31 protein-coding genes and 1 pseudogene are annotated in these 41,460 nt (G+C 63.6%); 7 read left to right on the top strand and 25 right to left on the bottom strand.

Features of this window, described 5'->3' with window-relative positions; all coding sequences use genetic code 11:
• Positions 1–203: 203 nt before the first annotated feature.
• The 7 genes from IAE40_RS23805 to IAE40_RS23775 all read right to left on the bottom strand — a co-directional run bounded on the left by IAE40_RS23805 (position 204) and on the right by IAE40_RS23775 (position 8,515).
• Positions 204–1,097: an ABC transporter permease subunit gene (locus IAE40_RS23805; protein ID WP_065862352.1), complete on the bottom strand. Its 894-nt coding sequence runs from the start codon at positions 1,095–1,097 to the stop codon at positions 204–206.
• Complete coding sequence (locus IAE40_RS23800) at positions 1,094–1,975, bottom strand: ABC transporter permease subunit (protein ID WP_172964842.1); 882 nt, start codon at positions 1,973–1,975, stop codon at positions 1,094–1,096. The genes IAE40_RS23805 and IAE40_RS23800 overlap by 4 nt, the downstream gene beginning before the upstream one ends.
• A gap of 35 nt (positions 1,976–2,010) precedes the next feature.
• Positions 2,011–3,153 carry an ABC transporter ATP-binding protein gene (locus IAE40_RS23795; protein WP_054894983.1) on the bottom strand — a complete coding sequence of 381 codons (1,143 nt, stop codon included), beginning with the start codon at positions 3,151–3,153 and terminating at the stop codon, positions 2,011–2,013.
• 69 nt (positions 3,154–3,222) lie between these two features.
• A complete protein-coding gene (locus IAE40_RS23790; RefSeq protein WP_054925889.1) occupies positions 3,223–4,317 on the bottom strand; it encodes a polyamine ABC transporter substrate-binding protein in 1,095 nt (364 codons plus the stop codon).
• A gap of 162 nt (positions 4,318–4,479) precedes the next feature.
• On the bottom strand, positions 4,480–5,577 hold the full coding sequence (locus IAE40_RS23785; protein ID WP_063541740.1) for a polyamine ABC transporter substrate-binding protein: 1,098 nt from the start codon (positions 5,575–5,577) through the stop codon (positions 4,480–4,482).
• Between the two features lie 169 nt (positions 5,578–5,746).
• Complete coding sequence (locus IAE40_RS23780; protein ID WP_197890527.1) at positions 5,747–7,108, bottom strand: aspartate aminotransferase family protein; 1,362 nt, start codon at positions 7,106–7,108, stop codon at positions 5,747–5,749.
• Positions 7,109–7,156: 48 nt separating this feature from the next.
• A complete protein-coding gene (locus IAE40_RS23775; protein WP_054894987.1) occupies positions 7,157–8,515 on the bottom strand; it encodes a glutamine synthetase family protein in 1,359 nt (452 codons plus the stop codon).
• A gap of 668 nt (positions 8,516–9,183) precedes the next feature.
• Here IAE40_RS23775 and IAE40_RS23770 point away from each other — a divergent pair.
• A complete protein-coding gene (locus IAE40_RS23770) occupies positions 9,184–10,560 on the top strand; it encodes a glutamine synthetase family protein (RefSeq protein WP_054894988.1) in 1,377 nt (458 codons plus the stop codon).
• Positions 10,561–10,711: 151 nt separating this feature from the next.
• Here IAE40_RS23770 and argA read toward each other — a convergent pair whose 3' ends face one another.
• Together argA and argE are read right to left on the bottom strand one after the other, a co-directional pair.
• Positions 10,712–12,010, bottom strand: a complete 1,299-nt coding sequence (gene argA, locus IAE40_RS23765; protein WP_063541744.1) for an amino-acid N-acetyltransferase — start codon at positions 12,008–12,010, stop codon at positions 10,712–10,714.
• A gap of 125 nt (positions 12,011–12,135) precedes the next feature.
• Entirely contained in the window at positions 12,136–13,278 is a 1,143-nt protein-coding gene (argE, locus tag IAE40_RS23760) for an acetylornithine deacetylase (RefSeq protein ID WP_065862346.1), read from the bottom strand.
• 104 nt (positions 13,279–13,382) lie between these two features.
• On the opposite strand from argE, the gene IAE40_RS23755 reads away from it, so the two are divergent.
• Complete coding sequence (locus IAE40_RS23755; protein ID WP_063541748.1) at positions 13,383–14,762, top strand: CYTH domain-containing protein; 1,380 nt, start codon at positions 13,383–13,385, stop codon at positions 14,760–14,762.
• A 60-nt stretch (positions 14,763–14,822) separates the two neighbouring features.
• Here IAE40_RS23755 and IAE40_RS23750 read toward each other — a convergent pair whose 3' ends face one another.
• Positions 14,823–15,293, bottom strand: a complete 471-nt coding sequence (locus IAE40_RS23750; protein WP_153774819.1) for an Lrp/AsnC family transcriptional regulator — start codon at positions 15,291–15,293, stop codon at positions 14,823–14,825.
• Between the two features lie 126 nt (positions 15,294–15,419).
• Between IAE40_RS23750 and IAE40_RS23745 the strand changes: the two genes are divergently transcribed.
• The 3 genes and pseudogenes from IAE40_RS23745 (at position 15,420) to IAE40_RS23735 (ending at position 17,931) form a co-directional block, all read left to right on the top strand.
• On the top strand, positions 15,420–15,746 hold the full coding sequence (locus IAE40_RS23745; RefSeq protein WP_153774818.1) for a hypothetical protein: 327 nt from the start codon (positions 15,420–15,422) through the stop codon (positions 15,744–15,746).
• Positions 15,747–15,846: 100 nt separating this feature from the next.
• A pseudogene (locus tag IAE40_RS23740) lies at positions 15,847–17,525 on the top strand (GspE/PulE family protein).
• A gap of 91 nt (positions 17,526–17,616) precedes the next feature.
• Positions 17,617–17,931, top strand: a complete 315-nt coding sequence (locus IAE40_RS23735) for a DUF2388 domain-containing protein (protein WP_054894995.1) — start codon at positions 17,617–17,619, stop codon at positions 17,929–17,931.
• Between the two features lie 77 nt (positions 17,932–18,008).
• On the opposite strand, the gene gcvP is transcribed toward IAE40_RS23735, so the two are convergent.
• The 8 genes from gcvP to IAE40_RS23695 form a co-directional block, all read right to left on the bottom strand.
• Positions 18,009–20,882, bottom strand: coding sequence for an aminomethyl-transferring glycine dehydrogenase (gcvP, locus tag IAE40_RS23730; protein ID WP_197890536.1), 2,874 nt, complete (start codon positions 20,880–20,882; stop codon positions 18,009–18,011).
• Between the two features lie 116 nt (positions 20,883–20,998).
• Positions 20,999–22,975, bottom strand: a complete 1,977-nt coding sequence (locus IAE40_RS23725) for a methyl-accepting chemotaxis protein (protein WP_200603965.1) — start codon at positions 22,973–22,975, stop codon at positions 20,999–21,001.
• Between the two features lie 368 nt (positions 22,976–23,343).
• Entirely contained in the window at positions 23,344–24,762 is a 1,419-nt protein-coding gene (locus tag IAE40_RS23720) for an efflux transporter outer membrane subunit (protein WP_200603964.1), read from the bottom strand.
• A complete protein-coding gene (locus IAE40_RS23715; protein WP_063541762.1) occupies positions 24,759–25,634 on the bottom strand; it encodes an efflux RND transporter periplasmic adaptor subunit in 876 nt (291 codons plus the stop codon). The genes IAE40_RS23720 and IAE40_RS23715 overlap by 4 nt, the downstream gene beginning before the upstream one ends.
• Positions 25,631–25,843 (bottom strand): DUF1656 domain-containing protein, encoded by a 213-nt coding sequence (locus tag IAE40_RS23710; protein WP_054895000.1) that lies wholly within the window; start codon positions 25,841–25,843, stop codon positions 25,631–25,633. The genes IAE40_RS23715 and IAE40_RS23710 overlap by 4 nt, the downstream gene beginning before the upstream one ends.
• A complete protein-coding gene (locus tag IAE40_RS23705; RefSeq protein ID WP_200603963.1) occupies positions 25,840–27,927 on the bottom strand; it encodes an FUSC family protein in 2,088 nt (695 codons plus the stop codon). Before IAE40_RS23705 ends, IAE40_RS23710 begins: the two co-directional genes overlap by 4 nt.
• Positions 27,924–28,367, bottom strand: coding sequence for a MarR family winged helix-turn-helix transcriptional regulator (locus tag IAE40_RS23700; RefSeq protein ID WP_063541766.1), 444 nt, complete (start codon positions 28,365–28,367; stop codon positions 27,924–27,926). Before IAE40_RS23700 ends, IAE40_RS23705 begins: the two co-directional genes overlap by 4 nt.
• A 140-nt stretch (positions 28,368–28,507) precedes the next feature.
• Positions 28,508–29,320, bottom strand: coding sequence for a tetratricopeptide repeat protein (locus IAE40_RS23695; RefSeq protein WP_200603962.1), 813 nt, complete (start codon positions 29,318–29,320; stop codon positions 28,508–28,510).
• Between the two features lie 204 nt (positions 29,321–29,524).
• Between IAE40_RS23695 and IAE40_RS23690 the strand changes: the two genes are divergently transcribed.
• Complete coding sequence (locus IAE40_RS23690) at positions 29,525–30,082, top strand: WYL domain-containing protein (RefSeq protein ID WP_065862337.1); 558 nt, start codon at positions 29,525–29,527, stop codon at positions 30,080–30,082.
• A 38-nt stretch (positions 30,083–30,120) separates the two neighbouring features.
• On the opposite strand, the gene IAE40_RS23685 is transcribed toward IAE40_RS23690, so the two are convergent.
• The 7 genes from IAE40_RS23685 to IAE40_RS23655 form a co-directional block, all read right to left on the bottom strand.
• Positions 30,121–30,984 carry an ABC transporter permease gene (locus tag IAE40_RS23685; protein WP_054895005.1) on the bottom strand — a complete coding sequence of 288 codons (864 nt, stop codon included), beginning with the start codon at positions 30,982–30,984 and terminating at the stop codon, positions 30,121–30,123.
• 16 nt (positions 30,985–31,000) lie between these two features.
• A complete protein-coding gene (locus IAE40_RS23680) occupies positions 31,001–31,864 on the bottom strand; it encodes an ABC transporter ATP-binding protein (RefSeq protein ID WP_054895006.1) in 864 nt (287 codons plus the stop codon).
• A gap of 6 nt (positions 31,865–31,870) precedes the next feature.
• Positions 31,871–32,890: an ABC transporter substrate-binding protein gene (locus IAE40_RS23675; protein WP_200603961.1), complete on the bottom strand. Its 1,020-nt coding sequence runs from the start codon at positions 32,888–32,890 to the stop codon at positions 31,871–31,873.
• 18 nt (positions 32,891–32,908) lie between these two features.
• Positions 32,909–33,808, bottom strand: coding sequence for a TauD/TfdA dioxygenase family protein (locus IAE40_RS23670; RefSeq protein WP_063541772.1), 900 nt, complete (start codon positions 33,806–33,808; stop codon positions 32,909–32,911).
• Positions 33,809–34,023: 215 nt separating this feature from the next.
• The gene (locus tag IAE40_RS23665) at positions 34,024–35,400 is read right to left on the bottom strand and encodes an HlyD family type I secretion periplasmic adaptor subunit (RefSeq protein WP_065862335.1); all 1,377 of its coding nucleotides are present in this window, start codon (positions 35,398–35,400) and stop codon (positions 34,024–34,026) included.
• Complete coding sequence (locus tag IAE40_RS23660) at positions 35,390–37,546, bottom strand: type I secretion system permease/ATPase (RefSeq protein WP_065862334.1); 2,157 nt, start codon at positions 37,544–37,546, stop codon at positions 35,390–35,392. The genes IAE40_RS23665 and IAE40_RS23660 overlap by 11 nt, the downstream gene beginning before the upstream one ends.
• Positions 37,547–37,591: 45 nt before the next feature.
• The gene (locus tag IAE40_RS23655; protein WP_063541776.1) at positions 37,592–38,929 is read right to left on the bottom strand and encodes a TolC family outer membrane protein; all 1,338 of its coding nucleotides are present in this window, start codon (positions 38,927–38,929) and stop codon (positions 37,592–37,594) included.
• Between the two features lie 338 nt (positions 38,930–39,267).
• Here IAE40_RS23655 and IAE40_RS23650 point away from each other — a divergent pair.
• Positions 39,268–41,460, top strand: a 2,193-nt coding sequence (locus tag IAE40_RS23650) for a retention module-containing protein (RefSeq protein WP_200603960.1), incomplete at its 3' end; no start/stop codon positions are given.

Here is a 41,460-nt window from a genome sequence, read left to right as displayed (position 1 = left end):
GGTTTACCCGCGAAAAAGACACCGCGCTGCCTGGCACGGGCTACGCCCGTGCTCGCGGGACAAGCCCGCTCCCACAGGGATTGGCCAGGCCTAGATTCTTGAGCAAGACAGTTGCTCCAACAGGATCACCACAAGCGTCAAAAGCAGTGGTGATCCTGTGGGGGCGGCGGTTCGGCGCTCCGATTTACCCGCGAAAGGGCCGGTCAGGCCGACGCAGCAGCCTGTGCCGGACGCCGTACCTGAGGTTGGCCGACGTTCGCTGCAGCACCTTCCTCGATGGCTTGCTGGATCGCCCGGCGGCGGCGTTCTTCGGCGCGACGGCTGAAGTACCAGACCAGGAAGGTCACCAACGACACCGACAGCAGGATCAGGCTGGCCACGGCGTTGATCTCGGGCTTCACACCCAGACGCACGGCCGAGAACACTTCCATCGGCAAGGTGGTCGAGCCCGGGCCGGACACGAAGCTGGCCAGCACCAGGTCATCCAGCGAGAGGGCGAACGACATCATGCCGCCCGCTGCCAGAGAAGGCGCGATCATCGGGATGGTGATCAGGAAGAACACCTTCCACGGCTTGGCGCCCAGGTCCATCGCCGCTTCCTCGATCGACAGGTCCAGCTCACGCAGGCGAGCCGACACCACCACCGCCACATACGCGGCACAGAAGGTGGTGTGGGCGATCCAGATGGTGACGACGCCACGCTCCTGCGGCCAGCCGATCATCTGCGCCATGGCCACGAACAGCAGCAACAGGGACAGACCGGTGATCACCTCGGGCATGACCAGCGGCGCGGTGACCAGGCCACCGAACAGCGTGCGGCCCTTGAAGCGAGTGACCCGGGTCAGCACGAAGGCCGCCAGGGTGCCCAGCGCCACCGCAGCCACCGCCGTGTAGCAGGCGATCTCCAGCGAGCGCATCACCGAACCCATCAACTGGGTGTTGTCGAGCAGGCCGACGTACCACTTCACCGACCAGCCGCCCCACACCGTCACCAGCTTCGAGGCGTTGAACGAGTAGATCACCAGGATCAGCATCGGCAGGTAGATGAACAGCAAGCCGAGCACCAGCATCAGCTTGGAGAAACTGAAGCGCTTCATGCCCGACCCTCCATCTCTTTGGCCTGGCTGCGGTTGAACAGCAGGATCGGCACGATCAGGATCGCCAGCATCACCACTGCCAGCGCGGATGCCACCGGCCAGTCACGGTTGTTGAAGAATTCCTGCCACAGCACTTTACCGATCATCAGGGTTTCCGGACCGCCGAGCAGTTCAGGGATCACGAACTCGCCCACCACCGGGATGAACACCAGCATGCAACCGGCGATGATGCCGTTCTTCGACAGCGGCACGGTGATCTTCCAGAAGCTGTTGAAGGTGCTCGAGCCCAGGTCGCTCGCAGCTTCCAGCAGGCTCTGGTCATGCTTCACCAGGTTCGCGTACAGCGGCAGGATCATGAATGGCAGGTACGAATAGACCACACCGATATACACCGCCAGGTTGGTGTTGAGGATCTGCAGCGGCTGATCGATCAGCCCGGTCCACAGCAGGAAGCTGTTGAGCAACCCGTTGTTGCTGAGGATGCCCATCCAGGCATAGACGCGGATCAGGATCGCGGTCCAGGTCGGCATCATGATCAGCAGCAGCAGGACCGTCTGCATCTCCTTCTCGGCCTTGGAGATGGCATAGGCCATCGGGTAGCCGATCAGCAGGCACAGCAAAGTGCTGAAGAAGGCGACCTTGAGCGAGCCAAGGTAGGCCGAGATGTACAGGTCATCCTCGGTGAGCAGGCCATAGTTGGCCAGGTTCAGCACCAGTTGGATCTTGTCCTCGACGTAGGTGTAAATCTCCGTGTACGGCGGGATCGCCACGTCGGCTTCGGCGAAGCTGATCTTCAGTACGATGAAGAACGGCAGCATGAAGAACAGGAACAGCCAGATGAACGGCACGCCGATCACCAGATGGCGTCCCTCGGGGATGATGCGCTGGAGGGCTCGTTTGAGCTTTCGCGGTTTCATGAGCGCAGTACCACGCCGCTGTCGTCTTCCCACCACACGTAGACTTCATCGCCCCAGGTCGGGCGGGCGCCCTGGCGTTCGGCGTTGGCGACGAACGACTGGACGATCTTGCCGCTCGGCAGCTCGACGTAGAACACCGAGTGACCGCCCAGGTAGGCGATGTCGTGGACCTTGCCGCGGGACCAGTTGTGCTCGAAATCGGGCTGCGTCGTCGTCACCAGCAGCTTCTCTGGACGCAACGCATAAGTGATGTGCTTGTCTTCGACCGAGGTGGTGACACCGTGGCCGACGTAGATCTTGCGCTCGAGCTCCGGCGAGGCGATCAGCGCGTGGCCTTCGGCGTCGTCGATCACTTCACCTTCGAACAGGTTGACGTTGCCGATGAACTCGCACACCAGGCGACTGGTTGGCGTCTCGTAGATATCCACAGGCGAGCCGATCTGGGCGATCCAGCCCAGGTGCATGATGGCGATGCGCTGGGCCATGGTCATGGCCTCTTCCTGGTCGTGGGTCACCATCACGCATGTCACACCGACCCGCTCGATGATCTCGACCAGCTCCAGCTGCATCTGCGAACGCAGTTTCTTGTCCAGCGCGCCCATCGGCTCGTCGAGCAGCAGCAGTTTCGGACGCTTGGCCAGCGAGCGGGCCAGGGCCACGCGCTGACGCTGGCCGCCGGAGAGCTGGTGCGGCTTGCGCTTGGCGTACTGGGTCATGTGCACCAGCTTGAGCATCTCGGCCACGCGGGCTTCGATGTCGGCCTTGGGCATCTTGTCCTGCTGCAGGCCGAAGGCGATGTTCTGCGCCACGGTCATGTGCGGGAACAGCGCATAGGACTGGAACATCATGTTGATCGGCCGCTCGTAGGGCGGCATGTCGGTGATGTCGACACCGTCGAGGAAGATCCGACCTTCGGTCGGGCGCTCGAAGCCTGCAAGCATCCGCAGCAAGGTGGATTTGCCGGAACCGGAGCCGCCCAGCAGGGCGAAGATCTCGCCTTTGCGGATTTCCAGGGACACATCGTCCACGGCGATGGTTTCGTCGAACTTCTTCGTGACCCGGTCGATCTTGACCAGCACCTGCTTGGGCTGCTGGTCACCCTCGAGGGCTTTCTTATAGGCACCGGAGGCAACTGCCATGAGTGAAACTCCCAACAAGATTTTTGTGCCCGAACGGCCTGTGTGCAGGGCCGCGTCGGGTCTGGATTTTTACTTGCCCGACTTGACCTTGGTCCAGCTGCGGGTCATCAGACGTTGCACCTTGGGGGGCAACTCCGCGTTGACGAACATCTTGTCCAGCACTTCCTGCGATGGGTAAACCGCAGCGTCAGTTCTCACAGCCTGGTCCATCAGGTCGCCAGCCTTGGGGTTGGGGTTGGCATAACCGACGTAATCACTGACCTGGGCGATAACCTCAGGTTTCAGCAAATAGTTGATGAAGGCGTGGGCCTCTTTCACGTTCTTGGCGTCCTTGGGAATCGCCAGCACGTCGAACCAGAGGTTGCCGCCTTCCTTGGGAATGGCGTAGGCCAGGTTCACGCCCTTCTTGGCTTCTTCAGCACGGGCCTTGGCCTGGAATACATCGCCGGAGAAGCCTGCCGCGACGCAGATGTCGCCGTTGGCCAGGTCGGTGATGTACTTGGACGAGTGGAAGTAGGTCACGTACGGGCGTACCGCCAGCAGCTTCTTCTCGGCCTTGGCGTAATCCTTTGGATCGGTGCTGTTGGGGTTGAGCCCCATGTAGTTGAGCACCGCCGGGAGCATCTCGTCCGCCGAGTCGAGGAAGGCCACACCGCACTTGGAGAGCTTCTTCATGTTCTCGGGTTCGAACAGCACCGCCCAGGAGTCGATCTTGTCCACGCCCAGCGTGGCCTTGACCTTGTCGACGTTGTAGCCGATGCCGTTGGTGCCCCACAGGTAAGGCACGGCGTACTGGTTGCCCGGATCGTTCTTTTCCAGACGCTTCATCAGCGCCGGGTCCAGGTTGGAATAATTGGGCAGCAGATGCTTGTCGAGCTTCTGGAACGCGCCCGCCTTGATCTGCTTGCCGAGGAAATGGTTGGACGGCACCACTACGTCATAGCCGGTGTTACCGGCCAGCAGCTTGCCTTCCAGGGTTTCGTTGGAGTCGAAGACATCCTGCACGGGCTTGATGCCCGTCTCTTTCTCGAAGTCCGCGAGCGTGGTCGGGCCGACATAGTCGGACCAGTTGTAGAAGTGCACCGTGGGCGCCGCTTGAACGCTGCAGGCCAGCGTCAGACCTGCTCCAGCCATCATGGCCTTGCGCAATACAGAAATAGACAAGTGGTTGGTCCTCACAATCAGAGCCTTCGGTGGCGGCTGGGAGCAGCCGTACACGCAAAACCGGCGCGCAACTTACCTGCGTGGCTGGGATGTCGCAATCGACAATCGAGGTTTATGCCCCCTGGGCCGGAAAACCCCGACCCAGAGAGCCCCGCATCGGGCTTACTTGCCCGACTTGATCTTGGTCCAGCTACGGGTGATCAAACGCTGTGCGGCCGCTTCAGGAGCAGCGATCGCGTACAGCTGTTTCTTCACATCAGCCGGCGGATAGATGCTCGGGTCGCTGGTGATGTCCTTGTCGACGAACTGGGTCGCGGCCTTGTTGCCGTTCGGGAAGCGCACGGCGTTGGTGATCTCGGCCATGACTTCCGGTTGCAGCAGGAAGTTCATGAACTGGTAGGCGGCATCTTTATGCTCGGCATCTTTCGGGATGGCGACCATGTCGTAGAAGGTACCAGCGCCTTCTTTCGGAATGATGTAGTCCAGCTTGACCTTGTCGCCGGCTTCGTGGGCGCGGGCCTTGGACTGCTCCAGGTCGCCCGAGTAGCCGACGGCCACGCAGATGTTGCCGTTGGCCAGGTCGCCGATGTATTTGGAGGAGTGGAAGTAGGTGATCGAAGGACGGATCTTCAGGAACAGGTCCTCGGCCGCCTTCAGGTCTTCCTTGGTGGTGCTGTCGGTCGGCTTGCCCAGGTAATGCAGCGCGGCCGGAAGCATTTCGGTCGGCGCATCGAGGAAGCTCACGCCGCAGCTCTTGAGCTTGGCGATGTTCTCCGGCTTGAACACGGCGTCCCACGAATCGATCTTGTCGACGCCCAGCGCGGCCTTGACCTTGGCCGGGTTGTAGCCGATGCCGATGGAGCCCCACATGTACGGGAAGGCGTACTTGTTGCCTTTGTCGCTGGCGTCGCCAACGGCCTTGAGCAGGTCTTCGTCGAGGTTCTTCCAGTTCGGCAGCTTGGAGCGGTCGAGCTCCTCGTAAACGCCGGCCTTGATCTGCTTGGCCAGGAAGTTATTGGACGGCACGACGATGTCGTAGCCCGACTTGCCTGCCAGCAGCTTGGCTTCCAGGGTTTCGTTGCTGTCGAAGACGTCGTACTTGACCTTGATGCCGGTCTGCTTCTCGAACTTGGCGATGGTGTCCGGAGCGATGTAGTCCGACCAGTTGTAGACGTTCAGCACCTTGTCTTCAGCGTGAACAGCAGTGGCCATGGCACCCATCAGGGCGGCGGCCAGCAACGTCTTGCCCATTTTCTTCATGCGTTATGCTCCAGAATTTTTTTAGTAGCCATCTGTTCAGCTGCCAGGTCCCGTGGTGCAAGCGCTGGACGACTGAAACAACCGCTAGTCTGGCAAGTTACAAGGCGCTGTTTCAAGGAAAGCAGGGCCTTGTAACGACTTAATGTCACATCGCTAGCCTAGCAAACGCCTATCGAATCGCTTCAAGGGTCAGATCCAGGCACTTGCGCGCCTTTTCTACCAGTTCGTCCACTTCTTCGCGGCTTATTACCAGCGGCGGCGCGATGATCATGGTGTCGCCCACTGCGCGCATGATCAGGCCGTTGTCGAAACAGAAGTTGCGGCAAACCATGCCCACGCCCTTGCCTTCGTAACGGCTGCGGGTCGCCTTGTCCTTGACCAGCTCGATTGCGCCGAGCAGGCCCAGGCCGCGTACCTCGCCCACCAGCGGGTGGTCTTGCAGTTCGCGAAGACGTTTTTGCAAGTACGGTGCCACTTCTGTGCGTGCGCGCTCGACGATCTTCTCGTCACGCAGGATGCGCAAGTTTTCCAGCCCTACCGCCGCTGCCACCGGGTGCCCCGAGTAGGTGAAGCCGTGGTTGAAATCGCCACCTTCGCTGAGCACCTTGGCCACCTTGTCACGCACAATCACACCGCCCATGGGGATGTAACCGGAGGTCAGGCCCTTGGCGATGGTCATCAGGTCAGGCTTGAGGTCGTAATAATCGGAGCCGAACCACTCGCCGGTACGGCCAAAGCCGCAGATCACTTCGTCGGCGACGAACAGGATGTCGTAGCGGGCGAGGATCTCCTTGATCTTCGGCCAGTACGTCTCGGGTGGAATGATCACCCCACCGGCGCCCTGGATCGGCTCGGCGATGAAGGCGGCGACGTTGTCTTCACCGACCTCAAGAATCTTCTTCTCCAACTGCTCGGCAGCCCAGATTCCGAACGCCTCCGGGGTCATGTCGCCACCTTCGCCGAACCAGTACGGCTGCGGGATATGCACGATGCCCGGGATCGGCAAACCACCCTGCTCGTGCATGCCGCTCATGCCGCCAAGGCTAGCGCCAGCGACGGTGGAGCCGTGGTAGCCGTTGACCCGGCCGATGAGCGTCTGCTTGTTTGGTTTGCCCTTGAGCGCCCAGTAGTGGCGGACCATGCGCAGCACGGTGTCGTTGCCTTCAGAGCCGGAGCCAGTGAAGAAGACATGGCTCATGCCTTCGGGCGCCACGTCGGTAATGGCCTTGGCCAGCTCCAGTGCTGGCGGATGAGCGGTCTGGAAGAACAGGTTGTAGTACGGCAGCTCGCGCATCTGCTTCTCTGCCGCCTGGACCAGCTCTTCGCGACCATAGCCAACCGCCACGCACCACAGGCCGGCCATGCCATCGAGGATCTTGTGCCCCTCGCTGTCCCACAAATGCACACCCTGGGCCTTGGTGATGATGCGCGGCCCCTTCTCCTTCAGTTGCTTGTAATCGCTGAAGGGTGCCAGGTGGTGCTCGCCGCTCAGGTTTTGCCATTCACGGGTTTGCGGGTTGTTGACGCTCATCTGCTTCTCCACTATCCGATGGCCGCGTTGCGGCGGCCCCAGGGTTGATCACACGGCAAACAGCAGGAACTCACGCTCCCAGGAACTGATGACGCGTTTGAAGTTTTCATGCTCTGCGCGCTTGGTGGCGACGTAGCCGGTAATGAACTTCTTGCCCAGGTACTGCACCAGCGACCGGCTGTTCTCCATACGCTCCAGGGCGTCCTCGATGGTCAGCGGCAGGCGCAGGTTGCGCCGCTCATAGCCACGGCCCTGGACTGGCGCGCTGGCCTCGATGCCCTCGACCATGCCGATGAAGCCGCACAGCAGGCTCGCGGCGATGGCCAGGTAGGGGTTGGCGTCGGCGCCCGGCAGGCGGTTTTCCACGCGGCGGTTCTGCGGGCCGGCATCCGGTACGCGCAGGCCGACGGTACGGTTCTCTTCGCCCCACTCCACGTTCACGGGTGCCGAGGTGTCAGGCAGGAAACGGCGGAACGAGTTGACGTTCGGTGCGAACAGCGGCAATGCCTCGGGAATGAGTTTCTGCAGGCCGCCGATGTGATGCAGGAACAGCGTGCTCATGCTGCCGTCTTCATTGGAGAAGATGTTCTTGCCGGTGGCGATGTCGATCACGCTCTGGTGCAGGTGCATGGCGCTGCCGGGCTCGCCGGTCATGGGCTTGGCCATGAAGGTCGCGGCCACGTTGTGCTTGAGCGCGGCCTCGCGCATGGTGCGCTTGAACACCAGGATCTGGTCGGCAAGGTGCAGCGCGTCGCCGTGACGGAAGTTGATCTCCATCTGCGCCGTGCCGTCTTCGTGGATCAACGTGTCGAGGTCCAGCTGCTGCAGTTCGCACCAGTCATAGACGTCTTCGAACAGCGGGTCGAATTCGTTGGCGGCCTCGATGGAGAACGACTGGCGTCCGGTTTCCGGACGACCAGAGCGACCCACCGGTGGTTGCAGCGGGAAGTCCGGGTCTTCGCTGCGCTTGGTCAGGTAGAACTCCATCTCTGGCGCGACGATCGGCTGCCAACCCTTGTCGGCATAGAGTTTGAGCACCTTCTTGAGGACGTTGCGCGGCGACAGTTCGACCGGATTGCCTTTCTTGTCATAGGTGTCGTGGATCACCTGGGCGGTCGGCTCGATGGCCCAAGGCACCAGGAACACCGCGTCCTGGTCGGGGCGGCAGATCATGTCGATGTCGGCCGGGTCGAGCAGGTCGTAATAGATGTCGTCGTCGACGTAGTCGCCAGTCACAGTTTGCAACAAAACGCTTTCGGGCAGGCGCATGCCCTTTTCGGCGATGAACTTGTTGGTCGGCGAGATCTTGCCACGGGTGATGCCGGTCAGGTCGCTGATCAGGCATTCGACTTCGGTGATCTTGTGCTCTTTCAACCAATCGGTGAGCTGGTCGAGGTTGTTACTCATAAATACCTCAGGAGGTCATTTGACCCAGCCCCAGCGGGGCGGGCGCTACTGACGCCTGGCGTCGGTCAATGTCGGCGCATTCGGCGCGGCAGGGCCTGGCAAGGCCCACGCATTGATTCTGGATGGAGTACGTTGCCAAAGCAAAAACCCATGCGCAGGACGGCAGCCGATCCACGCGCAAAACGCGTGTCGATCTCGAAAGCAAAGGGCAGGAAGTAAGAAAAGCGTGCAGTAAACTGCTACGGGGCGAGGGCTGACTGTGCCGGTCGTCAATTATTGCGGCCAGTCTGTTCCTGGAATGGGCCAGGCGCGCGAGGGCCTTTCGGCAAGCGGTGAAAATACCTGACTGCACAGCGCAGGCGGCGCTTTCAGGTCGCGACTGGCGGACCATGTGACCCTCGTATTATTACTGTTATGGGTTGCGACCGAGCTTAGCCTCGTTCATTTTTTTTCACAACACCTCCGTAAAAAATAAAATACGCCACCATCGCCGTAGCCCTTTCCTACAGATTTAGCGGATAATGGCATGCCCTTATATGCAGCAAATCCGCCGTTGATGTGCCATTTCAGGGCATCAGGAGGTTGGCTTGACATCAGTTTGTCTTTTCGATTGACTGGGTCTGCAAGCCCCCCTTGATTGATATTTTTAACAACAAAGGTGTTGCATCATGTCGGTACCCCCGCGTGCCGTTCAGCTTAACGAAGCGAACGCGTTCCTTAAGGAACATCCTGAGGTTCTCTACGTTGACCTTCTGATTGCAGATATGAATGGTGTGGTTCGTGGCAAGCGTATCGAACGCACGAGCCTTCACAAGGTTTACGAGAAAGGCATCAACCTGCCCGCCTCCCTCTTCGCCCTGGATATCAACGGCTCGACCGTCGAAAGCACGGGCCTTGGCCTGGACATCGGCGACGCCGACCGCATCTGCTATCCGATCCCTGGCACCCTCTCCAACGAACCTTGGCAGAAGCGCCCGACCGCGCAACTGCTGATGACCATGCACGAAATCGAAGGCGAGCCGTTCTTCGCCGACCCGCGTGAAGTGTTGCGCCAGGTGGTGAGCAAGTTCACCGACATGGGCCTGACCATTTGCGCCGCATTCGAGCTGGAGTTCTACCTGATCGACCAGGAGAACGTGAACGGCCGTCCGCAGCCGCCGCGCTCGCCGATCTCGGGCAAGCGTCCACAGTCGACCCAGGTCTACCTGATCGACGACCTGGACGAGTATGCCGACTGCCTGCAGGACATCCTCGAAGGCGCGAAGGAGCAGGGCATCCCGGCCGACGCGATCGTCAAGGAAAGCGCCCCGGCGCAGTTCGAGGTCAACCTGCATCACGTGCCCGATCCGTTGAAGGCCTGTGACTACGCAGTGCTGCTCAAGCGCCTGATCAAGAACATCGCCTACGACCATGAAATGGACACCACCTTCATGGCCAAGCCCTACCCGGGCCAGGCTGGCAATGGCCTGCATGTACACATCTCCGTGCTGGACAAAGATGGCAACAACATCTTCACCAGCGAGGATCCCGAGCAGAACGCCGCGCTTCGTCACGCTGTCGGCGGTGTGCTCGAGACCCTGCCCGCATCGATGGCGTTCCTCTGCCCGAACGTCAACTCGTACCGCCGTTTCGGCGCACAGTTCTACGTACCGAACGCGCCGAGCTGGGGCCTGGACAACCGCACCGTGGCCCTGCGCGTGCCAACCGGCTCGCCGGACGCCGTGCGCATCGAGCACCGCGTGGCCGGTGCCGACGCCAACCCGTACCTGATGATGGCGGCGGTCCTGGCTGGTGTGCACCACGGCCTGACCAACAAGATCGAGCCGGGTGAGCCGATCGAAGGCAATTCCTACGAGCAGTTGGAACAGAGCCTGCCGAACAACCTGCGCGATGCCCTGCGCGAGCTGGACGACAGCGAGATCCTGAACAAGTACATCGATCCGAAGTACATCGACATTTTCGTCGCGTGCAAGGAGAGCGAGCTGGAGGAGTTCGAACACTCGATCTCCGACCTCGAGTACAACTGGTACCTGCATACCGTGTAAACGAAAACGCCGCCCTCAGGGGCGGCGTTTTTCATTGAGGTTCGCGGTGTCTGCTTCGCGGGTAAACCCGCTCCCACAGGCACCCGCTGGTCTCACAGTCGGAGGGGTGCCTGTGGGAGCGGGCTTGTCCCGCGATAGGGCCGGTACTGACCTACAACGACTTCTCGAAAATCTTCGAATTGCGCTGGTAGTTGTACAGCGAAGCCCGCGCCGCCGGCAGCCGTTCCACGCCACTGGGCTGGAACCCGCGCTCGCGGAACCAGTGCGCCGTACGTGTCGTCAGCACGAACAGGGTATTGAGGCCCAACTGCCGCGCACGGGTCTCGATACGCTCGAGCAGGTCATCACCCCGGCCCCCATGCCGGTACTCCGGATTCACCGCCAGACACGCCAGCTCGCCCGCCTCGGACTCGGCAATCGGATACAACGCCGCGCAGGCGATGATCATGCCGTCACGCTCCACCACACTGAACTGCTCGATTTCCCGCTCCAGCACCTCGCGCGAACGGCGCACAAGAATGCCCTGCTCTTCCAGCGGGCTGATCAGCTCGAGCAGGCCGCCGACATCCTCGATGGTCGCCTCACGAACGATCTCGAACTGCTCCTGCGCTACCAGCGTGCCACCGCCGTCGCGGGTGAACAGCTCAGTGAGCAGCGCACCATCCTCGGCGTAGCTGACGATGTGGCTGCGCGCTACCCCACCCTTGCAGGCCTCGGCGGCGGCATCGAGCAGCTCACCCTGATAGTCGCTGCCCAGGCGTTGCAGGTGCGCCGGAACCTGCTGCGGCCGCAGCTCACGCACCAGCTTGCCTTTGTCGTCCAGCAGGCCCGGCTCGGCGCCGAACAACAGCAACTTGTCAGCGCCCAGTTCGATGGCGGCACGGGTGGCGACGTCTTCGCAGGCCAGGTTGAAGATCTCGCCGGTCGGCGAATAGCCCAGTGGCGACAACAGCACGATGGAGCGCTCGTCGAGCAGGCGGCTGATGCCCTTGCGATCGATGCGCCGCACCTCGCCGGTGTGGTGGTAGTCGACCCCCTCCAGCACGCCGATAGGCCGTGCAGTCACCAGGTTGCCGCAGGCCACACGCAGGCGCGAGCCCTGCATGGGCGATGCGGCGATATCCATCGACAGGCGCGCTTCGATGGCCAGGCGCAGGGCGCCGACGGCGTCGATCACGCACTCCAGGGTCGCGGCGTCGGTGATGCGCAGGCCGTGATGGTAATGCGGGGTCAGGCCGCGGGCAGCCAGGCGGCTTTCGATCTGCGGGCGCGAGCCGTGGACCAGTACCAGCCGCACGCCCAGGCTGTGCAGCAGCACCAGGTCGTGGACAATATTGCCGAAGTTGGGGTGATCGACACCATCGCCGGGGAGCATGACCACGAAGGTGCAGTCGCGATGGGCATTGATGTACGGGGAGGCATGACGCAGCCAGTTGACGTATTCGGGCATGACAGGGCCTGTGGATAAGTGAACGAGACGGGTGAAGGCGCACAACGTTCGAAAGTCATCGTCGGAACAGGCTTGCGGTCACGCGCGGTCTCCTCTAGGCAGGAACGAATCAGGTCAGTTGACGTTTAGCTCAGGCAATAGTGCCGGACAAGATCACGCAATAGACGCACGGTAGGCTCGATTCGTGACATTTCAAGGTACTCGCCCGGCTGATGGGCGCAAGCGATGTCGCCGGGGCCGAGCACGATGGTCTGGCAACCCAGCTGTTGAAGATAAGGCGCTTCGGTGCCAAAGGCCACCGCTTCGGCACGATGACCGGTCAGACGCTCGGCCAGTTGCACCAGCTCGGCGTCGGCGGCCTGCTCGAACGGCGGTACCTCGGGGAACAGCGGCGCATAGTCGATGCGCACTTCATGGCGCTCGGCCACAGGTTTGAGCTTTGCCCGTATAGCCGCACGCAGTTGCTCCACGTCCATCCCTGGCAACGGGCGCAGGTCGAACTCCAGGGCGCACTGGCCACAGATGCGATTGGGGTTGTCGCCGCCGTGGATGCAGCCGAAGTTCATCGTCGGGGTGGGCACGGTGAACTGCGGATTGCGGTAGGTCTGCTGCCACTGCTGGCGCAGGCCCATGAGTTCGCCCATCACCGCGTGCATGGCCTCCAGGGCACTGTGGCCCAGGCTTGGATCCGACGAATGGCCGCTGCGCCCGAGAATATCGATGCGGTCCATGAGGATGCCCTTGTGCATGCGGATCGGCTTCAGCCCAGTGGGTTCGCCGATCACCGCCGCCCGGCCCAGCGGCTGTCCCGCTTCGGCCAGGGCGCGAGCGCCCGACATCGAGCTTTCTTCATCGCAGGTGGCGAGGATCAGCAGCGGTTGCTTGAAGTCGTGCTCCAGCAGCGGGATCACCGCCTCGATCACCAAGGCGAAGAAGCCCTTCATGTCGCAACTGCCCAGCCCTACCCAGCGGCCATCCACTTCGGTGAGCTTCAACGGGTCGCTGCTCCACAACTGTGGATCGAACGGCACCGTATCGCTGTGGCCGGCCAGCACCAGGCCGCCCGGGCCGGTACCGCGGCTGGCGAGCAGGTTGAACTTGCCTGGAGTGACCTCCTGGACCTCGCAACGGAAACCCAGATCGCCCAGCCAGTTGGCGAGCAGGTCGATGACCTGGCGGTTGGACTGGTCCAGTGCGGCCTGGGTGCAGCTGACCGAGGGGGCGGCGATCAGGGCGGCGAACTGGTCTTTGAGCGATGGCAACGGCATGCACGAACTCCTCGTAAAGCATGGCGGTCATCATAGCAATGCCGTCCCTTGGCAGGGCAACTCCTGTAGACTCTCCGGCAACCACGCCTTCCTTCGAGCCAGCGATGCACAAAGAAACCGAACTCAAGCTCCGCGCCAGCCGCGAGACCCTTGCCGCCCTGCGCGAGCACCCCTTGCTGAAGAAGCGCAACAAGTCCGGCTGGCAGACCCGCGAACTGCTCAACCAGTACTTCGACACCCCCGACCGCGAGCTCTCTGCAGCCCGCGTCGCCCTGCGCCTGCGCCGCGACGGCGAGGTCATCATCCAGACCCTCAAGTGCCGTGGGCAGAGCGTTGCCGGCCTGTCCGAGCGCAACGAGTACGAGTGGTACCTGGACAAGGTCAAGTTGGACCTGAAGAAACTCGACGCCAGCTGCTGGCCCGAGCAATTGGCCGAGCTGGACAAGAAGACCATCAAGCCATTGTTCACCACCGATTTCACCCGCGAATACGCCGAGATCTCCTGGGGTCGCGGCAAGGCCAAGGTGGTGATCGAAGCCGCGCTCGACCAAGGCTTCGTCATTGCCGGCAAACGCAAGGAAGAAATCTGCGAGCTCGAGCTGGAGCTGCGTGAAGGCGCCCCTGAAGCCCTGCTGGAGCTGGCTGCCGAGCTCTCCGCCACGCTGGCCCTGATGCCCTGCGACATCAGCAAGGCCGAGCGCGGCTACCGCCTGCTCGAGCCAGATAGCTACGAGTTGAGCCTGCCACACACCGAGCTGGACGCCGAAATGGCTGTGGATGACGCCTACGCCGCGCTCGCCTGGCAACTGCTGGGCAGCAGCCAGCGCCTGGCAGAACAGTACCGTCATAACGGCCACTGGCGCCTGCTGCAGGAATGGGTGCAGTGCCTGGCAGAGCTGCGCGCCCTCACCAGCAGCCTGGGCCAGGCCGCGCCACGAGCTACCACCCGTGACCTGCGCGCCCGCCTCGACGCCCTGCTCGAAGACTGGCGCCCGCTGGTACAGGCCGGCAACGAGGACGAAGACATCCGCCGCGCCGCGCCCGAGCAGTTCGCCGAAGAGCTGGAAGACACCCGCTGGGGCCAGTTCTCCCTGGAAACCTCGCGCTGGCTGCTGGCGCGCGCCTGGACCGTGGAGCGCAAGGGCCGCGGCGAGCGCCAGGGCAAGGCCCAACTGGCCAGCTGGCTGCACCACCAACTGGGTGAAGAAGGCCGCGCGCTGAAACTGCCGCTGTACACCCAGCGCCCAGAGGATCTGGGGGAGCAGTTGCCGCGCATCGAGCAGTTGCTGACCTGGCTGCACCACGCCCGCCAGGTGCTGGAAGTGCCGCAACTGGACCGCCTGTACGGCGATCTGAAGAAGCTGCACGAACTGGCCGAGCAGCCGCTGGCCGAAGAGCAGTCGGACGCGCTGTTCGAAGCCCGCATCGAGCAGGCTCGCGCCATCGACCAGAGCCGCGCCTGGAAACACCTGCTCAAGGTGTAATCGCGCGTCGGCTTCTTCGCAGGTAAATCGGGGCACCGACCCGATTTACCTGCGAAGGCCTCACCTCGATAGCGGCAGGCAGGTGGTGGACTTGATCTCCGAGAGCGCCACGATCGAATTCACTTCCTGTATCCCCGGTACGTTCGACAGCTTCTCGAAGAAGAACCGCTCGTAGGCCTCGATGTCCGAGGTGACGATACGCAACAGGAAGTCGACCGCCCCCATCAGCACATAACACTCCAGTACTTCCGGAAAGCCGCGGATCGCCTCGGTGAACTCGGTGAAATTCGAACGCCCATGGGCGTTGAGTTTCACCTCGGCGAATATCTGCGTGTTCAGACCGACTTTCTTGCGGTCCAGCAAGGTGACCTGGGCGCGAATAACCCCTTCATCCTTCAGGCGCTGTATCCGACGCCAGCAAGGCGACTGCGACAGCCCGACACGGTCGGCGATCTGCGCGCTGGACAGCGACGCATCCTCCTGCAGCAGTTCAAGAATGCGCCTGTCGTAGGCATCCAGCTCGCTTTGCATGATTAATTCTCCAGATGCCAAAAATACGACAATTATTATTCGTCCAACTACAAAACAAGGGCAATCATAGCGAAGAAATGCCGGTTTTGACCTGCGAGAATTTCTCCACATCGAAGGAGACGCTCCATGAATGCACTCGAACGGCACACCCCCCAGCCCCGTAGCGACGCCTGGGCCGCCAGCGCCCTGCATGGCGAGGTCCGCTACCGCCTCGACATCGAGGCCGAGCCGGACAGCCTGTGCCGGGTACTCAATCTCTTCGCCCTGCAGTTCCTCACACCGCACAGCGTGCAGGTGTGCCAGCGCGACGGCCTGCTGGAGCTGGAGATCGGTATCGACGGCCTCAGCTGGCACCGCGCCGGGGTGATCGCGCAGAAGATGCGTAACCTGGTGTGTGTCGGCGAGGTCTTTCTGGAAAGCGTGCCGAAACTGTCTGAGGTGGCGGCGGGCTGACGCTGCCCCGCAAGATTCGGAAACGCCTTCCCCAAGGCCCTGCCCCGCTCTGCAGCTAACCTTGCCTGGGCCTTTCAGCAGCCTCGGCAAGGACGCCGCCATGCACAACCCTGACGATCACAGCCTCGACCTCAAACGCCTCCTCGACACGCTGCTCGCCGAACATCGGCTGGCCCCCGCCGATGCCCTGCGTGCACTCGAACACGCCGCCAGCCAGCCCGGCCACCCGCTCGAAGTCCTCGCCAGCCTGGCCCTGAGCGACTGCCTGCGGCCCGGTCATACCCTGGACCTCGACACCCTGTGCCAATGGCTGGCAGAAAGGGTCGGCCAACCCTTTCTGCGCCTGGACCCGTTGCAGGTCGATCTGGCTCGCGTCGCCGGCCTGATCTCGCCCGCTTTCGCCCAGCGCCACGGCATCCTCGCCGTGGCGCTGGATGCGACCGGCATTACTGTCGCCAGCGCACAGCCCTACCAACGCGAGTGGGAAGCCGACCTGAACCGCAGCCTAGGCCAGCCGATTCGCCGGGTGCTGGTCAGCCCTGTGCAACTGCGCCAGCTCGGCGACACGTTCCAGCGCCTGTCGCGATCCGTGCAGGGCGCCCACCAGCAGCAGCGCGCAAGCCTGGGCGAACTTGAGCAGCTCCTGGAGCTCGGTGGGCGCAGCACCGCCATCAGCGCCGATGATGCGCACATCGTGCATATCGTCGATTGGCTGCTGCAGTACGCCATCGAGCAGCGTGCCAGCGATATCCATCTCGAACCACACCACGACGAGGGTCGCTTGCGCTACCGCATCGACGGCCTGCTGCATACGGTCTACCAGTTTCCCGCCGGCGTGGTCCTGGCGCTGGTCAGCCGCCTCAAGCACCTCGGGCGAATGGATGTCGCCGAGAAGCGCCGCCCACAGGACGGACGCCTGAAAAGCCGCCTGCCCGGCAGCGCGCAAGTCGAGTTGCGCCTGTCGACCCTGCCGACACCGTTCGGCGAAAAACTGGTGTTGCGCCTCTTCGATCCCGAACAACTGCACGAAGACCTGGAGCGCCTGGGGCTCGAAGGTGCCTTGCTGGAGCAGTGGCAGGCGCTGTTGGCAAAGCGCCAGGGCATCATCCTGCTCACCGGCCCCACCGGCTCGGGCAAGACCAGCACGCTCTACGCCAGCCTGAAGCACCTGGCCACGCCAGAGGTCAACCTGTGCACCATCGAAGATCCGATCGAGCGCCTGGAGCCCGGCTTCAATCAGTTGCAGGTCCAGCCCGGCCTCGACCTCGGCTTTGCCAACGGCGTGCGCGCGCTGCTGCGCCAGGACCCGGACATCATCATGATCGGCGAGATACGCGACCGCGAAACCGCCCAGGTGGCGGTCCAGGCGGCGTTGACCGGACACCTGGTGCTATCGACCCTGCACACCAACGACGCTTGCAGCGCCATTACTCGCCTGCAGGAGCTGGGTGTGCCGATTACCTGATAAAGGCCACGTTGATCGGCGTGATGGCCCAGCGTCTGGCACGCACCTTCTGCAGCGCCTGCAAGGGACGTCCCGGCACTCGTGAAACGGCATGTCGCCAGTGTCGCGGTACTGGTTACCAAGGGCGCACGGGGCTTTTCGAACTGCTCGTGCTGGACAACGCCCTGCGAACTCGGATCGGCCCGGACAGCGACCTTGCCAGCCTGCGCCAGCAGGCTCTGGCGCAGGGCATGCGCGACCTGCGCCGCTGCGGTGAAGAGAGGGTGGCTTGGGGCGTGACCAGCCTCGCGGAAGTCCTTCGGGTATGTGCCTGAGCGCCCGGCATACGCAGCGTGCAAAGGAACTTGCGGCCCGCGCGGCGATCCAAACTCGCATCCCCCGCCCTCATCGTTCGAGGTAATTCACATGCGTTTCAAAACCGCCATTGCGGCTGCTGCCCTGCTGTCCCTGCCGATCGGCTCCGCCATGGCCGACGGCTTCTGGCGCAACGTCATTTCGTCCGGTGCGACCACCGGTTCGACCTACCTGACGTTCAAGGACCACAAACTGGTCGCGGCCGCCCAGGACGATGCCGGCAGCTTCGTGGCAAGCGAAGGTTCGATCCGCGGCCCGTACCTGGAAGCGGCGATGCGTCAGGTGCGTGCCGACAACCCTGGCGTCCAGGCCAGCGACATGGAACTGGCCAACGCGATCCTGGCCCGTAACCTCACCGCTCAGTAACCTGCATTCGACGCCCGCTGCGGGAGCGGGCTGCGCGAGCAGACCCGCGCAGCACCGCCTCCACAGCCGGCCCGGATTCAGCGATACGCGTCCACCGGCACGCAAGCACAGAACAGATTGCGATCGCCGTACACGTTGTCCACCCGATTCACCGCCGGCCAGTACTTGTGCAAGCGCACATGCGCACTGGGCGCGACCGCCTGCTCCAGGCTATATGGCCGATTCCAGGGTGCCAGCACATCGGCCAGCGTGTGCGGCGCATGCTTGAGCGGATTGTCCTCCGCTGGCCAATTCCCCTCCTGCACCTGGGCAATCTCGTCTCGGATCGCCAGCATCGCCTCGACAAAGCGATCCAGTTCCGCCTTCGACTCACTCTCGGTCGGCTCGACCATCAGCGTGCCCGGCACCGGGAACGACATGGTCGGCGCGTGGAAGCCATAGTCCATCAGGCGCTTCGCCACGTCCTCCTCGGTGATCCCGGTCTGCGCCTTGAGCGGACGCAGGTCGAGGATGCATTCATGGGCCACGCGCTGGTTACGCCCGCGATAGAGCACCGGAAAGGCCCCCGCCAGGCGGTTGGCCAGGTAGTTGGCGCTGAGGATCGCCACCTCGCTGGCATCGGCCAGCTGTGGCCCCATCAGGGCGATGTACATCCAGCTGATCGGCAAGATACTGGCACTGCCCCAGGGCGCTGCGCTGACGGCGCTGTTGTTCGGGTCCAGGCCCGGTACCGGCACCACCGGATGGCTGGCGACGAAGGGCTTCAGGTGTGCGCGCACCCCGATCGGCCCCATGCCCGGCCCACCACCGCCATGGGGGATGCAGAAGGTCTTGTGCAGGTTCATGTGCGAGACGTCGGCGCCGATATCCGCCGGACGCGCCAGGCCCACCTGGGCGTTGAGGTTGGCGCCGTCCATGTACACCTGCCCGCCCTGTTGATGGACCACCTCGCAGATTTCGCGAATGCCCTCCTCGTACACCCCATGGGTCGAGGGGTAGGTGATCATCAGGCACGACAATCGATCCCCGGCTTGGCGCGCCTTGGCCTTGAGGTCATCGAGGTCGACGTTGCCCGCCTCGTCGCAGTCGACGATCACCACCTCCATGCCCGCCATCTGCGCCGAGGCCGGGTTGGTGCCATGGGCCGACGACGGAATCAGGCACAGGGTACGCTGCGGTTGATGGCGGCTGCGGTGATAGCGGGTGATGGCCATCAGCCCGGCATATTCACCCTGGGCGCCGGAGTTGGGCTGCATGCAGATCGCATCGAAACCGGTGATCGCGCACAGCCAGCCCTCCAACTCGTCGATCATCGCCTTGTAGCCCTGCACCTGTGCAGCCGGTGCGAAGGGATGCAGCAGGGCAAAGCCAGGCCAGGTGATGGGAATCATCTCGCTGGTGGCGTTGAGTTTCATGGTGCACGAGCCCAGCGGGATCATCGACTGGTTCAGCGCCAGGTCCTTGTTCTCCAGCTGCTTGAGGTAACGCAGCATCTCGGTTTCGCTGTGGTGCAGGTTGAACACCGGGTGTTCGAGCAGCGGCGTGCTGCGCACCAGAGTGTCCGGCACTGCCGGGGGCAGGGGCTGCTGGTCGAGGGTCGCAACATCCAGCCCGTGGTCGACCCCGAGGAAGATGTCGAACAGTTTGAGCACCGTCGCTTCGTCACAGGTCTCGTCCAGACTCACGCCCAGATGCCCGCGCCCTAGAATGCGCAGGTTGATGCGTGCTTCTTCGGCACTTTCGATGATCGCGGCCTGGGTGCCGCCAACGTCGAGGGTGAGGGTGTCGAAGAAGTGCTGATTGAGGCGCTTGATGCCCTTGGACTGCAGCCCGGCCGCCAGGATCTGGGTCAGGCGCTGCACACGCTGGGCAATGCGCCGCAGGCCTTCGGGGCCATGGTAGACGGCGTAGAAACCGGCGATATTGGCCAGCAGTACCTGGGCGGTACAGATGTTGGAGTTGGCCTTCTCGCGGCGGATGTGTTGCTCGCGGGTCTGCAGGGCCATGCGCAGGGCGGTGTTGCCGCGGGCATCACGGGACACGCCGATGATGCGTCCGGGCATCGCCCGCTTGTAGTCGTCACGGCAGGCGAAATACGCCGCATGAGGCCCGCCATAGCCCATCGGCACACCGAAGCGCTGGCTCGAGCCGAGCACCACGTCGGCCCCGGTTTCGCCGGGCGGCGTCAGCACTACCAGGCTCAACAGGTCGGCGGCAACGCAGGCCAGCGCCTGCTGGCCATGCAACTGCTCGATCAAGGGCCGCAGGTCGCGAACCTCGCCATGGGTGTCGGGGTACTGCAGCAGCGCACCGAATACCTGATGCTTGCCCAGGTTCTCCAGCGAATCGACGATCAGCTCGAAGCCGAAACCTTCGGCACGGGTTCGCAAGACCGAGAGCGTCTGGGGGTGGCAGTGCTCGTCGGCGAAGAACGCATTGCTCTTGCTGCGTGCGACCCGCTTGGCCAGGGCCATGGCCTCGGCGGCGGCCGTCGCCTCATCGAGCAGCGAGGCGTTGGCCAGCGGCAGGCCGCTGAGGTCGATGATCATCTGCTGGAAATTGAGCAGCGCCTCGAGGCGGCCTTGGGCAATCTCCGGCTGATACGGTGTGTAGGCGGTGTACCAGCCGGGGTTTTCCAGCACGTTGCGCAGGATGACGGTTGGCGTGACGGTACCGTGATAGCCCATGCCGATCAGGCTGGTCCACACCTGGTTCTGCCCGGCGTATCCGGCCAGCCTGGCCAGGGCTGCCTGCTCGTCGAGGGCCGGGGGCAGGTCAAGCGGGCGACCGAAACGGATACCTGGCGGGACGGTCTGCTCGATCAGGGCATCGCGACTGGCAACCCCCAGCGCCGCGAGCATGGCGCTCTGTTCGCGGGCATCCGGGCCCAGATGACGCTGCAGAAAAGGGTTGGGCACTTGCAGTTGCAACAGGGATGGCGACTGGGACATGGCGATCTTCTCTTCCTGGACCAGTTCTCGTGGAGACTTACAAGTCTAGGAAGGGATCGACGACAGTGCGGAAAAACTTGCGTACAGGGCTGCATTGCAGCCCTGGTCAGATCAGATCAACCACCTACCCGGAAGCGATCCACTTCCTGGCGCAACTGCCCGGCCAGGCCCTCGAGCTCCTTGGCCGTGGCCGCCAGCTCATTGGCCACGTCGTGCTGCTCGCTGTTGGCCTGGGCGATGCTCTGCAGGTTACGGCTGAGCAGGTTCGCGGTGCTGCTCTGCTCCTGGGTCGCAGTGCTGATGGCGGTGAACTGTTCGCCCGCCGCGCGGCTCTGCTCGTCGATGCGCGCCAGTGCCTCGGCGACCTTTTCGTTGCGTTCCAGGCCTTCCTGCATCAGGCGATTGCCCTGCTCCAGGGTGCTGATCGCATGCCCGGTCTGCTGCTGGATACTGGCGATCATTCCGGAAATTTCATCGGTGGCCTGGCGGGTTCTCGCGGCCAGGCCACGTACTTCGTCGGCAACCACGGCGAAACCACGGCCCTGCTCGCCAGCGCGGGCCGCCTCGATGGCGGCGTTGAGCGCCAGCAGGTTGGTCTGCTCGGCAATCGCGGTGATGACCCCGACGATGCCGCCGATTTCCTGGGAACGCGCGCCCAGGCTGTCCATCACTGTGGCGGTGCCACCCAGCGCCTCGGCGATCTGCTTGAGCGAGACGGAGGCCTGGTCCATGGCGCTGCGGCCGATGCGCGTCTGCTGGGTATTGTCCTGGGCCATGCGCTCGGTGCCGGCCATGTTCTCGGCGATGTTCATCGAGGTGGCGCTGAACTCCTCGACGGCGCCAGCCATGCTGGTGATCTCGCCTGACTGCTGCTCCATGCCCTCGCAGGCACCGGACGAAAGCCCGGCCAGGGAGCGCGAGCGCGCGCTGACCTGCTCGGAAGCACTGCGAATGTGCTCGACCATGGTCGCCAGGGCATCCCCCATCTGGTTGAAGCTGCGCGCCAACTGGCCGATCTCGTCTTCGCTGGTCACCGCCAGGCGTGCACTGAGGTCACCCGCGCCCAGGGCTTCGGCCTGGCGCACCAGGTCGTCCAGTGGGCGAAGCTTGCGCCGCAGCAGCCAGAGCGTGGCGAGCACCGCCAGGACCATCGCCAGCAGGCTGCCGATCGCCAGGCGTAGGCCGACACTCCAGGTCACGTCGCGAATTTCCGCCTCGGGCATGCTCGCCACAACGGTCCACGGCCCCTCGGCAAAGGGCTCGACCACGCTGAACAGTTGCTGCTGGCCGTTGGTCCAGAAGCGGCCTTTGTCGCCCAGGCCAGCCACAGCGGCAACCGCAGCCTGCGCATCGGCCACGCCGGCAGGCGGCACCAGCCACTGGCCCTGGTTGTCGAGCAGCGCCAGCGAGCCGGTCTGGCCGATGCGGAAGCGCTTGAGATTGGCGAACTGCGCGTTCTGCGCATCGGTGTAGTCGAAACCGACGAACAACACGGCGATCACCCGGCCGCTGGCATCGCTAACCGGCACGTAACGGGTCATGTAGTTACGGTCGAACAGCACCGCACGCCCCACATACATCTGCCCGGCGAGCAGCTTGCTGTAGGCCGGGTGCTGGCGGTCCAGCTGGGTGCCAATGGCCCGGCTCCCGTCCTGTTTCTTGAGGTTGGTGGTGATGCGCACGAAGTCGTCGCCGCTGCGCACGAACAGCGTCGCGATGCCGGCGGTCATCTGCTGGAATTCATCGACTACCCGAAAGTCGTTGTTCATCAGCTGATCGCCCAGGTACAGGGCAGGCGTGGCCTGGCCGGCCACCTGCACGGTCTCGCCGGCATGCAGCGACAGGCCCGAGGCGAAGCGGCGCTCGAACAGGCCACTCAGGCGCTGGGTGTTGTCCTTGAGCGAGCCGTGGAAGGTGTCGAGCTGGTCGGCCAGCAGCCGCGCTTCACTGGCCAGGTGTTGCTGGCGGGTGGCGAGGTTGGCGTCGTCCAGCGAGCGCAGGGCGAACAGGGTACTGCCGGTGATCACCAGCGCCAGCACGATGGCGAGGGCGACGCCGAGTTGCGAGGCAATCCGGGCACGGGGTCGAGACATGGCGAAGCTCCTGGCAAGAGGCCGGGATCATCCTGATCACGCTGACCACCCGCTTTATTATTGAACGGGAAATCGCGCCCTCTTCCGGGACGCTGGTGCTAGTAGATCGGCGTCGCGGAGGAATACTTGAGTGTCGGACCGGGAAATACGCAAACGTTTTCCACGCGATGTGATCGTGCCGTCTGCTTCGCGGGCAAGCCCGCTCCAGAGATAGCGCAGACCTTGTGGGAGCGGCGGTTCGGCGCTCCCATTTACCCGCGAAAAAGACACCGCGCTGCCTGGCACGGGCTACGCCCGTGTTCGCGGGACAAGTCGGGGCGCCGAACCGCCGCTCCTACAGGCCCACGAATACCACGACGCGGTGCCACTCACTGCACCGCTGTCGCCTTCCAGCCGCCACCCAAGGCCAGGAACACACCGATCTGCCCCATCGCCACCTGGGTATTGGCCGCCGCCAGTTGCGCACGCACGTCGGTATAGGCGCGGGTCGCCTGCAGGTCGGCGAGGAACGACTCGCGCCCGGCCTCATAGCGGCGATGGGTCTGTTCGGCCGCTTCCTGCGCCGAGCGCTCGGCATCGGCCAGTGCATCGCGACGGTCCAGCAAGGCGCTGTACTGCGCCAGGCGGGTCTGGGTTTCGCGGATGGCGTTGAGCACCACGCCATCGAAATGCGCCAGCGCGGCCTGGGTCGAGGCTTCGGCTTCGCGAATCCGGGCACGGGTGCCGTTGGTGGGGATGGCCCAGCTGATCTGCGGGCCAAAGCCCCAGCGGTTGGTCGAAGGCTCGCCGAGGTTTTCAAGAATGCCGATGGTGCCGACCTGGGCGCCAATGCTGATGTTCGGATACAGGGCGCCGGTGGCCACGCCAATGGTCGCAGTGGCAGCCGCCAGTTGGCGCTCGGCCTGACGCACGTCGGGACGGCGCTTGAGCAGCGCCGCGCCATCGCCCACCGGAATCAGTTGGGCCAGATGCGGCAGCTCGGCGCACTCGGCGGTGCCCGGCGGCAACTGGTCGACCGGTTTGGCCAGCAATGCGGCGAGGGTATAGAGCCCGGCCTCGCGCTCGGCCTTGAAGCGCGGCAACTCGGCACGCAACGACTTGAACTGGGTTTGCGAGCGGGTAACGAGGGTCTCGTCGCCACGGCCAGCATCGCGCAAGCGCTGGTTCAACTGCACGCTTTGCTGCTGCAGGTCGAGCGATTCGCGGGCGATGTGGTACTCCTCATTGGCCGAGCACACCTGGGTGTAGGCCTTGACCACATCGGCCACCAGGGTGATGCGCGCAGTGTCGGCGGCGGCCTGCACCGCGTCGGCATTGGCCTTGGCAGCTTCGGTGCCGCGCTTGAAGGTACCCCACAGGTCGAACTGGTACGAGGCGCTGAGAATCGCCTCGCCGATGTTGGCCACCGGGACTTTTTCCGGCAGCAGGAAAGCTTCGCCAGACTCCTGCAGGCGCTGGGCGCCGGCCTTCGCGCCGCCGCTGAAGCCCCCCTGCGACTCGGCGACCTCGACCTGTGCGCGAGCCTTGGCGATGTTCGCCGCCGCCACGCGCAGCTCGGTGTTGGCGCTCAACGCCTGGCGCACCAGCGCATTCAGGCGCGGGTCCTGGTACAACTGCCACCAGTCATCCGGCACCGGCGCCGACACCACGCTCGCGGCATCCTGGCGCAACGGGCCGTTCAGGTCGCTGCGCTGCACCGCGGCATCCTCGGGTACCTGGTAATCGGGACCGACCATGGCGCAGGCCCCCAGCGACAGCGCCATCCCTGCAAGCATCAGGCGTTTCATGGCCGCTGGCCCTCGATGATCGACACCGTGGCAGTACGCCCGGCGATCATGCGGAAATCTGCCGGCACCTCATCGAAGGCGATACGCACCGGGATCCGCTGGGCCAGGCGCACCCAGCTGAACGCCGGGTTGACGTTGGGCAGCAGGTTGGCGCCACTGACGCGGTCACGGTCCTCGATCCCTGCCGACAGGCTTTCGACATGGCCGCGCAGGCGTGTGTCATCGCCCATCACGCGGATGTCCACGGCATCGCCGACATGGATGCCACTGAGCTTGGTTTCCTCGAAGTAGCCATCGACATGGTACGAGGCGCTGTCGACCACCGACAGCACCGGTCGGCCCGCAGTGACGAACTCATGGGCCCGCGGTGCGCGGTCGTTGAGGTAGCCGTCCACCGGGCTGCGCACCACCGAACGGTCGAGGTTGAGCTGCGCGGTATCGACCGCCACCTGCGCCTCGCTCACCGCCGAGCGGGCACGAGCCTCGCGCGACTGGCTCTCTTCGAGCTGCTCGGCCGCCACCAGGTTGCCCAGCTTGCGATTGCGCCGGGTTTCGCGGGCGGCCTGGGCCAGGGTTTCCTCGCGCTCGGCCAGGGTCGCCCGGGCCTGGCGCAAGGCTAGGCCAAAGCGGTCCTGATCGATGGTGAACAGCACGTCACCACGCTTGACCACCTGGTTGTCGCGCACCTCGACCTTCTGGATCAGCCCGGACACATCCGGGGCGATCTGGATCACGTCGGCGCGGATATGGCCGTCGCGGGTCCAGGGCGCGAACATGTAATACACGACCATCTGCCAGACCAGCACGGCCGCGAAGGTCACCACCAGCAATGTCAGGACCACACGGCCCAAGGTCAACAACGGTTTTTTCATGGCAGCATCAGGCTTCGGCAAAAGTGATCCACCGCACCCAGCAGTACGGCGTAGAGAGCAACGTTGAACAACGCCCGGTGCCAGACCAGGCGGTAGAAATGCAGGCGCACCAGCACAGCGTGCACGCCCAGGAACAGCAGGTAGGTGGCAAACATCATCACCAGCAGCGTGGGCAGGAACACCCCGCTGATATCCAGTTCACCGATCACAGCGGCGCTCCGTCGATTCCAGGTGGCAGTTGCGGTTGTTCGACCGGCTCGAGCATCACCTCGACGCCCGGCAACAGCGCCAGACGCAAGCCGGCCAGGGCATGCAGCAGGTGAACGCGGGGCTCGCCGCGCTCGTTCAGCTCGTCCAGTGCCAACGCCAGGCGTGCCCGCTCCATGTTGCGCAGCAGCGCTGCAGGTGCGTGCAGGCGCTCGCCGGCGCGCAGGCAGCTCGAGTAGTGACCGCCGACTTCCTCGATGACCGTCTGCAAGCGCTGGCGGGCCTGCTGGCCGACACGCGGCATGTAGGCCAGCAGGTCGAGCAGGTTCAGGCCCACACGCAGGTCGCGCAGGGCAACGCCGCTGTCCTGGCCGGTCTGCGACAGGCGCGGCAGATGCTGCATCAGGCGGTCGAGCATCTGCACACCGACCTTGCGCTGTTCAGCCAAGCTCGCAGGCTCGGTCATCTCGACGATGTCGCGCCAGGTGAAGCGGGTCATGCGCTTGGCGGCCAGCTCCACACCGAACGGGCGCACCACCAGGGTCCAGATGAAGGCAAACAGCAGCCCGACCGGGCCTGCCAGGTTGGCATTGAGGAAGGTGAAGAAGTCGGCGTCGTAGGCGCCCTGGATGCTGATGAAGGTCGAGGTGTTGACGATGGTCAGCAGGGTGCCGAGGTAGAAACGCGGCTGCACGGTGAGGGTGCCGACCACGATGAAGGGTACGGCGAATGCCAGCACCAGCATCGGGAAGTCGTGCAGGTTCGGCAGCACCAGGAACAGGTAGACGCTGGAGAAGATCACCGACATCAGCGTCCAGAAGAAAAAGCGGTAGATCTGCGGCGCCGGATCATCCATCGCCGCAAAGAAGCTGCAGGCCACGGCGGCGAGGATCACGGCACTGGCGCCGTCGTTCCACCCCAGGCCGATCCACAGGCCACAGGCGACGATGATCGCGGTGACGGTGGAGAACACCGAATACAGCATCAGGCCGCGATCGAAGAATGGCGTCAGGCGGCCCAGCCGCCAATGACGGTAGACCGCCCGCCAGGGCTTGGTGTCGTCCAGGCGCAGGGCATGCTGCAGGGTGCAGCAGTCCTGCCAGAGATCGAGCCATTCGCTGAGGCGGTAGAGGGCGTTGGACAGCAGTAGGGCATGGCGCTGATCGAGCGCATCGGCGTGCGGTTGCACGCGGGCGATCTGCTCGTGCAGCGCGGTCCAGCGCGCGACCGAAGCGCTGTCGGCGGTGCCTTTGAGCCACTCTCGGGCCGATGCCAGCAGCGGCTGGACCTGTGCGAACTGCTCCGGCGCGCGACCTTCGAGGGCGACCAGCGCATCATCAAGGGCATCGATCACCGGCAGCAGGTGGATCATGCGGCCGCGCAGTTCCCGGGCGTTCTTCACGGTGTGCGGGCCGGCGCCTTCGTGGCCGAGCTGGCCGATCATCAGCTCCAGGCTGTTGAAAGTGGCAACCATCGAGCCGCGCAGGCCCGCGACCTTTCCGGCGCCAGTGTCTCGGCTCAGGTACAGATCGCTGTAGCGGATCGCCTCGCCAAACCAGGTGCCCGTGGCGCCCACCACCACCGGCGCCAGGCGACGCGGCCAGAAGATCGCACCCACCACCGCGGCGCAGACGATGCCAAGGCAGATTTCCTGCGCCCGCGACGAGGCGACATCGAACACCGCGAGCGGGTTGTCGACCACGGCCAGGGCGATCATCGGCAAGGTGTAGCCGGCCAGCATCAGCATGTAATTGTTGGCCGTGCGCAGGTTCAGCGAGAGGAACAGCAAGGTGCCGGTCCACAGGGCGATGGCGATGCTCAGCAACAACGGTGACTGCACCAGCGGTGGCACCAGCAGCACCGCGCCGCCAGCACCGAGCAGCGTGCCGACTGCGCGGTACAAGGCCTTGGAACTGGTGGGGCCGACGAAGGGGCTGGACACGATGTAGACCGTGGCCATCGCCCAGTAGGGGCGCGGCAGTTGCATCAGCAAGGCGATGTACAGGGCAATCATCGACGCGGCGAAGGTACGCACGCCATAGAACCAGTCGCGCGCCGGCGGTACCGAACTGAAGAAGCCGTTCACACCGGCGCCCCCTGTGCAGCGACTTCGAAGGCGTGGATGACCCGCAGGGTGGCTTCCAGGTCGGCGGCCGAGATACCGTGCAGCACCTCGCGGCGCAGACGTACCAGCTCGCGCTCGATGGATTCGGCCAGGGTGCGGCCTTCGGCGGTCAGGCTCAGCGCCTTGGCACGTCGGTCGAGCGGATCCTCGGTGCGGCACACCAGCCCGGCCTTGCACAGTTGGTCGAGCAGACGCACCAGCGACGGGCTTTCCAGGCCGGCGGCCTGGGCCACGGCCACCTGGTGCACACCATCGCCCAGGCGCACGATCATCAGCAACGGCACCGCACAGGCTTCGGAGATGCCATAGCCGGTCAGCGCCGCATGGCAGATGCGCCGCCAGTGGCGACCGGCAACGACCATGCCGCTGCTGACTTTCAGGTGCAGTGCGTCGAGTGTCATGTGGAAGAACCGAGGATATTCATAGTTTGCTAACTATCAATATACGCCCAGCCCTCCCCCCTTCGTCAACCGGGGGCGATGAACAGTATGTTCGTGGGAGCTGGCTTGCCCGCGAAGGCCTTACCACCACCCCACCGACCTCAAGGCTGAACCTGGTCCTCCAGCTTCATGGTCAAGGCCAGGGTGCTGCCCAGCGCGATCGCCTGGTCGCGCCACTCCAGGTAGCGTCCTTCATCGCTGCGACTGAAATGCACCGCCAGCTCCTCGGCCGCCTGCATCACCCCCGCCCCCGCCGCAAGCTCCAGCCAGTACAGCGCCGCCCGCGTATCCGACTCGACATGCAGTCCATGCAACAGCCGGTAGCCCACCTCGAACCGGCAACGTGCCTCGCCACGCTGGGCCCCGCGCAGGAACCACTGGTATGCCTCGGCCGGGTTTATCTCCCATTCCTGATCGGCATCGCAGACTTCTTCCTCGTACAGGTCGCCCAGGGCCGCAGCAGCGTGCGACAGGCCACGTTCGAAAGCATGCCGGTAATGCTCCGCGGCGGTGGCATAGCACACCGTCACACCCTTGCCGAAATAGTGCTGTTGCCCCAGGTTGAACCAGGCCGCGGCGTTGCCCTGCAGCGCGGCCATGCGCAGCAGATGGCTGGCCAGCGCCGTGTCGGCGCGCCAGTAGCGGCCATTGAGCCAGATCCAGCCAAGGTCGTTGAGCACCGCAGCATTGCCCGCCAGTGCCTGGTGCCGTAGGTCGGCGTAGATCGCCTGCACATCCACTGCCTCGTCCAGACGGCTCACCAGCGCAGAGCGCTCACCCAGCACCGCCCACTGGGTGGGTATGCCGACGCCAGCGAACAGGCGCAGGTGTCGCCGGGGAATGGCTGGCGCAGGCACGATGCGCTCAGGCAGGAGACGGGCGAGCAGCGAATGGATATTGCTGACAGCAGACATGTTCATCCTCATTGAACGTCCCACAGTTCCGACCTCGACTGTGATGAGGCGATTCTGCGCGACGACACGACGAAACCTGTCGCGAACGATTCACCTCGACGCAACCAAATCGCGGTTCCGCGATCTCAGCGCAAAGTAGCGAATTGCCATCTGCCGCGGTGCCCGCCATGCTAATGCCGCAAGCCTAGACAAGGACGTTACCCTTTGCCGTTCGCCACTACCCGCGCCACCCTCAGCCGCCAGTGGGCGCTGCTGCGTCAATTGCCCAGCCGCTCACCGGGAGTCACCAGCGCCGAACTGGTCTGGCGCCTGCGCGATGTCGGCTTCAATGTCAGCAAGCGTACGGTCGAGCGCGACCTCAACGAGCTGTCGCTGATCTTCCCGCTGGAGCGCAATGACAAAAGCATTCCATTCGGCTGGCATTGGTCGGCCAGCGCCATGGGCGAGCCGCGTGGCAATTTCGACTTGCTCGACTACCTGCGTGGCGACCCGCAGCAGCCCCGTCAGGGCACGGGGCTGGAACTGCAGGCGTGGGTCAGCGATCAGCTGGCGCGACAGCTGCGAGAAGTGCCGTTGAGCGCGAACATGCAGTTGACGGCGCTGCAACATGGCCATCGATTGCGGGCGACGGTAGAAGACGGCTGGACGTTACGCTGGTGGGTATTGGGCCAGGGTGAGGCCGTGGTGGTCGAGCAGCCGGAAGCCCTGAGAGATGAGATTCACAAGACGCTGAGTAATGCGGCCGCCCGATACCTGACCTGATAACGCGGAACAGGCACCCAACCTGCTTGCGCGCGGAACTACCTCTGCATCCCCCAACGCCGTACGGTCAACCGCTCGAGGGTATTGAACACCAGGCCCTCCACCAGCAAGCCGATCAGGATCACCACCGCCAACCCGGCAAACACCTTGTCGGTATACAGCTCGTTGCGGTTCTGGAAGATGTACCAGCCCAGCCCGCCCTTGCCGCTGCTGGCGCCGAACACCAGCTCGGCGGCGATCAGGGTGCGCCAGGCGAAGGCCCAGCCGATCTTCAGACCCGAGAGAATCGACGGCAATGCCGCCGGCACCAGGATGTGCAGCACCAGGCGCAACCCACGCAGGCCATAGTTGCGCCCGGCCATGCGCAGGGTCTCGGACACGCCGAGAAAACCCGCGTAGGTGTTGAGCGCCAGTGCCCAGAGCACCGAGTGCACCAGCACAAAGATCAGACTGTTGTCGCCCAGGCCAAACCACAAGAGGGCTAGCGGCAACAGTGCGATGGCCGGCAGTGGGTTGAACATGGAGGTCAGGGTACCCAGCAGGTCGCGGCCGAACTGGGTCGAGACCGCCAGGCTGGTCAAACCGAAGGCCAGTACGATCCCCAGCACATAGCCCTTGAGCAGCACCACCAGCGAGACCCCGACTTTCGCCGGCAGCTCGCCACTGACCATCCCGTCCCAGAACGCCACCGCCGTTTGCAGAAAGGTCGGCAGCAGCAGGTCGTTGGCGGTGTAGCGCGCCACCGCCTCCCAGATCAAGGCGAGCAGCACAAGAATCACGGTCTTGCGCAACCAGGCCTGTTGCCACAGACGTTGGGCAAGCGGCAGATCACGCTCCAGCGAAAGCCCTGGCAGGGGCTGCAGCGGCACTTCGTATTCCTGGCGTGCAGGTGTGGTCGTCATGCGCAGGCTCCTCCTGTCAGTAAGCGATGCGGATATCGTTGAAGCCCAGGTCCGAGGCCTGCTCCGGCTCACCGGCCTCGTCGAACAGCAGGCGATGGATACGCCGGGCGCTGGCCTGGAAATCGCTGCCACCCAGGCTGCCCAGATCGTATTGGTGGCTGTGCACCTCGGCCCGTACCCGTCCCGGATGCGGCGACAGCAAGAGGATGCGGTTGCCCACCACCAGCGCCTCCTCGATAGAGTGGGTGACGAACAGCAGCGTGAAGCGCACCTCTTCCCACAACAGCAGCAATTCTTCCTGCATCTTGCGCCGGGTCAGGGCGTCGAGCGCGGCGAAGGGCTCGTCCATCAGCAGCACCTTCGGCTGCGTGGCCAGCGCGCGGGCAATCGCCACACGCGCCTTCATGCCGCCAGACAAGGTGTGCGGGTAGGCATCGGCGAAGGCGGCCAGGCCGACCTTCTCCAGATAGTGCAGCGCCCGCGCCTCGGCCTCGGCGCGCTTGAGTTGGCCAGAGACCAGCAGCGGAAACATGACGTTCTGCTTGACCGTCTTCCATGGCGGCAACTGGTCGAACTCCTGGAACACGACAATGCGGTCAGGACCTGGGCCCTTGACCGGCTGGCCCTGCAACAGGATCTGCCCTTCGCGCGGCTCGATGAAACCGGCCACGGCCTTGAGCAAGGTCGACTTGCCGCACCCGGACGGGCCCAACAGTACGAAGCGGTCGGCGCGATCGACTTCGAAGCTGACCTGGTGAGTAGCCCGCACCACGCGCTGCGCGGTGCGGTATTCGAGGCTGAGATTGTCCACCTTGAGCAGCGGTGGGGTGTCGACACGGCTCAGGTTGCTGGCCGTGTGGCCTGGCAATGGGGCGGTCATGGTCGATCAGCTCCCTTGCAATGGGCGCTCATCCTGGAAGAAGTAGTCCTTCCACGACTCGGGCTTGTGCTTGATGGCGCCGACCCGGTAGAGGAATTCGGCCAGTGGGTAAGTGTTCTTCGGCGTGATGGTGAACTCGTACTGCGGGTTGTCGATCAGCTTGATCAACGCGTTGCGATCGATCTTGGCCTTGGTCACGCGGATGTAGGTATCGGCGGCTGCGGCCTTGTCTTTCTGGGCGAAGTCGGCGGCTTCGGCGAGCGCATCGACGAACGCCTTGTAGGTCTTGGGGTTGTCCTTGCGGAACTTCTCGGTGGCGAACAGCAGGGTTGGCGAGTTGGGGCCGAGCAGGTCGTAGCTGTTGAGCACGATGTGCACGTTCTTGTTGGCCAGCGCCTGGTCCTGGAACGGTGGGTTGGAGAAATGCCCGTTGAGTTCGGTGCCGCCGGCCAGCAGCGCAGCTGTGGCATCTGGATGCGGCACGGCCAGGGTGTACTTGTCGAGGCGGTTGTACTCCTTGTCGCCCCACTGCTTGGCCGCCGCGTATTGCAGGAAGCGCGACTGTACCGAAACACCCACCGCCGGCACGGCGATACGGTCCTTCTCGGAAATGTCGGCGATGGTCTTCACATTGGGGTTGCTGCTGACCAGGTAGTACGGGAAGTTGCCCAGCGAGGCCACGGCCTTGACGTTCTGCCGGCCGTAGGTGCGATCCCAGACGGTGAGCAACGGCCCGACGCCGGCGCCGGCGATGTCCACAGAGCCCGACAGCAACGCATCGTTGATCGCCGCGCCCCCGGAAAGCTGCGCCCAGTCGACCTGAATGTCGATGCCCTGCTCCTTGCCGTGCTTCTCGATCAGTTGCTGGTCACGAACGACGTTGAGCAACAGGTACACGATGCCGAACTGCTCGGCGATACGGATCTTGCCTTCGGCCTGGGCCACCGTCGGCGCCGCGAGGCCGCCTACGATCAGGCTGGCGCCCAGGCCGATGCTGGCCGCCAGGCGGCTGATGGATTTACGCATGATGAGGGTCCTCAGTCGTCAGAACGGGGCATCGCCCTGGATGGTGGTGCGGTAGAGCTTGCGGCGCAGGTGCGCGGGGCAGCCGGCAGCCAGGTGGATCAGCGAACGGTTGTCCCAGAACACCATGTCGTGGGGCTGCCAGGCGTGGCGGTAGATGTTCTGCTCAAGCACGCTCAGGGCGTAGAGCTGCTGCAGTACATCGCGGCTCTCGTCATCGGGCAGGCCGACGATGCGAGTGGTGAAGCCCTCACTGACGAACAGCGCCTTGCGGCCGTTCTCCGGGTGAGTGCGTACCACCGGGTGGATGACTTCGTTGACCTGGGCCAGTTGCTCGGCGGTCAGGGTCGGGCGCCAGTTGCCCTCGAACTTGGTTTCCGAATAACGAGCGGTATAGGAATGCGCAGCGCTGCGTCCCTCGACCACCTTGCGCAGCGCATCGGGCACCGCGTCCCAGGCCTTGTGCATGTCGGCGAACAGGGTGTCGCCACCCTCGCTGGGCAGTTCCTGGGCGTGCAGCATCGAGCCGAGGCTCGGCAGCTCTTTGTAGGAGAGGTCCGAATGCCAGAACTTGCCGGCATCACCCAGGCCAATGTTGCGACCGTCCTCGATGATGTTGGAAACGATCAGAATCTCGGGGTGGTTTTCCAGCAGGAACTGCTTGAGCACATGGATCTGCAGTACGCCGAAACGGCGGCTGAAGGCGATCTGCTGTTCGGGGGTGATGCGCTGGTCGCGGAACACCAGGACGTGATGGTCCAGGTGGGCGCGATGAATACGGTTGAAATCTTCGGCGTTGACCGGCCGGGACAGGTCCAGCCCAATGATCTCGGCACCGACGGCACCGGAGAAGGGGCGGATTTCGAAGCGTTGCGGCTGTGCGCTGTCGATGGACGACAAGGCGTTCGAGGCGGCTGACATTGTTCACTCCCACGCAGTGCGCGACTTTCAGGGGCGCGCATCGATTCAGAAACGCACGGGGATTTCCCGTGTGGGTTCGAGTCGTGCGGCGCGCCGATTGGTCGGCAGGTACGCAGTGGGAGTGACTATAAAGTCATAAGAATGGAAATTTAAATATCTTTAGCGAATATGCATATACAGGAGCGGGCTTACAGGAGCGCCGCTCCCACACAGGATCACCGCTCGCGCAACGCCTCGGAACGCGCCTTGATGATCGGCTTGAGCAGGTAGCTCATGATGGTCTTCTTGCCGGTAAGGATATCCACCGTGGCGACCATGCCGGGGATGATCAGCAGCGGCTTCTCGTCAGAACCCAGGTGGCTTCTGTCGGTGCGCAGCTTGATCAGGTAGTAGGTGGTCTTCTTGTCTTCATCGGTGATGGTATCGGCACCGATCTGCTCGAGCTTCGCCTTCATGCCGCCATAGATGGTGTAGTCGTAGGCGGTGAATTTCACCGTGGCCTCCTGGCCGGGGTGCAGGAAGGCGATATCCTTGGGCAGGATCTTCGCCTCTACCACCAGCGTATCGTCCAGCGGCACGATCTCGATGATGTCGCTGCCCGGCTGGATCACGCCGCCGATGGTGTTCACCAGCAGTTGCTTGACGATACCGCGCACGGGCGATGTGACCATGGTGCGGTTGACCCGGTCATCCAGCGCCTTGCTGGTGGCCGTGGCCTTGTTCAGCTCAGTGCGAGCCTCGTTGAGCTGGGTGAGGGCCTCGCTGCGGAACTTGCCGCGGGTCTCCTCGATCTTGCTCTGCACTTCCTTGATCGCCGCTTCGGCACGGGGAATGGCCAGGGCGGTAGAGTCCATCTGGCCACGGTTCTCGACTTCGGCGCGACGCAGGCGCAGCACCTCGACCTGCGAGATCGCCCCCTGGGCCACCAGCGGCTCGGACATGGCGATTTCCTGGCGCAGCAACTGCAGGCTGTTGGCGTACTGGGCGCGCTTGGAGTTGAACTCGCGCAGTTCCTGCTGCTTCTGCACCAGTTGCTGCTCCAGACCACTGATCTCGTCATGCAACTGCTGGCGTCGGCTCTGGTACAGAGACTGTTCGCTGGCAGCCTGGCTCGGCGCGGCCTTGCGCAGTTCTTCATCGATCTGCAGCGGTGTGTCGTCGACCTCGGCGCTCAGGCGCTGCACGCGCAGGGCCATGGCCAGGCGCGAGGCCTCGGTCTCGTCGACGTTGGAGGCGAAGCGGGTTTCGTCCAGACGCAGCAGCGGTTGGCCGACTTCGACGATCTCGCCTTCCTTCGCGTAGATCTGCGCGACGATGCCACCCTCGAGGTTCTGCACCTTCTGTACCTTGGACGAAGGAATAGCCTTGCCTTCGCCGCGCGTCACTTCATCGATGGGCGCTACGCTGGCCCATACGATCAGGAACACGAAGAAGGCAATCACGCCCCATATGGTCAGGCGCACGATGCGCGGCGCATCCTCGATCAGCGCCTTGTTGACCTCTGGCAACGGCTGGCCTGCCAGCGATTCGGAGCCTTTGAAATAGCGGCGCAGGTTGTCCTTGAAACGCCCGAAATCCAGCTTATGCAACACTGATCTGCCCCTTCTTCAGCGCTTCCATGACGGCGGCTTTCGGGCCATCCGCGACGATCTGTCCACGATCGATGACGATCAACCGGTCCACCAGCGACAGCAACGAAGCCCGGTGCGTGACCAACAACACGGTCTTGCCTTCGATCACCGCACCCAGGCGCTGCTTGAGGCGTTCTTCGCCGGTGTTGTCCATGGCGCTGGTGGGTTCGTCGAGCAGCAGGATCTGCGGATTGAGCAGCAGCGCACGGGCCAGGGCGACGTTCTGGCGCTGGCCGCCGGAGAGATTCTGGCCGCGCTCGCCAACCTGCAGCTCATAGCCGTCGGGATGAAGACGGGCGAATTCATGCACGCCAGCCAGCTCTGCGGCCTGCAGGATCAGCTCATCCTCGATGTAGCGGGCGCCGCTGACCAGGTTGTCGCGCAGGGTCCCGGCCAGCAACTGGATATCCTGGGGCACATAGCCGATATTGTGGCGCAACTCGCTGACGTCGATCTGGCGGATATCGACGCCATCGACCAGCAGCGAGCCGCCGTCGGCTTCATACAGGCCGACGATCAACTTGGCCAGCGAGCTCTTGCCCGAACCACTGCGGCCGATGATGCCGACCTTCTCGCCAGGTCGAATGACCAGGTTGATGCCCTTGAGCGCCTGGTTCTGCTGGTTCGGATAGGTGAACTCGACGCCGCGGAACTCGACCGCACCCTGCAGCACCTGGCGACTCAGCGGACGCTCTTCGAAATTGCGCTCCTGGGGCAGCTCCATCATCTGGTCGGTGGCGACCATGGTCACCTTGGCCTGCTGGTAGCGGGCCAGCAGACCATTGAGCTGGCCCAGCGGGCCAAGCGCGCGACCACTGAGCATGTAGCAGGCCACCAGGCCGCCCATGCTGAGGTTGCCGTCGATGATCAGGTACACGCCAACGCAGATCATCGCCACACCGGCGAGTTGCTGGATCAGCATGGTGATGTTCATCGCCAGGCCCGAGAGTACCTTGACCCGCAGTTCGAGGCGGCTGAGGGTGCCGAGGGTCTGCTCCCACATGTACTGGCGCTCGCTCTCGGCGTTGTTGACCTTGACCGCATCCAGCCCGGCAAGAGTCTCGATGAGGCTGGACTGGCGCTCGGAAGCCAGCGCCATGGTGCGCTCCATCGTCGCCATCAATGGTTTCTGCAGGGCATAGCCGATGCCCAGGGCCAGTGGGAAGGCCAATATCGGGATCCATACCAGGTGCCCACCGATGATGGCGATCACCGTCAGAATCAGCAGGGTAAACGGCAGGTCGATCAGGCTGGTAAGGGTGAGCGAAGCGAGGAAGTCGCGCAGCCCCTGGAACTCGTGGATGTTCTGCGCAAAGCTGCCGACCCGCGCGGGGCGGTATTTCATCGACATGCCGACGATACGCTCGAACAGCGTCGCGGAAATGATCAGGTCGGTCTTCTTGCCGGCAAGGTCCAGACAGAGGCTGCGCAGCCCCTTGAGGATGAGGTCGAAGACATAGGCACCGGCGATGCCCACTGCCAGCACCCACAGCGTCGAGGTGGCCTGGTTGGGCACCACGCGGTCGTAGACGTTCATCACGAAGAGCGGCGCCGCCAGGGCAATCAGGTTGATCACCAGGCTGGCGGCGATGGCGTCGATGTACAGCCATTTGCTGCGCATCAGGGTGTCGCGGAACCAGGAGCGCGCGCGCGGGATCAGGTTGCCGTGGTTGACGTCGAACTTGTGCTGCGGCTGAGCGAAGAACACCTTGCCGCTGTAGTCGCTGAGCAGCGCCTCGCGGGTGACCAGCACTTCCCCGCCGTCGCTCTCGCTGAGCAACAGGCGTGCGGTGTCTTCATTTTCCCAGCCGAGCAGGACAGCACTGCGCCCTTCCTTCAGAAGCAGCATCGCCGGCATGGCGATGCTGGGGATCTGCTCGAGCTTGCGTTGCAGCAGGCGCCCCTGCAGACCCGCGCGAGCTGCGGCACGCGGCAGCAGCTCGACGCTCAGGCGCTGCGCCGGCAGCGGCAGGCCGGTGGTGAGCATGGCCCGGCTGGCGGGTTTCTGGTGCAGGACACACAGGGTCAGCAGGCTGTCCAGTAGCGGATCGTCATGCTGACTGCGTGGATCATGGTTGAGTTGTACTCGACTGACTTCAGATTCCACGCGGCGCTCTCTTCATCCTTGCGGTTGGATAGGACAGGTGCGCCTTCAGTTCATGCCTGGCAGGTTCACCTTTGGCTTCAGGTCGTTCTGTACGACGGTCGCCATGGGGGCTACGACACCCTGGCTCTTCAGCAGTTGACCAATGGTCGCCTTGATTCGGTACTGAGTAAACAACTGAGTGTTCTTCACTTCTACCAGACGACGTTGCGCGGTGAAGGTTTCATTCTCGCTGTCGAGCAGGTCGAGCAGGGTTCGCTCGCCCAGGCCGAACTGCTGCTGGTAGGCGCTGCGCACCCGGGTGCTGTGATCGACATACTGCTGGGCGATCGGCAACTGGGCGTTGGCGTTGTCCAGAGCATTCCATGCCAAGCCTAACTCCTCATTGAGCTGACGCAAGGCGTTGTTGCGAATATCCAGCGCCTGGTTGGCCAGATACGACTTCGATTCCAGGTCGGCCTTGTTGCTGCCACCGGCATAAAGGTTGAAGTTCATGCGCAGCATGGCCTGCCACTCATTGTTGTGGCCGACCGAACCGTCGAGGTTGTTGTCTGCCGTCCGTCCGAGCTCTGCATCAAAACGCGGATAGAAACTAGACTTGGCGGCTTCGTATTGCTTCTCGGCGGCAGCGATGTCGGATTCTGCCGAGCGCAGGATCGGGCTGCTCTCGACCATCTGGTGACGAGCCTCGTCCAGGGTGGCCGGCAGCAGGTCGATGAACGGCGCAGGCGCGCTCAGTTCGTCAGGCATTTGCCCGATCACGCTCAGGTAGTTGGTGTTGGCGTCGGCCAGGTTGGTCTGCTCGGTGATCAGGTTGTTACGCGCCTGCGCCAGGCGCGCTTCGGCCTGGTCGAGGTCGGCCAGGCGGCCGACGCCACGGCTGGTGCGCAGCTTGATCTGGTCGAGGATGCGTTCGTGGTTGCGCAGGTTGTCTTCGGCCAGGCGCACCATCTCGCGGCGCGACAGGACATCGAGATAGACCTGGGCAACGGTCAGCGCGGTGCGCTCGGAGGTGCCCATCAGGGAGTAGGCACGAGCGTTGACCGTGGCTTGCTGACGGCCCACTTCGCTGGAGGTGGCAAAACCGTCAAAAACCATTTGGCGGAGACGGATACTTGACTCACCCCGGTTCAAGGTCTCCCAGCGATGCGACGTACTCGGCGAATCGCTGCCCTCGCGGCCGTAGCCGGCGGTCATGTCGACGCGCGGCAGGTAACCACCCTGCGCGGCGCGCAGTTGATAGTCCGCGGCGGTGCGGGCGTTGACCCCGGCCTGGATTTCCGGGTGCACGTCCAAGGCCTGTTGCATGGCTTGCGGCAGGGTTTGTGCTTGGGCAATGGAGGCTGCAAGGGCGAGAGGAAGAACGGTGAAAAGTGACGCACGCATTTTTACTGATTCCCAAGTGGCGCTGTTGTCCCAAATCACGGCCGAAGCGGGTCTGGCCCCTGAAAATGGCGGCCTGAACTGAACGATTGGCGAGCTTGCGAGACTGTACGTAATTAATACGAAAGGAAGAGGTTTTTACTCAAATATCAATGTGACATTAGTTTGCCGATTGTTTAGGATGGCGAGACGAAGGTCAATACTTTGGCATAAACTTAATAGCCGAAAATTATTGACAGAAATTTGACGAATAAAAGCGTCAAATCATTTTTGTAACATTCCAGCGGAAGCAGGTTCGCACGCCGGCCGGAAGCCAATTGAGACACATCCCGGAGAGTTCCATGAGCACTGTCGTTGCCATCGTCAAAAGCATTGTTGGCCAAGTCATCGCAGTATCCCCGGAAGGCATCAAGCGCGTGCTGATCGAAGGCGATCGCCTGTTCGCAGGCGAGGAAGTCCTTACCGGCCCGGGCGGCGCCGTGACCCTGGAATTGGCCGACGGTCGCATGCTCGACCTGGGCCGCGACACTCAATGGAGCGCCGATGCGCCCGACAGCAGCACCGACCTGGCCCAGGCCACCGCGCAGGCCGCGCCCTCGGTCGAAGAGCTGCAACAGGCCATTGCCTCCGGTGTCGACCCGACCACCGAGCTGGAAGCGCCTGCTGCCGGCCCTGCTGCCGCAGGCGGCGGTTCGGTCGGTGGTGGTCACAGCTTCGTGCTGCTGGAAGAAACCGCAGGCGTGGTCGACCCGAGCATCGGGTTCCCCACCGGCCCCCTGGGCTTCGCCGCAGGCCTGGCAAACGAAGAAGTCGGTGGGCTGGATAGCAACAACGACACCACCACCAACAACAATCCCATTCCAACCGGCCTGAGCCTGAGCGCCACCCCTTCGATCAGCGAAGCGGGTGGCGTCATCGTCTATACCGCCACCGTCGGCCAGGCGCCGCAGAGCAACCTGACCGTCACCCTGTCCAACGGCGCGGTGATCGTGATCCAGGCTGGCCAGACCAGCGGCTCGGTCAACGTCAACATTCCGGCCAACGACACGCCTTACATCGATGGCGGCCAGATCTCCACCACCATTACCGGCACCACCGGCGGCAACGGCTTGGTCATTACCCCGAACCCGACCCCGGCGGTGACCCAGATCACCGACACCATCGACACCACCACCGCCACCTTGACCGCGACGCCAAGCGTCACCGAAGGCGGCGTGATCACCTACACCGTGACCCTGACCAACCCGGCACAGACGCCGGTCACCGTCACCCTGTCCAACGGCCAGACAATCACCGTCGAGGCTGGCAAGTCCAGCGGCTCGGTCGACTTCCAGACCCCGCCCAACGACGTCTACAACAACGGCAGCACGGTCAGCACCACCATCACCGGCGCCACCGGTGGCAACTTCGAGAACCTGGTGCCGAACCCGGCCCCGGCGCAGACCGTGATCAACGACTCGGTCGACACCACCACCGCCACCCTGACGGCTTCGCCAAGCGTCACCGAAGGCGGCGTGATCACCTATACCGTGACCTTGACCAACCCGGCACAGACGCCAGTCACCGTCACCCTGTCCAACGGACAGACCGTCACCGTCGAAGCTGGCAAGACCAGTGGCTCGGTCGACTTCCAGACCCCGGCCAACGATGTCTTCGTCAATGGCAGCACGGTCAGCACCACCATTACCGGCACCACCGGCGGCAACTTCGAGAACCTGGTGCCGAACCCGACCCCGGCTCAGACCGTGGTCAGCGACAGCATCGACACTGTGACTGTCAGCATTGCCAGCAACGGCAACGTGACAGAAGCTCAGCAGCCGACCTTCACCGTTTCAGTCAGCCAGAAGCTCGAGCACGACCTGACCGTGACCCTGAGCAATGGCGACAAGGTCACCATTGCTGCTGGCCAGACCCAGGCTACCTACAGCCTGCCGGCTCAGGGTGACGACGTATTCAAGGACGCGGGCTCCGTGACCTTGGGCGTGACCGACGCCAGCATTCCGGGCAAGACTTTCGAGGATCTGAAGCTTGGCGGTTCGGCCACCGTCCAGATCAGCGATACCGAGAGCGAAGTCGTCGCGACCCTCACTGCCGACAAGACCACCGTGTCCGAAGGCGGCAAGATCACCTACACCGTCACCCTGACCAATGGTCAGGGTCTGGATGTTACGGGCCATGGCGGCCTGACCTTCACCCTTTCGGATGGCACCAAGGTCACCATTCCGGCGGGCAGTGCTACCGGTACGGTCACTATCACTGCTCCAGACGACGTTTATGTTGGCGGCCAGCCGTCGATCGTGAACAAGCTGGAAGGTGTTACTGGTGCGGATAACTTCGAGAAACTGACGCTGGGTGACGGCACCGTCACCACGACGGTGACTGACGAGCCGGGTACCGGTACTCCGGGCACCGGCAACGAAGGCGACAAAGTCTCTGTAACCATCGTCAGCAATGGCAACGTCACCGAAGACCAGCAGCCAAGCTTCACTGTCAAAGTGAACCAGCCGCTGGATCGTCCGCTGACTGTCACCTTG

This window comes from Pseudomonas sp. S44, from assembly GCF_016624805.1.
Taxonomy (GTDB): domain Bacteria; phylum Pseudomonadota; class Gammaproteobacteria; order Pseudomonadales; family Pseudomonadaceae; genus Aquipseudomonas; species Aquipseudomonas machongensis.
The sequence above is the reverse complement of the archived record's forward strand: the minus strand, read 5'-3'. Positions and strand labels throughout refer to the sequence as shown.

Coding starts and splice junctions, on each gene's coding strand:
- IAE40_RS23775 (WP_054894987.1), bottom strand. CDS start 8,515: ATGAGTAACAACCTCGACCAGCTCACCGATTGGTTGAAAGAGCACAAG.
- IAE40_RS23670 (WP_063541772.1), bottom strand. CDS start 33,808: ATGTCAGCCGCCTCGAACGCCTTGTCGTCCATCGACAGCGCACAGCCG.
- IAE40_RS23685 (WP_054895005.1), bottom strand. CDS start 30,984: ATGACGACCACACCTGCACGCCAGGAATACGAAGTGCCGCTGCAGCCC.
- IAE40_RS23755 (WP_063541748.1), top strand. CDS start 13,383: ATGCACAAAGAAACCGAACTCAAGCTCCGCGCCAGCCGCGAGACCCTT.
- IAE40_RS23770 (WP_054894988.1), top strand. CDS start 9,184: ATGTCGGTACCCCCGCGTGCCGTTCAGCTTAACGAAGCGAACGCGTTC.
- IAE40_RS23795 (WP_054894983.1), bottom strand. CDS start 3,153: ATGGCAGTTGCCTCCGGTGCCTATAAGAAAGCCCTCGAGGGTGACCAG.
- IAE40_RS23675 (WP_200603961.1), bottom strand. CDS start 32,890: ATGCGTAAATCCATCAGCCGCCTGGCGGCCAGCATCGGCCTGGGCGCC.
- IAE40_RS23745 (WP_153774818.1), top strand. CDS start 15,420: ATGAATGCACTCGAACGGCACACCCCCCAGCCCCGTAGCGACGCCTGG.
- IAE40_RS23720 (WP_200603964.1), bottom strand. CDS start 24,762: ATGAAACGCCTGATGCTTGCAGGGATGGCGCTGTCGCTGGGGGCCTGC.
- gcvP (WP_197890536.1), bottom strand. CDS start 20,882: ATGTCCCAGTCGCCATCCCTGTTGCAACTGCAAGTGCCCAACCCTTTT.
- IAE40_RS23695 (WP_200603962.1), bottom strand. CDS start 29,320: ATGTCTGCTGTCAGCAATATCCATTCGCTGCTCGCCCGTCTCCTGCCT.
- IAE40_RS23725 (WP_200603965.1), bottom strand. CDS start 22,975: ATGTCTCGACCCCGTGCCCGGATTGCCTCGCAACTCGGCGTCGCCCTC.
- IAE40_RS23680 (WP_054895006.1), bottom strand. CDS start 31,864: ATGACCGCCCCATTGCCAGGCCACACGGCCAGCAACCTGAGCCGTGTC.
- IAE40_RS23780 (WP_197890527.1), bottom strand. CDS start 7,108: ATGAGCGTCAACAACCCGCAAACCCGTGAATGGCAAAACCTGAGCGGC.
- IAE40_RS23805 (WP_065862352.1), bottom strand. CDS start 1,097: ATGAAGCGCTTCAGTTTCTCCAAGCTGATGCTGGTGCTCGGCTTGCTG.
- IAE40_RS23700 (WP_063541766.1), bottom strand. CDS start 28,367: ATGACACTCGACGCACTGCACCTGAAAGTCAGCAGCGGCATGGTCGTT.
- IAE40_RS23735 (WP_054894995.1), top strand. CDS start 17,617: ATGCGTTTCAAAACCGCCATTGCGGCTGCTGCCCTGCTGTCCCTGCCG.
- IAE40_RS23750 (WP_153774819.1), bottom strand. CDS start 15,293: ATGCAAAGCGAGCTGGATGCCTACGACAGGCGCATTCTTGAACTGCTG.
- IAE40_RS23785 (WP_063541740.1), bottom strand. CDS start 5,577: ATGAAGAAAATGGGCAAGACGTTGCTGGCCGCCGCCCTGATGGGTGCC.
- IAE40_RS23715 (WP_063541762.1), bottom strand. CDS start 25,634: ATGAAAAAACCGTTGTTGACCTTGGGCCGTGTGGTCCTGACATTGCTG.
- IAE40_RS23655 (WP_063541776.1), bottom strand. CDS start 38,929: ATGCGTGCGTCACTTTTCACCGTTCTTCCTCTCGCCCTTGCAGCCTCC.
- argE (WP_065862346.1), bottom strand. CDS start 13,278: ATGCCGTTGCCATCGCTCAAAGACCAGTTCGCCGCCCTGATCGCCGCC.
- argA (WP_063541744.1), bottom strand. CDS start 12,010: ATGCCCGAATACGTCAACTGGCTGCGTCATGCCTCCCCGTACATCAAT.